General features: G+C 58.2%; 35 protein-coding genes (1 of these 35 running past the window's edge). 23 read left to right on the top strand and 12 right to left on the bottom strand.

Going from position 1 to position 40,873, the window contains the following annotated elements:
* Nucleotides 1-130: 130 nt before the first annotated feature.
* From QRN31_RS06875 to QRN31_RS06860, 4 genes are all read right to left on the bottom strand, one after another.
* The gene (locus tag QRN31_RS06875; protein WP_149628833.1) at nucleotides 131-895 is read right to left on the bottom strand and encodes an amino acid ABC transporter ATP-binding protein; all 765 of its coding nucleotides are present in this window, start codon (nucleotides 893-895) and stop codon (nucleotides 131-133) included.
* 10 nt (nucleotides 896-905) lie between these two features.
* Nucleotides 906-2,003 carry an amino acid ABC transporter permease gene (locus tag QRN31_RS06870; RefSeq protein WP_285430973.1) on the bottom strand — a complete coding sequence of 366 codons (1,098 nt, stop codon included), beginning with the start codon at nucleotides 2,001-2,003 and terminating at the stop codon, nucleotides 906-908.
* A gap of 10 nt (nucleotides 2,004-2,013) precedes the next feature.
* On the bottom strand, nucleotides 2,014-3,195 hold the full coding sequence (locus tag QRN31_RS06865) for an amino acid ABC transporter permease (protein WP_285430972.1): 1,182 nt from the start codon (nucleotides 3,193-3,195) through the stop codon (nucleotides 2,014-2,016).
* A gap of 65 nt (nucleotides 3,196-3,260) precedes the next feature.
* Entirely contained in the window at nucleotides 3,261-4,292 is a 1,032-nt protein-coding gene (locus QRN31_RS06860) for an amino acid ABC transporter substrate-binding protein (protein WP_090188122.1), read from the bottom strand.
* A 467-nt stretch (nucleotides 4,293-4,759) separates the two neighbouring features.
* Between QRN31_RS06860 and QRN31_RS06855 the strand changes: the two genes are divergently transcribed.
* The 5 genes from QRN31_RS06855 (at nucleotide 4,760) to QRN31_RS06835 (ending at nucleotide 10,065) form a co-directional block, all read left to right on the top strand.
* Complete coding sequence (locus tag QRN31_RS06855) at nucleotides 4,760-5,416, top strand: alpha/beta hydrolase (protein ID WP_285430970.1); 657 nt, start codon at nucleotides 4,760-4,762, stop codon at nucleotides 5,414-5,416.
* Between the two features lie 97 nt (nucleotides 5,417-5,513).
* A complete protein-coding gene (gene rhlB, locus QRN31_RS06850) occupies nucleotides 5,514-7,001 on the top strand; it encodes an ATP-dependent RNA helicase RhlB (RefSeq protein ID WP_285430969.1) in 1,488 nt (495 codons plus the stop codon).
* Between the two features lie 124 nt (nucleotides 7,002-7,125).
* Nucleotides 7,126-8,073, top strand: coding sequence for an ornithine cyclodeaminase family protein (locus tag QRN31_RS06845; RefSeq protein ID WP_285430968.1), 948 nt, complete (start codon nucleotides 7,126-7,128; stop codon nucleotides 8,071-8,073).
* A 148-nt stretch (nucleotides 8,074-8,221) separates the two neighbouring features.
* Nucleotides 8,222-9,349: an NAD(P)/FAD-dependent oxidoreductase gene (locus QRN31_RS06840; RefSeq protein ID WP_285430967.1), complete on the top strand. Its 1,128-nt coding sequence runs from the start codon at nucleotides 8,222-8,224 to the stop codon at nucleotides 9,347-9,349.
* Between the two features lie 89 nt (nucleotides 9,350-9,438).
* The gene (locus QRN31_RS06835) at nucleotides 9,439-10,065 is read left to right on the top strand and encodes a helix-turn-helix transcriptional regulator (protein ID WP_285430966.1); all 627 of its coding nucleotides are present in this window, start codon (nucleotides 9,439-9,441) and stop codon (nucleotides 10,063-10,065) included.
* A gap of 105 nt (nucleotides 10,066-10,170) precedes the next feature.
* Here the strand turns inward: QRN31_RS06835 and aotJ are convergent, their stop codons facing one another.
* The 6 genes from aotJ to QRN31_RS06805 all read right to left on the bottom strand — a co-directional run bounded on the left by aotJ (nucleotide 10,171) and on the right by QRN31_RS06805 (nucleotide 15,496).
* Nucleotides 10,171-10,947: an L-arginine-binding protein AotJ gene (aotJ, locus tag QRN31_RS06830; protein ID WP_285430964.1), complete on the bottom strand. Its 777-nt coding sequence runs from the start codon at nucleotides 10,945-10,947 to the stop codon at nucleotides 10,171-10,173.
* 278 nt (nucleotides 10,948-11,225) lie between these two features.
* A complete protein-coding gene (gene moaE / locus QRN31_RS06825; protein ID WP_285430963.1) occupies nucleotides 11,226-11,678 on the bottom strand; it encodes a molybdopterin synthase catalytic subunit MoaE in 453 nt (150 codons plus the stop codon).
* 2 nt (nucleotides 11,679-11,680) lie between these two features.
* On the bottom strand, nucleotides 11,681-11,923 hold the full coding sequence (gene moaD, locus QRN31_RS06820) for a molybdopterin converting factor subunit 1 (protein WP_285430962.1): 243 nt from the start codon (nucleotides 11,921-11,923) through the stop codon (nucleotides 11,681-11,683).
* Nucleotides 11,920-12,393, bottom strand: coding sequence for a cyclic pyranopterin monophosphate synthase MoaC (gene moaC, locus QRN31_RS06815; RefSeq protein WP_285430961.1), 474 nt, complete (start codon nucleotides 12,391-12,393; stop codon nucleotides 11,920-11,922). The genes moaD and moaC overlap by 4 nt, the downstream gene beginning before the upstream one ends.
* Nucleotides 12,394-12,630: 237 nt before the next feature.
* The gene (locus QRN31_RS06810) at nucleotides 12,631-14,025 is read right to left on the bottom strand and encodes a PhoH family protein (RefSeq protein WP_285430960.1); all 1,395 of its coding nucleotides are present in this window, start codon (nucleotides 14,023-14,025) and stop codon (nucleotides 12,631-12,633) included.
* A gap of 346 nt (nucleotides 14,026-14,371) precedes the next feature.
* A complete protein-coding gene (locus QRN31_RS06805) occupies nucleotides 14,372-15,496 on the bottom strand; it encodes a polysaccharide deacetylase family protein (protein ID WP_285430959.1) in 1,125 nt (374 codons plus the stop codon).
* Between the two features lie 253 nt (nucleotides 15,497-15,749).
* On the opposite strand from QRN31_RS06805, the gene yaaA reads away from it, so the two are divergent.
* The 13 genes from yaaA to QRN31_RS06740 all read left to right on the top strand — a co-directional run bounded on the left by yaaA (nucleotide 15,750) and on the right by QRN31_RS06740 (nucleotide 33,867).
* Nucleotides 15,750-16,529 carry a peroxide stress protein YaaA gene (yaaA, locus tag QRN31_RS06800; RefSeq protein WP_285430958.1) on the top strand — a complete coding sequence of 260 codons (780 nt, stop codon included), beginning with the start codon at nucleotides 15,750-15,752 and terminating at the stop codon, nucleotides 16,527-16,529.
* 808 nt (nucleotides 16,530-17,337) lie between these two features.
* Nucleotides 17,338-18,654 (top strand): nucleotide sugar dehydrogenase, encoded by a 1,317-nt coding sequence (locus QRN31_RS06795; RefSeq protein WP_285430957.1) that lies wholly within the window; start codon nucleotides 17,338-17,340, stop codon nucleotides 18,652-18,654.
* Nucleotides 18,655-18,776: 122 nt separating this feature from the next.
* A complete protein-coding gene (gene alg8 / locus QRN31_RS06790) occupies nucleotides 18,777-20,258 on the top strand; it encodes a mannuronan synthase (RefSeq protein ID WP_414923780.1) in 1,482 nt (493 codons plus the stop codon).
* 35 nt (nucleotides 20,259-20,293) lie between these two features.
* Nucleotides 20,294-21,463 carry an alginate biosynthesis protein Alg44 gene (locus QRN31_RS06785; RefSeq protein ID WP_285430956.1) on the top strand — a complete coding sequence of 390 codons (1,170 nt, stop codon included), beginning with the start codon at nucleotides 20,294-20,296 and terminating at the stop codon, nucleotides 21,461-21,463.
* A 9-nt stretch (nucleotides 21,464-21,472) separates the two neighbouring features.
* Entirely contained in the window at nucleotides 21,473-22,879 is a 1,407-nt protein-coding gene (algK, locus tag QRN31_RS06780) for an alginate biosynthesis TPR repeat lipoprotein AlgK (RefSeq protein WP_285430955.1), read from the top strand.
* Nucleotides 22,876-24,360, top strand: a complete 1,485-nt coding sequence (locus QRN31_RS06775) for an alginate export family protein (RefSeq protein ID WP_285430954.1) — start codon at nucleotides 22,876-22,878, stop codon at nucleotides 24,358-24,360. Before algK ends, QRN31_RS06775 begins: the two co-directional genes overlap by 4 nt.
* Before the next feature lie 26 nt (nucleotides 24,361-24,386).
* Nucleotides 24,387-25,961 carry a mannuronan 5-epimerase AlgG gene (gene algG / locus QRN31_RS06770; RefSeq protein ID WP_285430953.1) on the top strand — a complete coding sequence of 525 codons (1,575 nt, stop codon included), beginning with the start codon at nucleotides 24,387-24,389 and terminating at the stop codon, nucleotides 25,959-25,961.
* 10 nt (nucleotides 25,962-25,971) lie between these two features.
* On the top strand, nucleotides 25,972-27,420 hold the full coding sequence (locus QRN31_RS06765) for an alginate O-acetyltransferase (RefSeq protein WP_285430952.1): 1,449 nt from the start codon (nucleotides 25,972-25,974) through the stop codon (nucleotides 27,418-27,420).
* Nucleotides 27,421-27,431: 11 nt separating this feature from the next.
* Entirely contained in the window at nucleotides 27,432-28,565 is a 1,134-nt protein-coding gene (locus QRN31_RS06760) for a mannuronate-specific alginate lyase (protein ID WP_414923853.1), read from the top strand.
* Between the two features lie 211 nt (nucleotides 28,566-28,776).
* Nucleotides 28,777-30,342, top strand: a complete 1,566-nt coding sequence (locus QRN31_RS06755) for an MBOAT family O-acyltransferase (RefSeq protein WP_285430951.1) — start codon at nucleotides 28,777-28,779, stop codon at nucleotides 30,340-30,342.
* An 11-nt stretch (nucleotides 30,343-30,353) separates the two neighbouring features.
* Nucleotides 30,354-31,529, top strand: coding sequence for an alginate O-acetyltransferase (locus QRN31_RS06750; RefSeq protein WP_285430950.1), 1,176 nt, complete (start codon nucleotides 30,354-30,356; stop codon nucleotides 31,527-31,529).
* A gap of 15 nt (nucleotides 31,530-31,544) precedes the next feature.
* The gene (locus QRN31_RS06745; protein WP_285430949.1) at nucleotides 31,545-32,201 is read left to right on the top strand and encodes an alginate O-acetyltransferase AlgF; all 657 of its coding nucleotides are present in this window, start codon (nucleotides 31,545-31,547) and stop codon (nucleotides 32,199-32,201) included.
* 214 nt (nucleotides 32,202-32,415) lie between these two features.
* Nucleotides 32,416-33,867: a mannose-1-phosphate guanylyltransferase/mannose-6-phosphate isomerase gene (locus tag QRN31_RS06740; protein ID WP_285430948.1), complete on the top strand. Its 1,452-nt coding sequence runs from the start codon at nucleotides 32,416-32,418 to the stop codon at nucleotides 33,865-33,867.
* Between the two features lie 93 nt (nucleotides 33,868-33,960).
* Here QRN31_RS06740 and QRN31_RS06735 read toward each other — a convergent pair whose 3' ends face one another.
* The gene (locus QRN31_RS06735) at nucleotides 33,961-36,696 is read right to left on the bottom strand and encodes an RHS repeat domain-containing protein (RefSeq protein WP_285430947.1); all 2,736 of its coding nucleotides are present in this window, start codon (nucleotides 36,694-36,696) and stop codon (nucleotides 33,961-33,963) included.
* 168 nt (nucleotides 36,697-36,864) lie between these two features.
* Here QRN31_RS06735 and QRN31_RS06730 point away from each other — a divergent pair, with 168 nt between their 5' ends.
* The 5 genes from QRN31_RS06730 (at nucleotide 36,865) to QRN31_RS06710 (ending at nucleotide 40,686) form a co-directional block, all read left to right on the top strand.
* Nucleotides 36,865-37,329: a multidrug transporter gene (locus QRN31_RS06730; protein ID WP_285430946.1), complete on the top strand. Its 465-nt coding sequence runs from the start codon at nucleotides 36,865-36,867 to the stop codon at nucleotides 37,327-37,329.
* 33 nt (nucleotides 37,330-37,362) lie between these two features.
* Nucleotides 37,363-38,187, top strand: a complete 825-nt coding sequence (locus tag QRN31_RS06725) for an SDR family oxidoreductase (RefSeq protein ID WP_285430945.1) — start codon at nucleotides 37,363-37,365, stop codon at nucleotides 38,185-38,187.
* Nucleotides 38,188-38,276: 89 nt separating this feature from the next.
* Entirely contained in the window at nucleotides 38,277-39,632 is a 1,356-nt protein-coding gene (locus QRN31_RS06720) for an AAA family ATPase (protein ID WP_285430944.1), read from the top strand.
* Nucleotides 39,625-40,254 (top strand): HNH endonuclease family protein, encoded by a 630-nt coding sequence (locus QRN31_RS06715; protein ID WP_285430943.1) that lies wholly within the window; start codon nucleotides 39,625-39,627, stop codon nucleotides 40,252-40,254. Before QRN31_RS06720 ends, QRN31_RS06715 begins: the two co-directional genes overlap by 8 nt.
* A 33-nt stretch (nucleotides 40,255-40,287) precedes the next feature.
* On the top strand, nucleotides 40,288-40,686 hold the full coding sequence (locus QRN31_RS06710) for a DUF4440 domain-containing protein (protein ID WP_285430942.1): 399 nt from the start codon (nucleotides 40,288-40,290) through the stop codon (nucleotides 40,684-40,686).
* Between the two features lie 156 nt (nucleotides 40,687-40,842).
* Here QRN31_RS06710 and QRN31_RS06705 read toward each other — a convergent pair whose 3' ends face one another.
* On the bottom strand, nucleotides 40,843-40,873 hold the 3' portion of the coding sequence (locus QRN31_RS06705; protein WP_285430941.1) for an efflux RND transporter periplasmic adaptor subunit. The gene runs 818 nt beyond the window's last position; only the last 31 of its 849 coding nucleotides appear in the window; the start codon falls outside the window, past its right edge — the gene reads right to left on this strand; it ends in the stop codon at nucleotides 40,843-40,845.

Here is a 40,873-nt window from a genome sequence, read left to right as displayed (position 1 = left end):
GGGCTTTTCCAAGTGACCCGCCGTCAGGGCGGAACCCTAAGCCGCCGTTACCGCACCAACGGATATGCCCCCAACAACCCATAAAAAAACCCGGCACGAGGCCGGGTTTGTTTAACCACTCAACTGAGCATCAATGCAGAATCTGGCTCAAGAACAACTTAGTCCGCTCATTCTGCGGATTATCGAAGAAGTCGTTCGGCGCAGCCTGTTCAACGATTTCACCCTTGTCCATAAAGATCACGCGGTTAGCCACGGTGCGGGCGAAGCCCATTTCGTGGGTCACGCAAAGCATGGTCATGCCGTCTTCGGCCAGACCGATCATGGTGTCGAGCACCTCTTTCACCATCTCCGGGTCGAGTGCTGAAGTCGGTTCATCGAACAGCATGATTTTCGGCTTCATGCACAACGCACGGGCAATCGCCACACGCTGCTGCTGACCACCGGACAATTGGCCCGGGAATTTATGCGCCTGCTCCGGAATGCGGACGCGTTCCAGGTAATGCATGGCGATTTCTTCGGCCTGGCGCTTGGGCATCTTGCGCACCCACATCGGCGCCAGCGTGCAGTTCTGCAGGATGGTCAGGTGCGGGAACAGGTTGAAGTGCTGGAACACCATGCCGACTTCACGGCGCACCGACTCGATCTGCTTGAGGTCGTTGGTCAGCTCCACGCCATCAACCACGATGCGACCCTGCTGGTGTTCTTCCAGACGGTTGAGGCAACGAATGGTGGTGGACTTGCCGGAACCCGACGGGCCGCACAGCACGATACGCTCGCCCTGCTTGACGTTCAGGTTGATGTCTTTCAACACGTGAAACTGGCCGTACCACTTGTTCACGCCCTGCATCTGAATAATGCCTTCAGGGCTCACAGGCTTTTTGATTGCTTCGCTCATTACAGAACTCCTAACGCTTGTGGCCAGTGTCGAGCTTGCGTTCCAGATGCATGGAATAGCGCGACATACCAAAACAGAAAATCCAGAACACCAGGGCCGCGAACACATAACCTTCAGTGGCCATACCCAACCATTTCGGGTCGGCGGCGGCTTGCTTGACGCTGTTGAGCAGGTCGAACAGGCCGATGATGATCACCAGGCTTGTGTCCTTGAACAGCGCAATGAAGGTGTTGACGATGCCAGGGATCACCAGCTTCAGGGCTTGCGGCAGAATCACCAGGCCCATGCTGCGCCAGTAACCGAGGCCCATCGCGGCGGCCGCTTCGTACTGACCTTTGGGGATCGCTTGCAGACCACCGCGCACCACTTCGGCGACGTAGGCCGACTGGAACAGGATCACGCCGATCAGCGCCCGCAGCAGTTTGTCGAAGTTCATGCCTTCGGGCAGGAACAGCGGCAGCATCACCGAGGACATGAACAGCACGGTGATCAACGGCACGCCGCGCCAGAACTCGATGAAGGTCACGCAGACCACTCGAATCGCCGGCATGTTCGAACGACGGCCCAGGGCCAGGACGATCCCCAGTGGCAAGGCACCGGCAATACCGACGGTGGCGATCACCAGGGTCAGCATCAAGCCGCCCCATTGGCTGGTCGCAACGTTGGTCAAACCAAAGACGCCGCCATGCAACAGGAAGTAGGCAATGATCGGGTACAGCACCAGGAAGCTCAGCCCGTACACCGCTTTACGGTGAAAGCGCGAGATGAACAGGGGTGCGATGCCGATGACTGCCAGCCACACGGTCAGGTCCACGCGCCAGCGCAGCTCCGGCGGGTAGTAGCCGTACATGAACTGACCGAAACGCTGCTGGATGAACACCCAGCAGGCGCCCTCCTTGGTGCAGTCGGCGCGAGTAGTGCCGACCCAGTTGGCGTCCAGGATCGCCCAATGCAGGATCGGCGGAACCACCAGGTAAATCAGATAGAACGCGAACAGGGTCAGCAGCGTGTTCAGCCAGCTGGAGAACATGTTCGCGCGCATCCACGCCACCGGCCCGAAGACTTTGCTCGGTGGCGGCATATCAGGCTTGAAAGTATGAGTACTCATGCGCTTTTCCTTACCGCTCGATCAGCGCAATGCGCTTGTTGTACCAGTTCATCAGCAGGGAAATGCTGATACTGATCGCCAGGTACACGCTCATGGTGATGGCAATGACTTCGATCGCCTGCCCGGTCTGGTTCAGCACCGTGCCGGCAAACAACGACACCATCTCCGGGTAACCGATACCGGCCGCCAGCGAGGAGTTCTTCGCCAGGTTCAGGTATTGGCTGGTCAGCGGCGGGATGATCACGCGCAGGGCTTGCGGGATGATCACCTTGCGCAGGGTCGGGCCGTTGCGCAAACCCAGCGAGTGCGCCGCTTCGGTCTGGCCGTGGCTGACCGACTTGATACCCGAGCGCACGATCTCGGCGATGAACGCCGCGGTGTACACCGTGAGGGCCAGGGTCAGCGCCAGCAGTTCCGGGATCAGCACCCAGCCACCGACAAAGTTGAAGCCTTGCAGCTTGGGCATTTCCCAGTGCAGTGGCGCGCCGAAGATCAGCGCGCACAGCGCCGGGATCGCCAGGAACATTGCCAGACCGACCCAGAACTTATGGAACGGTACGCCGGTTGCTTCGAAGCGCTTGGTGGCCCAGCGACTCATCAGCACGATGGCGACAATGGCCACGACAATGCTGGCCACAAACGGCCAGAAACCGTCCGCCACCAACGCCGCGGGCATGTTCAGGCCTCGGCTGCTGACGAAGAAGGTGTCACCGAAGTTGTGGCTGTTGCGCGGCCCCGGCATGGTCAGGAACACCGCGAAGTACCAGAACAGGATTTGCAGCAGCGGTGGAATATTGCGGAAGACTTCCACATAGACCGTCGCCAGCTTGCTGATGATCCAGTTCTTCGACAACCGTGAAACACCAACGATGAACCCGAGGATCGTCGCCAGGATTACGCCGATAAAGGTCACCAGCAGCGTGTTGAGCAGGCCGATGACAAACACTCGGGCATAGGTGTCCGATTCGGTGTAGTCGATCAGGTGTTGAGCGATGCCGAAACCGGCACTGCGCTCCAGAAAGCTGAAACCGGAGGTAATGCCCCGGTGTTGAAGGTTGGTCTGCGTGTTGTCGAACAGATACCAACCCATCGAGACCACCGCCACAACGGTGATGATCTGAAATAGCCACGCACGCACTTTGGGATCGCTGAGGCTGAGCCTCTGCTTTGGTGCGCCGATTGAATTTTGCATGAAGTGCCCCGGATGTAATGGAACAGAACATCACCCGGTGGTTGGCCCACCGGGTGATAGAACCATCAGCGCACTGGTGGTGCGTATTGAATGCCGCCGTTGTTCCACAGAGCGTTCAGCCCGCGGTCGATTTCCAGCGGAGTGCTCTTGCCCAGGTTTCTGTCGAACACTTCGCCGTAGTTACCGACTTGTTTGACGATTTGCACGACCCAGTCTTTCTTCACTTTCAGGTCTTTGCCGTATTCGCCATCAGTGCCCAGCAGACGAGCTACGTCAGGGTTTTTGGTGGCTTTGGCTTCGGCTTCGACGTTCTTCGAAGTGATGCCGGCTTCTTCAGCGTTGAGCATGGCGTAGCCAGTCCAGCGCACGATGGCCAGCCACTCGTCGTCGCCATTACGCACGACCGGGCCCAGTGGTTCCTTGGAAATGGTTTCCGGCAGAACGACGTAGTCCTTCGGCGACGCCAGCTTGCTGCGCTGGGCGAACAGTTGGGATTTGTCGGAGGTCAGCACGTCGCAACGACCGGATTCCAGCGACTTGGCGCTTTCGTCGGAGGTGTCGAAGGTGATCGGGGTGTACTTCAGACCGTTGCCGCGGAAGTAGTCGGAAACGTTCAGCTCGGTGGTGGTACCGGCCTGGATGCAGATGGTTGCACCGTCCAGTTCCTTCGCACTTTTAACGCCCAGCTTGTTGTTTACCAGGAAGCCGATGCCGTCGTAGTAAGTGATGAAGCCAGGAAACTTCAGGCCCATACCCGCATCACGGGAGCTGGTCATGGTGGTGTTGCGCGACAGAATGTCGATTTCGCCAGACTGCAGCGCGGTGAAGCGCTCCTTGGCGTTCAACTGACTGAACTTGACCTTGGTCGCGTCGCCAAAAACGGCAGCCGCCACAGCGCGGCAGAAGTCCGCGTCGATCCCCAGAATCTTGCCGGTAGCGTCTGGAACCGAGAAGCCCGGCAGACCATCACTGACACCGCACTGTACGAAACCTTTTTTCTGCACTGCATCCAGGGTTGCACCCGCCTGAGCGAACCCACTGACACCAAGCACTGCAGCAGCAGTCACGATAGCCAGGGTGGATTTCAACATCTTCATTCAAACCTCCAGTTTTGCTCTTGTTGTGTCGGAGCTTGAGTCCAGTCGCACCCTTATGAGGCGTAATTGACCCGTGTTGGTTTTTTTTGGGGTCAACCGACGTAGGACCTGCGCTATGAGTCTAGTAGGAGAAAATCCACATCATGGACCACTCACTTCTCACCAATCGGCCGAACGGGCGGTAGCCCTTTCACGTTCGCGAAGCCCGTAGCGGCCACTGGCGAACATCCATCACCGGATTTTTTGCTATCCCACCACTAACAATGGCCTGATAGTGTTACCGACAGGCGTGGGATTTTTCGTACAGGCTTCCCATAGCAAAGCCCGTACCAGACCGCTCGCTAAAGCGATTCAGCGACAGGTCAATAGCAAAACTTGTAGCCTTGCGACATCTTCGTAACTGATCAACCTGACGCGCACTCACATCTCGCACTCAATGAGAGCGCATGCACACTATTGGAGCAGCCATGACCGAGCCCTTGATTCTTCAACCCGTCAAGCCCGCAGACGCCTGCGTAATCTGGCTGCACGGCCTGGGCGCCGACCGCTACGACTTCCTGCCGGTGGCCGAAGCGCTGCAGGAAAATTTGCTGACCACCCGTTTTGTCCTGCCGCAGGCACCGACCCGCGCGGTCACTATTAATGGTGGCTACGAGATGCCCAGCTGGTACGACATATTGGCCATGAGCCCGGCACGCGCGATCAGTCGCGAGCAGCTGGAGGAGTCCGCGCAACGGGTCATCGATTTGATAGAAGAGCAGAAGGCCAGCGGAATAGACGCTTCGCGGATCTTTCTCGCCGGTTTTTCCCAAGGCGGCGCCGTGGTATTGCACGCAGCCTTTCTTAAATGGCAGGGACCGTTGGGCGGCGTACTTGCGCTCTCGACTTATGCACCGACCTTCAGCGATGAACTGGAGCTTTCGGCCAGCCAGCAGCGCATTCCCGTGCTGTCTTTGCACGGCCAGTACGATGACGTGGTGCAAAACTCCATGGGTCGCACCGCCTACGAGTATTTAAAGCAGCATGGTGTCACCGTGACATGGCAGGAATACCCAATGGGTCACGAAGTGTTACCCGAAGAAATTCGCGACATAGGCGTCTGGCTTGCCGAGCGCTTGGGTTAACCCTTGACGTTAAAAACCGCCCATTGATCATCCCACTACGCCGCGCCCGATTCTTGCATTACACTGGCCGGCGTACATTCCTTAACCAATTGATGAGATGACCGTGCTCAAAGCACTCAAGAAAATGTTCGGTAAGAGCGAGGCTGAGCAGCTCGCGCCAGTCTCCAGCGCTCCGTCTCACATCCCCAGCCACCGCACCGACGGTATTCAGCCTGGCCAGACCGCAACCGTAGCGGCACCGAAACACGAGCCGATGACCACACCGGCCGCCCCATCCGCCCCGGCCATTGCCTCTGAACAGCCGAGCAGCGAAGCCCAGAAACCTGCGAAACCACGTCGCGAACCCAAGCCAAAGGCACCGGTTATCCCGTGGAAACTCGAAGACTTCGCCGTCGAACCCCTGGAAGGCAAAACCCGCTTCCACGATTTCAAACTCGCCCCGGAACTGATGCACGCCATCCAGGACCTGGGCTTCCCGTACTGCACGCCGATCCAGGCGCAGGTGCTTGGCTTCACCCTCGCGGGTAAAGACGCCATCGGTCGCGCTCAGACCGGCACCGGCAAAACCGCTGCGTTCCTGATCTCGATCATCACTCAGCTGCTGGAAACCCCGCCACCCAAAGAGCGCTACATGGGTGAGCCCCGCGCGTTGATCATCGCGCCCACCCGGGAACTGGTGGTGCAGATCGCCAAGGACGCCGCCGACCTGACCAAGTACACCGGCCTCAACGTGATGACGTTTGTCGGCGGCATGGACTTCGACAAGCAGCTCAAGCACCTCGAAGCCCGCCATTGCGACATCCTCGTGGCCACCCCGGGCCGTCTGCTCGACTTCAACCAGCGTGGCGACGTGCACCTGGACATGGTCGAAGTGATGGTGCTGGACGAAGCCGACCGGATGCTCGACATGGGTTTCATCCCACAAGTGCGTCAGATCATTCGCCAGACACCGCCGAAGAACGAGCGTCAGACGCTGCTGTTCTCCGCGACGTTCACCGAAGACGTGATGAACCTGGCCAAGCAATGGACCACCGACCCGTCGATCGTCGAGATCGAGTCGCAGAACGTGGCCAGCGAAAATGTCGAGCAACACATCTACGCCGTGGCCGGCGCCGACAAATACAAACTGCTCTACAACCTGGTCAACGACAACGGTTGGGAGCGGGTGATGGTGTTCGCCAACCGCAAGGATGAAGTGCGGCGCATTGAAGAGCGCCTGGTGCGTGATGGCGTCAACGCCGCGCAACTGTCTGGCGATGTCCCGCAGCACAAACGCATCAAGACCCTGGAAGGTTTCCGCGAAGGCAAGATCCGCGTCCTGGTCGCCACCGATGTTGCCGGTCGCGGCATCCACATCGATGGCATCAGCCACGTGATCAACTTCACGCTGCCGGAAGTCCCTGACGATTACGTGCACCGCATCGGCCGTACCGGTCGCGCAGGCGCTGATGGCGTGTCCATCAGTTTTGCCGGTGAAGATGACTCCTACCAGCTACCGTCCATCGAGGCGTTGCTGGGTCGCAAAATCAGTTGTGAAACGCCGCCGACGCATCTACTGCGGGCGGTAGAGCGTAAGCGCCCATAACACGGGCCTTTAGCGAAAGAGGCGCAGCCGGAAACGGACTGCGCTTTTTTTTCGCCTCGATGTTGCTCAAGACAACTAAAAGTCCATAATGGACAAATTAGTTTACTTTAGCTCGGAGCCGACCATGTCCAGTACGCCCTACGTGATCAACCAATCTCAGGCCCGCGAGCTGCTGGCACAGGTGGATGTGCCGAAGATCCTGCGCAAACTGTTTCGCGACCTGGCTGCCGGTCAAGCTGTGCAACCATCTCAACAACTGGTGGAATTCCCCCAAGGCGCCGGTGATTTCATCAACTATCTGGGCGTGTTGGCCGAAGACGGCGTTTACGGGGTCAAGACTTCGCCTTACATCGTCCGTGAGCAGGGTCCGCTGGTGACTGCATGGACGTTGTTGATGTCGATGCAGACCGGCCAACCGCTGTTGCTATGCGATGCCGGCGAACTGACCACCGCTCGCACAGCCGCAACGACCGCCGTCGCCATCGACGCCCTCGCCCCACCGCAAGCACAACGCCTGGCGATTATCGGCAGCGGCAAAGTGGCTCAGGCACACCTGCATTACGTCAAGGATCTGCGCGAATGGCAGAGCATCAGCCTTTATTCGCCAGGCTTGAGCGAACTGGATTGCGAGGCACTGGCACAGCTCAAAAACCTCGATCCACGCCTCACACTCGTCGACAGTCGTGAAGCCGCCGTTCACGATGCGGATGTCATCATGCTCTGCACCTCCTCCGCAGGTCCGGTGATCGATCCGGCAAGCCTGAGCAAACCGGCACTGATCACGTCCATCAGCACCAATGCGCCGCGCGCCCATGAAGTGCCGCCGCAGAGCCTCAAGGACATGCACGTGTTCTGCGACTATCGCCTGACCACTCCGGGCTCGGCGGGTGAAATGCTGATCGCAGGCGAGCAACATGGCTGGGACAAAAGCTCGATCATCGGCGACTTGCCCGATCTGCTCAGTGAAAAAGTGCAACGGCCTGACTACGATCGCCATGTGTTCTTCCGCTCCATCGGCCTGGGCCTGGAAGACATCGCGCTGGCAAACGCCATTTACCGCCTACAGTACTAACCCCCCTAGCCCCTGTGGGAGCGAGCTTGCTCGCGATAGCGGCCTGCCATTCAGCAATGATGTTGACTGAATTTCCGCCATCGCGAGCAAGCTCGCTCCCACAAGGGATCTCCAATATTTCGGCATTTACGCCCCACAGGAGACGTTCATGAGCCAGGCAGACTTCATCATCATCGGCGGCGGGATTGCCGGCGCTTCCACCGGTTTCTGGTTGTCGCAGCACGCCCGCGTGATTGTGCTCGAACGCGAATCCCATCCGGCCTATCACTCCACCGGACGCTCCGCCGCACTGTATACCGCAGCCTATGGCACGCCGCAGGTGCGGGCGCTGACCCAGGCCAGTCGCGAGTTCTTCGACGCACCACCGACAGGTTTCTGCGAACACCCGCTGCTGACCCAGCGCGGCGAGATGACCGTGGACTTCACCGGCGATCCGGCCGAACTGAACAACCAATACTTGAGCGCCAAAGCCACGGTGCCTGAGATGCAACTGCTCAATGCCGACGAAGCCTGCGCGCGCCTGCCGATCCTGCGCCGGGAAAAAGTCCACGGTGCCATTTACGACCCGACCGCCAGCGACATCGACACCGATGCCCTGCACCAGGGTTATCTGCGCGGCATTCGTCGCAACAAAGGCGAAGTCCACACCGACAGCGAAGTGCTGGGTCTGAGCCGTGATGCCGCAGGTCTGTGGCAGGTTCAAACCAACGGCGCGACCTTCACTGCGCCGATTCTCATCAATGCCGCCGGTGCGTGGGCCGACAAGATCGGTGAACTGGCCGGCGCCAAACCGCTGGGCCTGCAACCGAAACGGCGCGCGGCGTTCATCTTCGCCGGTCCCGAGGGCGTGGACATTCACCATTGGCCGATGCTGGTCAGCCTCGATGAATCCTTCTACATGAAACCCGACGCAGGGATGTTCCTTGGCTCGCCGGCCAATGCCGACCCGGTCGAGCCCCACGACGTACAGCCTGAAGAGTTGGACATCGCCATGGGCATCTATCAGATCGAAGAAGCCACCACCTTGACCATCCGCCGCCCGACCCGCACCTGGGCCGGCCTGCGCAGCTTCGTCAGCGATGGCGATTTGATCAGCGGCTTCGATCCGCAAGTGCCGGGGCTATTCTGGGTCGCGGCACAAGGCGGTTATGGCATCCAGACTTCACCGGCCATGGGCCAGGCCAGCGCGGCGCTGGTACGCGGCGAAGCCTTGCCCGAGCCGCTCACTCGTTTCGGTCTGGATGCCGAGATGCTATCCCCCGCTCGCCTGGGCTGATTTCGTCCTCAGGTGACGTGCCGACACGATTGCGGCAAACTTCCAGCGCCCTTTTTGCAGGGCGCTGACGCTGCCTGGAGCTCCACCGTATGAATGCACCTGAAAAAGACCCGGCCCTGGACAACTACCGCGCGATCGCCGATGCCATCGCCACCCTGTTCTTCCCCCACGCCGAGGTGGTGCTGCACGACCTGCGCACGCAAAAAATCGACTACATCGCCAACAACCTGTCCAAGCGGGAAGTCGGCGATGACGCCGCGCTGGAAGACATGCTCAGCGACGACATCAGCGAACGAAACATCGGGCCGTACGAAAAGCTCAATTGGGATGGTCAGAAGATTCGCAGTCTGAGCAGCGTGCTACGCGACAGCGAAGGTCATCCGCTGGCGGTGCTGTGCATCAATCTGAATATTTCACTGTTTGAAAACGCGAAAGCGGCGCTGGATTTGTTCCTGTCGCCAAGCAAGCTCATCCCGCAACCGGACGCACTGTTTCGCGATGACTGGCAGGAGCGGATCAATACGTTCCTGCACGCATGGCTGCGTGAACGTCAGCTGAGCCTGAACCTGCTGACACGCGACCACAAACGCGAACTGGTGCTGGCATTGCACGCCGAAGGGGCCTTCAAGGGCAAAAGCGCATCGAACTATGTGGCCAATGTGCTGAACATGGGACGTGCGACTGTTTACAAGCATTTGAAGGAATTGAAGGGCTAAGATTTTTATTGGCTGATCGGGCCCCATCGCGAGCAAGCTCGCTCCCACATTAGTCCTGCTACACAGGTCCATTGTGGGAGCGAGCTTGCTCGCGATAGCTATCGATTAGTCGCCGTAGATGTCGGACTTGAAGTATTTCTCGGAAATCTTCTGGTATTGACCACTCGCGCGGATGCCGTCGATGGCGGTGTTCAGTTCACTGACCAACTCGGTATTGCCCTTGCGTACCGCAATCCCCGCACCTTCGCCGACGTATTTCGGGTCCTTGAGTTCCGGCCCGACAAAGGCATAGCCCTTGCCACGCGGCATCGACAGAAAGTCACTCAATGGAATGGTGTCGGCAAAAATGGCGTCGAGGCGACCCGCTGCCAGGTCCATGTAGATTTCTTCGTTGTTACCGTAGCGCTTGACGTTGATACCCTTGGGTTCGAAAACCTCGGTCGCGTAACGGTCGGTGGTGGTTGCACGCTGAACGCCCACTGTCTTGCCTTTGAGGCTGGCGTATTGGTCATCGACAACCGCGCCGTCCTTCATCACCAGGCGCGATGAAGTGAAGTAGTACTTGTGGGTGAAATCCACCGACTTCTTGCGGTCTTCGTTGATGGTCATGGACGACAGCGCCATGTCGATTTTCTTCACTTTCAGCGAAGGAATCAGGCCGTCGAACTCGCCTTCGACCCACACGCATTTGACCTTCATCTGCGCGCACAGGGCGTTGCCGATGTCATAGTCGAAACCCACGATCTCGCCGGTGTCGGTTTTGGATGCGAATGGCGGATAGGCGGCTTCGATGCCAATGCGCAGGGTTTTGTCAGCGGCGAACACAGAGCTGCACGCCAACAGGCTCAGCGCCAGACCGGTGATGAGGGGGAATTTCTTCATGTTCGTTCTCTCGCGGGTTGTTGTTGGTTTGGCAAGACAGAAGAAAGAGCAGAAACGGGAAACGCCTTTTTTGTACTTATAATTCCATACTGGACTTTTATGTATAGATCGTCAATCGGCTGAACAGGGTTGAGCCTGGCCGATGGTCGGGTGAGAAGTCAGGAAGTTATTCAGTGATGCGGATGGCCTCATCGCGAGCAGGCTCACTCCCACAGTTGACCGCATTCCAATGTGGGAGCGAGCCTGCTCGCGATGGCGTACTTGAGAACTCTGAAGATCTACTGCTTCCAGCGATCTGCCGCCGCATGATCGCTGTCACGCCCTTCCACCCATCTCGGCCCCTCACGGGTGTTTTCTTTCTTCCAGAACGGCGCACGGGTCTTCAGGTAGTCCATGACAAAGGCGCAGGCATCGAACGCAGCCTGGCGGTGGGCGCTGGCGGCGCCAACGAAGACGATCGGCTCGCCCGGCTCCAGGGCGCCGATTCGGTGCAGTACTTCGAGCTTGAGCAACGGCCATCGCTGCTCAGCCTCAAGGGCAATCTTGGCGAGCGCCTTTTCGGTCATGCCCGGGTAGTGCTCAAGGAACATCCCGGCCACGTCGAGCCCGTCATTGAAGTCGCGCACGTAACCGACAAAACTCACCACCGCGCCGACGCCGACATTGGCGGCGTGCATCGCATTGACTTCAGCACCCGGATCGAATGCCGTGGACTGCACGCGAATGGCCATGATCAGCCCCCCGTCACGGTCGGAAAGAACGCCACTTCATCACCGTCCGCCACCGGTTCATCGAGCTGACACAGGTCTTCATTACGGGCGCACATCAGGTTCTGCTCGCTCAGCACCTCGGCACCGTCACGCTGGGCGAGCAATGCGCGCACATCATCGACCGTGGCGAAATTGCCTTCAACGTCCAACGAATCCATTCCGAGCGCTTCGCGGTAACGGGCAAAAAACTTCACGGTGAGGTTCATGGCTGATCCGCCTGGAAATGGCCGCTCTTGCCGCCGACTTTCTCCAGCAGCCGCACACTTTCAATGGTCATGCCCCGATCGACGGCTTTGCACATGTCGTAGATCGTCAGTGCGGCAACGCTGGCAGCGGTCAGTGCTTCCATCTCGACGCCGGTCTGCCCGGACAACTTGCAACGCGCGACGATGCGCACCGTGTCCTCGCCTTCGGCACTGAGTTCGACTTTGACACCGGTCAGCATCAGCGGATGGCACAAGGGAATCAAATCGCTGGTTTTCTTCGCGGCCTGGATGCCGGCGATGCGCGCCACGGCGAACACATCGCCTTTGGGATGACCGCCGCTGACGATCATTTGCAGGGTTTCGGGCAGCATGCGCACCAGCGCTTGGGCCGTCGCTTCACGGAACGTCACGGCTTTTTCAGTGACGTCGACCATGTTGGCGCGACCTTGGGAATCGAGATGAGTCAGCACAGGGATACTCCTGATCAGGAGCGTCGATTGTAAACCTGCGGGTCAATTTTCCGCACGCACGATTATCCGATCACATTGAATCCTGTGGGAGTGAGCCTGCTCGCGATAGCGGAGTGACAGTCACCTCCACGTCGACTGACAGTCCGCTATCGCGAGCAGGCTCACTCCCACATTTTGAATTGTGCTGAGCATAAAAAAACCGGGCGACTGTGAGGTCGCCCGGTTCGTTGATGAACGTTACAGATGCGATTCGGCGTATTCGGCCAGAATCGAACGAGGCACCCCTTGCAGGGTGATGTGGACACCGTTGGGGAAGTCTTTGAAGCGTTCGGTCAGGTACGTCAGCCCGGAACTGGTCGCGGACAGGTAAGGGGTGTCGATTTGCGCCAGGTTGCCCAGGCACACCACTTTAGAGCCGGCGCCGGCACGGGTGATGATGGTTTTCATCTGGTGCGGCGTCAGGTTCTGGCATTCATCGATCAAAATCAGGCTTTGCTGGAAGCTGCGACCTCGAATGTAGTTGAGGGATTTGAACTGCAACGGCACTTTGCTGAGGATGTAATCGACGCTGCCATGGGTGTTTTCATCGTCCATGTGCAAGGCTTCGAGGTTATCGGTGATAGCGCCCAGCCAAGGCTCCATTTTTTCCGCTTCGGTGCCAGGCAGGAAACCGATCTCCTGATCCAGGCCCTGCACGCTACGGGTCGCGATGATCCGGCGGTAGCGCTTGCTGACCATGGTCTGCTCGATCGCCGCCGCCAGGGCCAGGATGGTTTTACCGGAACCGGCGGCGCCGGTCAGGTTGACCAGGTGGATATCCGGATCCAGCAAGGCATACAGCGCCAGGCTTTGATAGATGTCACGCGGTTTCAGTCCCCAGGCTTCCTGGTGCAACAGGGGTTCCTGATGCAGGTCGAGAATCAGCAGGCGGTCTTCCTCGATCTCCTTGATCCAGCCGACAAACCCCTGTTCGTCGATGATGAATTCATTGACATGCACAGCCGGCAGGTTGTCGATCAGTTGCACCTGATGCCAGGTGCGACCGTGGTCCTGACGGGTTTCGACATTCTTCACGCGATCCCAGAACGAGCCGTCCATGGTGTGATAACCATTGGGCAGCAGCGATACGTCATCAACCAGTTGGTCAGTGCTGTAGTCCTCGGCCGCGATCCCGCACGCGCGGGCCTTGAGGCGCATGTTGATATCTTTGGTGACCAGCACCACGGGCAGCTTGGGCTCGCGCGCGTGCAGGTCAATCAACTGGTTGATGATGATGTTGTCGTTCAGGTGTTCCGGAAGAATGATGTTCGGCTCGGCACGCTTGCTCATCAGAATTGACAGCAAACCCTTGGGCCCGCCTTTGCCACGCTGAATCGGCACACCCAGCTCGACATCTTCAGGGCTGGCATCGCCCAGGGTCTTGTCGATCAGGCGAATCGCCTGACGGCATTCCGCGGCCACGCTGTGATGCCCGCTCTTGAGCTTGTCCAGCTCCTCAAGCACGGTCATCGGAATGGCAACGTGGTGTTCTTCGAAGTTAAGCAGGGCGTTTGGATCGTGAATCAATACGTTGGTATCGAGTACATAAAGGATTGGCTGGTTGGAGGAAGAACTACGTCCGTGATCATCCATACTCGGTCACCTTTGTGGGAGCCATTCGACGCAATACCTTGACAGTGCTGCGCCTCGAAGTGACTGCCGAATTCACCTGCGAGGACTCAAGTGAACTGCACACAAATGGGGGTCTTGGAAGACGCCACCTGTCTGCAGGTTTCGGCGGTCTGTCTTCGTAATACTCCAAAACCCATGACAGAAAAAAGTACTTTGACGTTTTTTTGATGTTTATTTTTCAGAGTGACCAATAACACTAGGCGGATGGCCATCACCCCGTTAAAGTCGGAAGTCCGCCTGCACCGAAATCCTCTGAAAAATCACCCCTCCTGGCCATCATCCCCAATGATTGCTGGCTTTCTCGCGTTCAGCGAAAGGCGTCCTGACAGTCCTCCCAACCGATCCCGCTTTGCGCCGTTTGCGTGATGAGCCAGGGCATCGCCGTTTTCACCGCATCCTGCTTCACATTGAAATTAATCACCCCGTGCCGCCACAACAGCATCAGCGTCAACACGCGTTGCGCGCTCGCGCTGCCCTTGAGCTTGCCAGCGCCGTCCTGGGCATCGATGTCCCACAAGCCCACCTGCAAGCCCTGAGCCTTGAAGAAGCTTTCGGCATCCGAGCGTCGCTGTCCGTCGGGTGGGCGAAACAGCGGCACATAGTTTTCCGGAAGTTTGCTTTTGACCAGTTCGACGCTGCGACGCACGGAATCCTGCCAGTCCTGCCAATGGCTGTGGGAGCGAAACTCCCAGCCTTGCACACCGATGCACTGCGTGGAGTACGTCGCTTGCAGACTGGCCACCGAGCGCTCGGCCAGACGCGCCTGAATATCCTTGCCCAGCACGAAGAACGTGCCGCTCATGTTGGCCTTGCGCAGGTATTGCGCCACCCAGTCGGTGTTGTCCGGCGTGGCATTGGCGGCACTGTCGAACGTCAGCAAAAACAGGCGGTCATGCATCTCGTCGCCGTTGCGCTCATAGTCGCCAAAACGATCGACTTCACTGCTGACTTGTGGGAACAGCGCGGCCTTGCGCAACTGTTCGTCAAGGTACTGGGCATGGAACAAACGGCTCGGTTCGGACCACTTGATGTAATAGCTGTCATCGCTGAGCTGAAACTTGGCCGCTTGCTGGCGCAGGGTGTCCAGGTCTTCGACCAGGAAACAGAACGAGGCGTCCTGATCGCAGCTGCGCTGGGCGAAGTTGTAGTTGGCGAGCAGGCGCTGCCACAGGCGCTGGCGCAGGTTGTTGACCGATTCGAGGTTGATCGTGCGCAACCCCAGGCGCTGGGCCAGAGCGGGCTCATCCAGCGATTCGCTGGCCAGCAGTACGCGCGCAAACATGAGGATCTCAGCCCGCGAAGCGACATCGAACAGCGTCGGGTTATTGAGCTGTTCAGGCCAGGTGCTGCGATCAAGTGTCGCCACGTCGCCCGGTGCCGCCATGGCGCCGAAACTCAAGAGCCAGGCCGAGAATAGAAAAACGATACGCAATGGGATGTCTCCATAACAAAACCCGCGCGGCACTATAGCTGATCCGGCCCGCATTCCCGCAGCACTGTGGGAGCGAGCTTGCTCGCGATTGCGGCGTATCAGGCGACATCGATATTGAGGGTGCCGCCGTCATCGCGAGCAAGCCCGCTCCCACAAGGTTCGTGGATGGCCACCGATCACCTATGAACGTGATAGCTGGAGTCAACCGGCCCAACCCCCTAGAATCGGCGCCACGATTAAAGGAGACGACTTCATGCTGATGGTGATTTCCCCCGCCAAGACCCTCGATTACGAAACACCGCCGGCCACCCAGCGTTTCACCCAGCCGCAATACCTCGATCACTCCCAGGAGTTGATTCTGCAACTGCGCGACCTGACGCCCGCACAGATCAGCGAGTTGATGCACGTCTCCGACAAGATCGGCGGGCTCAACGCGGCGCGTTTCGGCAGCTGGACTCCGGCCTTCACCCCGGACAACGCCAAACAGGCATTGCTGGCCTTCAAGGGTGATGTCTACACCGGGTTGAACGCACAAACCTTCAGCGAAGCCGATTTCGATTACGCCCAACAGCATTTGCGCATGTTGTCCGGCCTGTACGGCTTGCTGCGCCCACTGGACCTGATGCAACCGTATCGCCTGGAAATGGGCACCAAACTGGCGAATGCCCGTGGCAAGGACTTGTATGCCTTCTGGGGCACGCGGATCAGCGAATGGCTGAACGAAGCCCTGGCCGATCAGGGTGATGACGTGCTGCTGAACCTGGCCTCCAACGAGTACTTCTCGGCGGTCAAGCGCAGCGCCCTGAACGCGCGCATCGTCAACACCGAGTTCAAGGACTGGAAGAACGGCCAATACAAGATCATCAGCTTCTATGCGAAGAAGGCGCGCGGCATGATGAGCCGTTACGTCATTGAAGAGCGGATCAACGATCCGGCAGACCTGAAAGAGTTTGATATTGAAGGTTATCGGTACAGCGCCGAACAGTCTAAACCGGACAATCTGGTATTCCTGCGCAACCCCACTTCAGAGTAAGCATTTGATCGGTGTGCGACTTGCAAAACAGTCGTGCGCCGACGCTTGATCGTCTAACAATCCCCCGCCTATTCGTCGACCTCTTGACGCCAAAAAAACCACACTCCGATTTCTAACTTTTGTTTCACTCGACTTCCATGATTTTTTTCAGTAGTGGCACTGAAAATTTTTTTCAGTAGTGGCACAAAACTACCAAGCCGAGAATTAGCCAATATATAAAGGGCCAAACCGACATTGCTATCAGTGTGAAAGCAGTGCCATCTTCTTCAATATTTCAAGAAATTTCAGAAATCGCGATGGGTGGACAGGAACTATGTCCAAATGCGTAGTTCATACCACCGGTAACGATTATCTCAATGCGTGTACGAGATAACTTACGCAGAGAAGAGATCCACCTAGCAAAGTTGTCACATTAACTTCAGCAGACTGATCTTTGATTTTGGCAACACATTTAAGGACAGGAGATACGCCTATGACTATCCCCTTTCAAGGCCAAGGCTGCGCCCCTATAAACGTGCTCGCCTGAGCACTAAACCGCTTGATTTACGGGCTTCACGGCCTGGCTTTGAGCGCGCAAGACCTTTGCACGTTGTCTTCTGACTGGAAGACCGGCTGCATAACAGGGCACATCAGAATAATAAGGCCTAGTTGCGCACATTTTGAGTGATCTTATTTAGACGCTCGGAACTTTGTATGCCTGCACGCGGCATTGTGGCGCCTATAAGCCGCACTTGCGCGTGCACTATGACCGCTGAACACCATTAACTCCGGCCATGTAATGGCTTGATAAAACACTGAGGTAATTGCGATGCGCATCAGCATATTTGGTTTGGGTTACGTCGGCGCAGTCTGTGCCGGTTGCCTGTCTGCACGGGGCCATGACGTCATTGGCGTCGATGTTGCCAAAGACAAAATCGATATGATCAACGCTGGCAAATCGCCAATCGTTGAACCGGGTCTGGGCGAACTTCTGCAGAAGGGTATCGCGACAGGCAAACTGCGCGGCACGACCAACTTCGCCGAAGCGATTCGTGACACCGACCTGTCGATGATCTGCGTCGGCACGCCGAGCAAGAAGAACGGCGATCTGGAACTGAACTACATCGAAGCCGTGTGCCGCGAGATCGGTTTTGTCCTGCGTGACAAGACCACCCGCCACACCATCGTGGTTCGCAGCACCGTCCTGCCGGGCACTGTCGCAAACGTTGTCATCCCGATCCTCGAAGACTGCTCCGGCAAAAAAGCCGGTATCGACTTCGGTGTTGCCGTGAACCCTGAGTTCCTGCGTGAAAGCACCGCGATCGCCGACTACGACCTGCCGCCAATGACCGTTATCGGCGAGTTCGACAAAGCGTCGGGCGACGTTCTGCAATCGCTGTACGAAGAACTCGACGCACCGATCATCCGCAAGGACATCGCTGTCGCCGAGATGATCAAATACACCTGCAACGTGTGGCACGCCACCAAGGTGACCTTCGCCAACGAGATCGGCAACATCGCCAAGGCGTGTGGCGTCGACGGTCGCGAAGTGATGGAAGTGGTCTGCCAGGACAAAACACTGAACCTGTCCCAGTACTACATGCGCCCAGGCTTCGCGTTCGGCGGCTCGTGCCTGCCAAAAGACGTGCGCGCCCTGACCTACCGCGCCGGTGCCCTGGACGTGGAATCGCCGCTGCTGAACTCGCTGATGCGCAGTAACGAGTCCCAGGTGCAGAACGCCTTCGACATCGTTTCCAGCCACGACAAACGCAAAGTCGCCCTGCTCGGCTTGAGCTTCAAGGCCGGCACCGATGACCTGCGCGAAAGCCCGCTGGTTGATCTGGCGGAAATGCTGATCGGCAAGGGTTACGACCTGAGCATCTACGACAGCAACGTCGAATACGCCCGTGTCCACGGCGCGAACAAGGACTACATCGAGTCGAAGATCCCTCACGTCTCGTCCTTGCTCAACTCGGACTTCGACGACGTGATCGCCAACTCCGACGTGATCATCCTTGGTAACCGTGACGAGAAATTCCGCGCCCTGGCGCAGGAAGCTCCAGCCGGCAAACAAGTGGTCGACCTGGTCGGCTTCATGTCCAAAGCCACCAGCGTGAGTGGCCGGACTGAAGGCATCTGCTGGTAACAAGCGGTATCGGGAGGGTTTGCGGTGCTCGATGAGACTGCAAACCCTCCCGGCTTTTTCGCCTGCCTTAACCCCATCGGGCCACCCCACAGGCTCGCCCGAGATAGAGACGGATGCAGATTATGCACAGGCTAAAGCACGGCCTACTTCAGGCCGCCGGTTGGCTGTTTTACCTAAGTTTACTGATGGGCATCGCCATGGTGTTGCCTACGTCCACGTTCGACTCCGAGTCGAAGGACTTTATCTTCCTGATCGGCTTCATCGGGATCTGGCGTTACTCGATGGGTGCCACGCACTTTCTGCGCGGGATGCTGTTTCTGTACGTGGTTTATCCGCACCTGCGGCGCAAAGTGCGCAAGCTGGGCGCAGCGGCAAACCCGTCTCATGTCTATTTGATGGTGACCAGTTTTCGCATCGACGCGCTGACCACGGCGCAGGTGTACAGCTCGGTGATCCGCGAAGCGATTGACTGCGGTCTGCCCGCCACCATGGTTTGCTCCATCGTCGAAATGTCCGATGAGCTGTTGGTGAAAAGCCTTTGGGCCCGGATGAATCCACCGGATCGGGTCAAGCTCGATTTCGTGCGCATTCCCGGCACCGGCAAACGCGATGGCCTGGCCTACGGTTTCCGCGCCATCTCCCGCCACTTGCCGGACGACCGTGCTGTTGTGGCCGTGATCGATGGCGACACCGTGCTCGCCCCTGGCGTCGTACTCAAGACCGTGCCGTGGTTCCAGCTGTTCGGCAACGTCGGCGGCCTGACCACCAACGAGTTCTGCGAAGTGCGTGGCGGTTACGTCATGGCCGAATGGCACAAACTGCGATTTGCCCAGCGCCACATCAACATGTGCTCGATGGCCTTGTCCAAGCGCGTACTGACCATGACCGGCCGGATGTCGGTGTTTCGCGCGACGGTCGTTACCAACCCGGACTTCATCGCCGACGTGGAAAGCGACTCGCTGCAACATTGGCGCCTGGGTCGCTTCAAGTTCCTGACCGGTGACGACAAGTCGAGCTGGTTCAGCCTGATGCGTCTGGGTTACGACACGTTCTACGTGCCCGACGCCGCGATCCACACCGTGGAACACCCGCCGGAAAAAAGCTTCATCAAGGCCAGCCGCAAACTGATGTTCCGCTGGTACGGCAACAACTTGCGCCAGAACGCCCGTGCCCTGGGCCTGGGGGTTAAACGCCTCGGTTTGTTCACCTCGGTAGTGCTGTTCGATCAGCGCGTGTCGATGTGGACTTCATTGCTGGGCCTGACGGTGGCGATCATTGCCAGCTTCAAGTACGGCACCGCGTTCATCCTGGTTTACCTGCTGTGGATCGGCATTACCCGCCTGATCCTGACCCTGCTGCTGTCGTTGTCCGGTCACCGGATCGGCCCGGCCTACCCGGCGATTCTCTATTACAACCAGATCGTCGGCGCGATGGTGAAGATCTACGTGTTCTTCCGCCTCGACCGACAGTCCTGGAGTCGCCAGCCCACTTCCCTGACCCGTGATCTCGCCAGCTTTCAAGGTTGGTTCAACACTTGGTCGTCTCGGACCATGACCTTCTCCGCCGGCAGCATTTTTGTTGCCGTGCTGCTGATGATGGTCTGACCGAACTCGCCTGAATTAACTAGGAAATCGCCCATATGAATACCGCCGTCAACGCCAACGTAGTGCATGAGTCAGAAGCCCAGCGCCAACACGCCCGAGTGAAAATTCCGGCCAAGCTGCGCTTCTTCGGTCCTGACCGGACCCCGATGGAAGCTCGAGTGCTCGACCTCTCCGCGGGTGGCCTGTCCTTCAACGCCGGTCAGATGCCACTGAAAATCGGCGACGTGTACAAGGCTCGCCTGCAATTCGTCATCGACAACCTCGGCCTGGCCATGGACGTGGAGCTGCAAGTGCGCTCCATCGACCGCCCGACCGGCCGTGTCGGTTGCCAGTTCCAGAACCTCGAACCGCAAGACATCTCGACCCTGCGCCACCTGATCACCTCTCACCTGGCCGGCGACATCGTCAGCATGGGTGAAGTGCTGGCGACCCTGCAGCGCGACAACTTCACCAAGGCGCGCAAGATGAAGGACGGCGGCCATGGCATGACCGCGTTCGGTCGTCTGCGTGCAGTGACCTTCAGCCTGGCGATTTTCCTCGTCGGTCTGGCGGCGTTCGGTTTCATCTTCAAGTCGGTGTACGGCATGTACTTCGTCAGCCACGCACAGGCAGGCCTTGTCAGCGTGCAGGGCATGAACATCACCATGCCGCGTGACGGCACCGTGCAAAGCCTGATCAAAGCGGACGGCGTCGCCGCCAAAGGCGCGCCACTGGCGACCTTCAGCACCAGCATGCTCGACGTACTCAAGGGCCATCTGGACGAAGACCAGCTGCAACCGGCCAAGGTTGAAGAGCTGTTCGGCAAGCAAATGACCGGCACCCTGACCTCGCCGTGCGATTGCACCGTGGCGCAACAAATGGTCGCCAACGGTCAGTACGCCAGCAAAGGCGACGTGATCTTCCAACTGGTGCCGCGCAACAGCGAAGCCAACGTAGAAGCCCGCTTCTCCTATCGCCAGTTCGCCGACGTGCTGCCAGGCAGCTCGGTGCGCTTCCTGATTGCCGGCGAGAACAAATCCCGCACCGGCAAGATCGTCAGCAGCACCAGCCTGAAAAGCGCCGACCTGTCGTCCGACATTCGCGTCCTGATTCAGCCTGACGAGCCGCTGGACAGCAAGTTCGCCGGTCGCCCTGTTGAAGTGAACAGCGATCGTGGCCCGAACCTGAACTGGTTGATCGACAAAGCCATGGCTTCCGGTCTTTAAGTAGAGGACATGCCCGTGACTAGCCCACTCAGAATCCTGCCGGTCCCGCTGACACTGGCCATGGCAATTGCCTTGGCCGGTTGCGCCGGCCTGCCCGACCAGCGTCTGGCCAATGAAGCCCTCAAGCGCGGCGACACCGCGCTGGCGCAGCAGAACTACAAGCAACTGGCAGACCTGGGCTATAGCGAAGCACAGGTTGGCCTCGCCGATATCCAGGTCGACAGCCATGACCCGGCGCAGATCAAGCAGGCCGAGGCGACTTATCGCGCCGCGGCCGATGTCTCGCCGCGCGCCCAGGCTCGCCTCGGTCGTCTGCTGGTGGCCAAACCCGGTTCTACCGAAGCCGAACAGCACGAAGCCGAAGGCCTGTTGAAAAAAGCCGCGGCCAATGGCGAAGGCAATACGCTGATCCCGCTGGCGATGCTGTACCTGCAATACCCGCACAGTTTCCCGAACATCAACGCGCAAAAGCAGATCAGCCAATGGCGCGCCGAAGGCAAGCCGGAAGCGGGTCTGGCCCAAGTGCTGCTCTATCGCACCCAAGGCACTTACGACCAGCACCTGGCCGAAGTCGAAAGCATCTGCAAAGCCGCGTTGAACACCACTGACATCTGCTACGTCGAATTGGCCACCGTTTACCAGAAACAGGCCAAGCCTGAGAAGCAAGCTGAGCTGATCAAGCAGATGCAAGCAGCTCATGCCCGTGGCACCGTTTCCGCTCAGCGCGTCGACAGCGTCGCTCGCGTACTCGGCGATGCAACCCTGGGCAAGACCGACGAGAAAACCGCTCAGTCGCTGCTCGAAGGCATCGCTCCGGGCTACCCCGCCTCCTGGGTCAGCCTCGCGCAATTGCTTTACGACTTCCCGGAACTGGGCGACGTCGACACGATGATGAAGTATCTGAACAACGGCCGCGCCGCCGACCAGCCGCGAGCCGAATTGTTGCTCGGCAAGTTGTATTACGAAGGCAAATGGGTCCCGGCCGACGCCAAAGTCGCCGAAGAACATTTCCAGAAAGCCGTCGGCAAAGAAGTGGCCGCCGATTACTACCTCGGCCAGATCTACCGTCGTGGCTACCTGGGCAAGGTCTATTCGCAAAAAGCGCTGGATCACCTGCTCAAAGCCGCACGTAGTGGCCAGAACAGCGCCGATTTCGCCATTGCCCAATTGTTCTCCCAAGGCCGGGGCACCAAGCCCAACCCGCTTAACGCCTATGTCTTCAGCCAATTGGCCAAGGCTCAGGACACCCCGCAAGCCACCGAGCTTGCAACAACACTTGAAGCCCAACTTCCGCCTGCCCAGCTCGCCGAGGCCCAACGCCTGTTGAAACAAGAACAGGCCGTTCGTGGTTCCTTGAGCCAGAACACGCTGGATATGCATGCCCTGCAAGAAGAAGACGGCGAGGAATCCCTATGAAGTTGAATCCATTCATGAAGGCCGGCATCGGCCTCACGTTCGCGCTGATCTGGTCTTGCCCGACGCTGGCCGCGATCACTGAAACCAAAAACTTCGGCCTCGAAGTGAAAGTTACCGGCCAGTCCGAAGCCGACAGCGACCTCGGCACCAAGAGCGGCGGCGACGTCAACGGCGTCGGCCTCGACCTGCGTCCATGGGTCTATGGCGAGAGCGGCGCGTGGAGCGCCTACGCCATGGGCCAGGCAGTGACCGCCACCGACATCATCGAGACGGACACCTTGCAGGGGACCGCCAGCGACGGCACCACGCCGACCACCAGCAATGATCGCAAGACCAAGAAAAACTACCTGGCGATGCGTGAATTCTGGGTCGGCTACAGCGGCCTCACGCCGTATCCCGGCGAGATGCTCAAGCTCGGTCGTCAACGCCTGCACAACGCCGACGGCCAATGGCGCGACACCAACATCGAAGCCCTGAACTGGACCTTCGACACCACCCTGTTGCGCGCCAACGTCGGCGTCGCCGAGCGCTTCAGTGAGTACCGCACCGACCTCACGGAACTGGCCCCTAAAGACAAGGATCGCCTGCACGTCTACGCCGATGCGGACTATCAGTGGACACCGGGCAACTGGGTCGGCATTCGCGGTCATCACACCCACGATGACGGCAAGCTCGACTACCCACAACCAGGTGTTCCCACCGATTCGCTGGACAAGAAACAGAACGGTGATATCACCTGGCTGGGCCTGACCGCTGACAGTGACGCCTACAACTGGCGCAACACCAACACTGTCAATTACTGGGGCAGCATCACCGGCATGAGCGGCGACACCGACACGGTCAACCCGCTGAACGCCAACGGCACGCCTCCGACCGAAGCCAAACGCGGTCAAGACCTCAATGGCTGGGCCACGGATGTCGGCGTGCGTCTGCGCCTCGATCCGCAATGGCAAGTCGGTGCTGCCTATGCCCGCGCCAGCGCCGAGTACGAACAGAACGGCCTGGAAAGCAACCGCTCGAACTACACCGGTACCCGTTCGCGGGTTCACCGTTTCGGCGAAGCCTACCGTGGCGAAATGCAGAACATGCAGACCGCGACCCTGTTTGGTTCGTGGATGCTCAACGACGAATACGACGCCAGCCTGATCTACCACAAATTCTGGCGCGTCGACGGCAACAAGCCGGTTGGCAGCAACGGCATCAATGCGGTCGAGGACAACACCGACCCTACCGGCGCGATTCTTTCCACCACGTCCCTGCCACTGAACGATGGTGAAAAAGACCTCGGTCAGGAGATGGACCTTGTCGTCACCAAGTACTTCAAGCAAGGCCTGCTGCCTGCCGCGTTGAGCCAGTCGATCGATGAGCCGTCGGCCCTCGTGCGCTTCCGTGGCGGCGTGTTCAAGCCGGGCGATGCCTATGGCAAAGAAGTCGATTCCTACATGCACCGCGCATTCATCGACGTGATCTGGCGCTTCTGATGCGAACCGCGAAGGGAGTGCCCGACATGAACAGTGCAAAGCGAGGTTCGCTAACGCTACTGGCCGGCGCAATGCTGCTGGCCAGCGCCGCAGCCTTCGCCACCGTCGAACCGGTGGTGAAACCGGCTACAACGGCCAAAGGTCTGCAACAGGCCAAGAACTATACCGTCAGCAGCGCGCCAATCGCGCCGCTGGAGCTGGCCAAACCGACACTGCCGGACACTTCCGGCTACACCGCCGAAGCGATTGCCAAAAAGATCGTGCGCACCAAGGCCGGCAAGATCAGCGTGCGCCGGATGATGCAGGAAGACACCCTCAAGGACTTCATCGGCGGCGACAACAAGATGGCTGAGTGGGTGGTGCGTCAGCACGGCATCCCGCAGGCGATCTTTATCGACGACGGCTACATGAACCTCAAGGACCTGACGAAGAAGCTGCCTAAACAGTACTTCAGCGAAACGTCGCCGGGCGTGTTCCTGGCGAAGTTGCCGATCGTGGTTGGCCGTCATGGCATCCTCGAAATCGACAAACAGACCCAGGAATTGCGCCTGTCCCAAGAGTCCGGTTCGTTCCTGGTCAACGACGGCCAGCTGTTTGTGCGCGACACCAAAATCACTGGCTGGCGCGAGAAGGACAATGGGCCGGCGACGTTCAATTCGCCCAAGGAATTCCGTCCGTTCCTGCTGTCCTGGGGCGGCACCGAGACCTACATCGCCAACAGCAAGATCGCCAGTTTCGGTTACGCCAACAGTAAGTCCTACGGCGTGAGTATTTCCCAGTACACGCCGAACATGGCCAAGGTGCTCAAGCGTCCCGAGCCGACTGGCTGGATCGTCGGTTCCGAGTTCTCGGACATGTGGTACGGCTTCTACTGCTATGAAACCCGAGACTTCGTGGTCAAGGGCAACACCTACAAAGACAACATCGTCTACGGCATTGACCCGCATGACCGTTCCCACGGTCTGATCATTGCCGACAACACGGTGTACGGCACGAAGAAGAAGCACGGGATCATCATTTCCCGTGAGGTCAACGACAGCTTCATCTTCAACAACCGCAGCTACGACAACAAGCTTTCGGGTCTGGTGATCGACCGTAACAGCGTCAACAACCTGATCGCCTACAACGAGATCTACAAGAACCACACAGACGGCATCACCCTTTACGAGAGTGCCGACAATCTGCTGTACGGCAACAAGGTGATCAGCAACCGTCGCCACGGCATACGGGTTCGTAACAGCGTGAACATCCGCCTCTACGAAAACCTGTCGATGGCCAACGGCTTGACCGGCGTCTACGGCCACATCAAAGACCTGAGCGACACCGACCGTAACATCAAGCTCGATCCGTTCGACGCCCAGGTGTCGCTGATCGTGGTCGGCGGCGAACTGGCCGGTAACGGCAGCGGCCCGCTGTCCATCGACTCACCGCTGAGCGTCGAGTTGTATCGCGTGTCCATGCTCGCACCGACCAAATCCAGCGGCATCAGCTTCAGCGGGATTCTCGGCGAGCGTCAGGACGAAATTCTCGACCTGCTGGTGCGCCAGCAGAAAGCCGTGCTGATCGACCCTGTCGAACGCCAGACTGAAATGCGGGACTGAGGATAATTTTATGCACTCACACTTGATCAAATTACTCAGCCTGTCGGCCCTGACCGCCGGCATTCTCGCGGCCAGCGGCGGTGTTCGCGCCGACGATGTCCAGGCACCGACATTCAGCGCCGAACCGTGCTGCAACCTGTGCCCTGAAGCGCATGACGCGAAAAACTACACCACGCGTTACCAGCAGAACTTCACCACGCTGGTACAGGCCCAGGGCGATTGGTTGTTCCGTACGCAAGAAGACTTGCGCACCGAATTCGACACCTCCCCCGCCGGCTACAAACGCATGAAAGAACTGCACGATGCGTTCAAGAGCAAAGGCGTGGAGCTCGTTGTTGTTTATCAACCTACTCGTGGCTTGGTGAACCGCAACAAACTGAACCCGGAAGAAAAAGCCAAATACGATTTCGACAAGGCCCTGAAAAACTACAAGGCCATGCTGGGGCGTTTCGCCGCCATGGGCTACGTGGTGCCGGACCTGTCGCCGCTGACCAACGAATCGCTACCTGACACCCTGCCAGCCCACGACTTCTACTTCCGCGGCGACCAGCACTGGACGCCGTATGGCGCCCAGCGCACGGCAAAAATCGTCGGTGAGAAAATCAAGCAAATGCCTGAATTTGCGGGCATTCCAAAACGCGAATTCGAGAGCCACAGGTCGGGTCGCATGGGCAAGACCGGAACGTTACACAACATGGCCGGTCAACTCTGTGGCACCAGCTACGCGATCCAGTACATGGATCAATTCACCACCGAGCCAAAGGGTGAAGCAGCGGATGGCGACCTGTTCGGAGACTCCGGCAATCCGGAGATCACCCTGGTCGGCACCAGCCACAGTGGCAAGAATTACAACTTCGCCGGTTTCCTCGAAGAGGCCATCGGCGCCGACATCCTCAACGTGGCGTTCCCCGGCGGTGGCCTGGAAGGTTCGATGCTGCAGTACCTGGGCAGCGAAGAGTTCCAGACCAAGCCACCCAAGATTCTGATCTGGGAATTCTCGCCGCTCTATCGCCTCGACCAGGAAACCATCTACCGCCAGATGATGGCGCTGCTGGACAACGGTTGCGAAGGAAAGGATGCACAGATGACCGCCAGCACCACATTGAAACCGGGCAAGAACGAATTGTTGGTCAACAGCACGAACCTGAACCTGCAAAACAGCGGTCACCAGGTCGATATCCGTTTCGCCGATCCATCGGTGAAAAAGCTGCAAGCCACCCTCTGGTACATGAACGGTCGCCACGAGGACATCAAGATCGAAAAACCGGAAACCTCCGACACCGACGGGCGTTTCGCCTTTGAGTTGCGCACGGACGATGACTGGGCCTCGCAGAATCTGCTGGCCATCGAAGTCCAGGGCCCTGAAGCAGGTACCGCGCCACAGAAAGTCGAAACGAAAATCTGCAAACGCAACGTGTTCCCTGGCACTGGGCAACGTACCGCTCAGGTTGGGCAATGAGGCAATCTCTTATGACATGCATGCAAACCCGAATGTTGAAAAAACTGATCGCACCCTCCCTGTTGAGTCTGGCGATGTTTGCCGGCGCGACTCAGGCCGCCGCGCCGTTGCGTCCGCCACAGGGTTACTTCGCGCCGATTGAAAAAGTCAAAACCGGCGACAAGAGCGAAGGCTGTGATGCCATGCCGACGCCGTACACCGGCTCGCTGCAATTTCGCAGCAAGTACGAAGGCTCCGACAAGGCCCGTTCGACCCTGAACGAGGTCTCGGAAAAAGCCTTCCGCGACAGCACCGCCGACATCACCAAACTGGAGCGCGGCACCAGCAAGCGCGTGATGCAGTTCATGCGTGACGGTCGCCCGGAACAGCTCGAATGCACCCTGAACTGGTTGACGTCCTGGGCCAAGGCCGACGCGTTGATGTCCAAGGACTTCAACCACACCGGCAAATCCATGCGCAAGTGGGCATTGGGCAGCATGGCGTCTGCGTACATTCGCCTGAAGTTCTCCGACTCGCATCCGTTGGCAACCCATCAGCAAGAGTCGCAGTTGATCGAGGCCTGGTTCAGCAAAATGGCTGATCAGGTGGTCAGCGATTGGGACAACTTGCCGCTGGAACAAACCAACAATCACTCGTACTGGGCTGCCTGGTCGGTGATGGCAACTTCGGTCGCCACCAACCGCCGCGACCTGTTCGACTGGTCGGTGAAGGAATACAAGGTCGGCGCCAATCAGGTCGACGCCCAGGGTTTCCTGCCCAACGAACTCAAGCGCCAACAGCGCGCCCTCGCCTATCACAACTATGCCTTGCCGCCGCTGGCGATGATCGCCAGTTTCGCCCAGGTCAACGGTGTGGACTTGCGTCAGGAAAACAACGGTGCCTTGAAACGCTTGGGTGATCAGGTGCTGGCCGGGGTTAAAGACCCGGCGATCTTCGAGAAGAAGAACGGCAAGGAACAGGACATGACCGATCTCAAGATCGACTCGAAATTTGCCTGGCTCGAACCGTTCTGCACGCTCTACACCTGCCCGGCCGATGTGCTGGAACAGAAGCACAAGATGCAGCCGTTCAAGACCTTCCGCCTCGGCGGTGACCTGACCAAGGTCTTCGACCCGGCCAACGAAAAAGGCAACAAGGGCTCCTAGGAAAAATACAAAACCTGTGGGAGCGGGCTTGCCCGCGATGGCGGTCTGACATTCAACATTGATGTCGACTGATCCACCGCTATCGCGGGCAAGCCCGCTCCCACAGGTTCAGTGTCGAGTTTGAGTTTTGTGTGTTACGCCCTCCGGATTTCGGTGGGGGGTTTGGGGGGGCTGCGGCCCTTGACTGTTGGTTAAACACGGAGAGATCGGGATGGTATTTTCATCCAACGTATTCCTGTTTTTGTTCTTGCCGATCTTTCTCGGCTTGTACTATTTGAGCGGAATACGCTATCGCAACCTGCTGCTGCTGATCGCCAGCTATGTGTTCTATGCCTGGTGGCGCGTGGACTTCCTTGCGCTGTTCGCGGCCGTCACGCTATGGAACTACTGGATCGGCCTCAAAGTCGGTGCCGCGGGCGTTCGGACCAAACCGGCCCAACGCTGGCTGCTGCTCGGCGTGGCAGTCGACTTGTGCATCCTGGGCTACTTCAAGTACGCCAACTTCGGCGTCGACAGCATCAACGCGATGATGACTTCGGTCGGTCTGTCGCCGTTCATCCTGACCCACGTGCTGTTGCCGATCGGGATCTCGTTCTACATCTTCGAGTCCATCAGCTACATCATCGACGTGTACCGTGGCGACACCCCGGCCACTCGCAACCTGATCGACTTTGCCGCTTTCGTGGCGATCTTCCCGCACCTGATCGCCGGCCCGGTCCTGCGTTTCCGCGACCTCGCCGACCAGTTCAACAACCGCACCCACACCCTCGACAAGTTCTCCGAGGGCTGCACGCGGTTCATGCAGGGTTTCATCAAGAAGGTCTTCATCGCCGACACCCTCGCGGTGGTGGCTGACCATTGCTTCGCCTTGCAACACCCGACCACGGGCGATGCCTGGCTCGGCGCGCTGGCCTACACCGCGCAGCTGTATTTCGACTTCTCCGGTTACAGCGACATGGCCATCGGCCTGGGCTTGATGATGGGTTTCCGCTTCATGGAAAACTTCAAGCAGCCGTACATCAGCCAGTCGATCACCGAGTTCTGGCGCCGCTGGCACATCAGTCTGTCCACCTGGCTGCGTGACTACCTGTACATCACGCTGGGCGGCAACCGCAAAGGCACGCTGATGACCTATCGCAACCTGTTCCTGACCATGCTGCTCGGTGGTCTGTGGCACGGCGCGAACATCACCTACATCGTCTGGGGTGCGTGGCACGGCATGTGGCTGGCGATCGAGAAGGCCCTGGGCCTGAACACTTCGCCGCGCAGCATCAACCCGATCCGCTGGGCGCTGACGTTCCTGCTCGTGGTGATGGGCTGGGTGATCTTCCGCTCGGAAAACCTGCACGTTGCCGGTCGCATGTACGGCGCAATGTTCAGCTTCGGCGAATGGTCGCTGTCGGAACTCAACCAGGCCAGCCTCACTGGTCTGCAAATCGCAACCCTGGTGGTGGCGTACGTGACCCTGGCGTTCTTCGGCATCCGCGATTTCTACACCAACCGGCCGCCTGAGAAGACCAAACCTGTTGTGAACGTCGAGGCTGACGGCCCGGCCACGGCAACACCTGGAATGATCAAAGCGGCACCGGGCGAGAACCCGGCGAGCATCCACGAACCTGGCTACACCGTCGGTGTTGAAGCGACTGTGCAACCGGCCTACTGGACCGCGGACTGGTCACGCTACGTGATGCGCACGCTGGTACTGGTGCTGTTCATCGCTTCGATTTTCAAACTCTCGGCGCAAAGCTTCTCGCCGTTCCTTTACTTCCAGTTCTGAGGGATCTGACCATGACCCGCTCATTACGCATCCTCTACATCGCCCTGTTCCTGCTGATTCTGCTGGTGCTGGGCGTGTGGTCCACGCGCAGTTTCTTCGGCTTCAATACGTCGGCCGAAACCACAGTGCTCAATGGTCGCTGGACCAAAGCCGTCGAGACTCACTACGACGCCGAGTTCCCGATCAAGCGTCTTGGCACCAACCTCTGGGCCGCGCTGGATTTCAAACTGTTCAACGAAGGTCGTCCAGGCGTTGTGCTCGGTCGCGATCAGTGGTTGTACAGCGATGAAGAATTCAACCCGATCGTCAACGAAGAGTTGAACCTGCAAGGCAACTACGCACTCGTAGAAGGCGTGCGCCAGGAACTGAAAGCCAAGGGCGTGAAACTGGTGATGGCGATTGTGCCGGCCAAGACTCGCCTGTACCCGGAACACCTGGGCGAGGTGAAGCCTTCAAGCATTCACGCCAACCTCTATGAAGACTTCCACGCTCGCGTGGCAGCCGACAAGATCCTTGCGCCCGACCTCTATGGCCCGATGCTCAAGGCCAAGCTGGACGGTCAGCAAGTGTTCCTGCGCACCGACACCCACTGGACTCCACAAGGCGCGCAAATCGCCGCCGAGACCCTGGCCAAAACGATTACTGACGAAGCCCCGCTTAGCGGCGAGCCGCAAAACTTCGTGACGACACCTGCGGAGAACGTGACACACAAGGGCGACCTGCGCTTGTTCCTGCCACTGGACCCGTTGTTCGAAAACATGATGCCGGCGCAAGAACCACTGCAAAAGCGCAACACCGTTGCGGTTGATGCTCAGCCTGCCGGCGACGACGCGCTGTTTGCCAACACCGACGTGCCGGTGGCCCTGATCGGCACCAGCTACAGCGCCAACCCTAACTGGAACTTCGTCGGTGCGCTGAAACAAGCGCTGCACAGCGACGTGGTCAATTACGCCGAAGACGGCCACGGTCCGATTCTGCCGATGCTCAGCTATCTGAAAAGCGACGCTTTCAAGAACAGCCCGCCTCAGGTGCTGATCTGGGAATTTCCTGAACGTTATCTGCCTGTGAACAACGAAATTGGTGACGCCGACCCGCAGTGGGTCGCAGAGCTCAAAGAAGCTGGCGTTCGCCAACAAAACGTAGCTGCAAACACTAAATCCGAGACGCCCGACCGGGCGCAAAACTGAAAGAGAGGTACTACCATGACTTTCACTACTACTCCTCGCCGTCTCGCCAAGACTCTTGCTCTGGTTGCTGGCATGAGCGTGCTGTCCATGCAGGCTTTCGCCGGTGGCGACTCCGCACTCTACGGCCCGACCGCACCGAAAGGTTCGAGCTTTGTGCGTATCTACAACGCCGGTAACGCTGAAGTCAGCGCCACCGTCGGCACTACCAACCTGAGCGACGTCGCGCCGTTGTCCAGCAGCGACTTCAGCTTCATGCCGGGCGGCGACTACAGCGCCAAGGTCGGCAGCCAGACCCTGCCAGTGAAACTGGCCGGCGATCACTATTACACCCTGGTCAACAACGCCAGCGGCGCGCCACAACTGATCGAAGAACCGCCGTTCAAGAACAAGCAGAAATCCCTGGTTCGTGTGCAGAACCTGAGCGACAAGGCACTGACCCTGAAAACCGCCGACGGCAAGACCGAAGTGGTTCCCTCCGTTGCGGCCAAGAGTCGTGGCGAGCGTGAAATCAACCCGGTGAAAGTCAGCCTGGCGCTGTATGACGGCGCGACCAAAGTCGGCGACGTGAAGCCGGTTGCGCTGGAACGCGGTGAGGCCGCCGTGCTGTACGTCACCGGCAGCGGCAGCAGCCTGTCGCCAGTCTGGGTTAAACGCCCGGTCTCGACGCGCTAAGCATTTTGCCCGACTGACGCAGCTCCCAATGTGGGAGCGAGCCTGCTCGCGATTGCGGTCTGACATCCAACATCGATGTCGACTGGCATTCAGTCATCGCGAGCAGGCTCACTCCTACAAGGAGCGAGGTGTCAGTCGGGACACGGAATAAGAACAAGAGTGAAACGACAGAACGCAGTAGCTCTGACCCATACGATTTTCAAGGAGTAACAACATGATTCCAGTGATCTTGTCCGGTGGTAGTGGCTCACGTCTTTGGCCGCTTTCCCGTAAACAGTTCCCTAAGCAATTCCTGGCCCTGACCGGCGAGCACACGCTGTTCCAGCAAACCCTGGAACGCCTGGTATTCGAAGGCATGGACACCCCGATCGTGGTCTGCAACAAGGACCATCGCTTCATCGTCAACGAGCAACTGGCCAACCGCAAGCTGGAAACCCAGCGCATCCTGATGGAACCGTTCGGCCGCAACACCGCGCCGGCAGTGGCCCTGACCGCGATGATGCTGATCAATGAAGGCCGTGACGAGTTGATGCTGGTGCTGCCGGCCGACCACGTGCTGGAAGACCAGAAAGCCCTGCAACGCGCCCTGGCCCTGGCCACTGTCGCTGCCGAAAACGGCGAAATGGTACTGTTCGGCGTACCGGCCACCAAACCGGAAACCGGTTACGGCTACATCAAGTCGACCAATGATTCGCTGCTGCCGGAAGGCGTCAGCCGTGTCTCGCATTTCGTCGAAAAACCAGACGTCAAGCGCGCCACCGAATTCGTCCAGTCCGGCGGCTACTTCTGGAACAGCGGCATGTTCCTGTTCCGCGCCAGCCGCTTCCTGGAAGAACTGAAAAAACACGATCCGGACATCTACGACACCTGCCTGCTGACCCTTGAGCGCAGCGAACAGGATGCCGACACCATCACCATCGACGAAGCTACCTTCGCCTGCTGCCCGGACAATTCCATCGACTACTCGGTGATGGAAAAAACCCAGCGCGCCTGCGTCGTGCCACTGACCGCTGGCTGGAGCGATGTCGGTTGCTGGGCATCGCTGTGGGAAGTGAATGAAAAAGATGCCAACGGCAACGTCACCAAAGGCGACGTGGTCATCCAGGACAGCAAAAACTGCATGATCCACGGCAACGGCAAACTGGTGTCGGTGATCGGCCTGGAAAACATCGTGGTCGTCGAAACCAAGGACGCCATGATGATCGCCCACAAGGACTCGGTCCAAGGCGTGAAACAAATGGTCAACACCCTCAACGCGCAGGGCCGTACCGAAACCCAGAACCACTGCGAAGTCTATCGTCCGTGGGGCTCCTACGATTCGGTGGACATGGGTGGCCGCTTCCAGGTCAAGCACATCTCGGTCAAACCGGGCGCGTGCCTGTCGCTGCAAATGCACCACCACCGCGCCGAACACTGGATCGTGGTCAGCGGCACGGCTGAAGTGACCTGCGACGACAACGTGTTCCTGCTCTGCGAGAACCAGTCGACCTACATCCCGATCGCTTCGGTTCACCGTCTGCGCAACCCGGGCAAGATTCCACTCGAGATCATCGAAGTGCAATCGGGCAGCTATCTGGGTGAAGACGATATCGAGCGTTTTGAAGATATCTACGGTCGCTCGACCCCGGTCGAACGCGGCGTGTCGGTGAAAACCATCGCGCAGTAAGCGTCAAGTAAACTAAAAGCCCCCGTCCAGTCCGCTGCGAATCCCCATCCGCAGCGGGTTGGTCGGGGGCTTTTTACATCTGGGTCGTTATCGTTAAAAAGGTTTCCACTCGGTGCTTTTCGCCTCCCTGTAGGCAACGATGTAGGCACTCGGAATCGGTGTAATAAAGGTCATTTCCACTGTCATCGGCGGAATCATCGCCACGAATTTCGACTGGTCAAGGGTTGACCCGCTCATCAAAAGTCTCGCATGCAGTCGGCCTTTGGGTATGAATTCGAAGGACGTATTGAGCCCCAGCGTCTGATCATTGATGGCTCGCTCCGCAAGACCCGGAATTTCCATCCGGTACAGGTAGGCCCTTGTGTCACCGTAACCCCCTGAATTTTCATCCATGCCAGTGGATACGTACCCGGGAACAGGACTTCTAACGTGCTCCTGGGACAAAGTGTTCATGGATTTGCCCACCACGGCCTGTCTGAACTCATCCTTGATTTCGGGTCCCCTGTTATCTCTCGGGAAAAAACCACCCGCTTTACGGATTGTCTCGGGGGAACGATCGTCCCCCCTCATGGCGATGACGGCGCCTGATGGGCCAAGCAACAATTGATGTGAGCCCGCATTCATTGAACCACCGGCATAGGCAGGAAGCGCTCTATTTGACTTGACCGCGGTCGGCAGCGATATCGGTGGCGGTCTTTGAGGTGCGACCGCTGCACTCGAGGGCTGAACCGTCAATGCCGAATGGGGCCGAAACGGCCGCAATGGCACCACCGGCTTAACTGCAACCGGTGCATTAACAGACGATTGGGGAGGCCATGCGGGGACCCGAGGCTTATCGTTATTGGGTGCGAGCCCATCCGGATCGACCAACCCTGTCGGATTGTTTCGAACCATGCAGTAAAGGTTGAGACCGTCAATGGCCAAGGCCGGATCGGGACTGAGCCAACGCTGCAACCACGATATGTAGTATCGAAAACCGTAGTAATAAAGACTTGTCGCATCGCGTTCCTTACCCGAATAGCGAATGGTTTTATAGTCGACGTCCGAACCGGTAAACCATGCAGTTTCGCCGAAGGGATAAAAGACTTCCTGACTGATGATGTGTGCATCATCGGTCAATTCCACCGTGCAAGACGTCAGGTGATCGACCAGGTTGTACCGGTATTGATCGTTGACCCCGGACGGTGGGTCGCTTTCCCAATGCAACACCCGAACCGTATTGAGTCCGGCCTGCGCGGTGATGACGTGCAACACTTCTCCAGTGCCACTGTCAGTGCGCAGTTCCAACCCTTGCAGGTAACGCACTTCGGCTTTTACGGTGCGGGCATTGGTCTGCAATGAACGAATCTTGCGCACTCGCTGGCCGCCGGTATCGTAGAAATAATATTCACAGTCATTACGTTCGGAGTCACGTTCCACCGGGCTGACCGAGTGCAATTGATTGCGCAGGTCCCACGTCAAAAACCGTCCCTGATCCAGCTCCAGTAAATTGCCCCGGGCGTCGAATGCCGCTGCGATGTCGTCTTCGGACGGCGGTCTGCCGTTGCGCCAGGGAAGACAGCGATTGCTGTACCGGGCAGCTTCTAGTTGACGCCCCGGGTTTTGTGCGCCGACGTGTTCCAGCTTCACCAAGTTGTCGCCGTCGTCATAGCTGTAGGTCTGGCTGTAGGTACTGAGCGCCGCAGGATCGTTGCGCCCCACCGATGCAGGCCCTTTGTTGGGAGCTCCCGCCTCCCGGCCCGTCGAGCCGATCAATCGGCCAAGGCTGTCATAGATAAAGCGACTGACAGGATTAATACGCTGGTTGTTGAAAAAACGCACCGCCTGCGCCTTGTCTTCGATACTCAGAACATTGCCCATGCGGTCATAGGCGTAGACCAGATGTTGCAGCGCGTCGGTGTGCTCGCCGTGCGTGCGCAGCTCCATCAGGCGACCGTCTTCAGGACTATATTTTAGGGCGGTGCTTATGTTTTTACCCGACACTTGGTGAGTGATCTTCCCCTGGGCGTTGTACTCAATCTCCCGGACCAGCGTTTGCCACGTGAGCTTGCCGGCCAGTTTGAGTGCGCTCTGGCGCAACCGACCATCACGGGTGAAGGCAAACCTCTGGGTATTCTGCCGGGCATCGATACTTTCCAGCACATCACCATGCGGCCCGTAACGCCACGTCGAGATTGCGCCCTCGCCCGGCTCCAGTAATGCCTGACGCTCGACAATCGGCTCCGGCCAATCAGGGGCAACGGCGTCCAAAGTGAAGTGTTGAACCTGCCTTGTGCACGGGCCAGTGATCGCGAACGACTCAAACAGCACGGTCCCGCCCGGGCCATCCTGGCGAATCAGTTGCCCGCATTGGTTATGATCCTGGGCGCTCGGTTCGGCACGACCATATTCCATGCGTTCAGCACAACGTCGTGGTTCGGTGGCCAGGTGTTCGAACACCGCGATAGGCCGAAGCAGGTCGTCGTATTCGACCTCGCGTCGTATCCCGCGACTGTCCCAGCTGAACAGCACCTGATCGGCCAGGCCAAACAGACTGACTGTCGAGCCGGCATCGACACTGTTCGTGCAAACGGGATGGCCAAGCAGCGAATGCACTGTCGTGAGGTTGGCGGGGACTGCGGGGTCGTCCTTGTGTAACGCCCACAGCCGAGGGTCCCACTGTTTTATCGGGAAACCCGCGGCATCGTGGAGCATGCGATTGAATCGCGCCTGAGCGCAGATGCCTTCAACCTCACGCCAATAATCAACCGAACAGACGGCCAATCCCCGCGGATCGAAAACAGACACTTTGGGTGTGTTGTAGTGCATTCCCATCGTCGAGGCCGGCATGCCCTGGACGTCCTTTTTTTGCCAATGGCCATCTAATCGTCGCGGTGATGGCCTGGCTACTGTCAGAAATTACAGTAGCGACCAACGGTACATCCACTTGAACCGCGAATGTCCATTCCCGCGGCCCTTCGGTAGGATGGTGGTCATGAGTTCAAGGAGCGATAAAACATGTTCATCGGCGTCTTGCTGGTCATTACCTGGCTGATCCTGTTGCTGCGCTACCCGGCCAAGGCATTGCCGGTCTCTGTGGCGGCCGCCATCGGGCTGGGCCTGGTGGCCACGTGGGTAATCTGGTTGGACAACCGCGAGGTCAAGCAACTGGCACGCCTTGAACTGCGCATTACCTACGCCCCCGAGCAATGCCCGGCCGACCGTCCCTTGCAACTGAAAATGAACAATGGCAACGACGTGCCGCTCACCGAGTTGCGCTGGCGCATCGCCGCGTACGCGCCGGGCGATACGGTCAACCTGGCCGACAATCAATACGCCGCACCGCGCTATCGCGGCCCCGGCGAACTGCAGGCCGGCGCCAACTGGGAAGACTGTCTGCCGTTGCCGCCGCTGCGCCCCGGTTATCGCCCGCAAACCCTGGAGTTTCGCGCCGAACATTTGCAAGGTAGTTTCTCGGACTAATCTTCCCTATTTCTATTGCACAAGGACCGCGCCATGCCTGTTGCGTTGATTACCGGTTGTTCCAGTGGCATTGGCCGCGCCCTGGCCGATGTGTTCAAAAGTGCCGGATACGAAGTCTGGGCCAGTGCGCGCAAGACTGAAGACGTCGCGGCGCTGACCGCCGCCGGTTTTACGGCCGTGCAACTGGACGTCAACGACGCCGCCGCGCTTGAACAACTGAGCGAGCAGATCAATCAACAACGTGGCGGCCTTGACGTGCTGATCAACAACGCCGGTTACGGCGCCATGGGCCCGTTGCTCGACGGCGGTGTGCCGGCGATGCAGCGGCAGTTCGAAACCAACGTCTTTGCCATTGTCGGCGTGACCCGGGCAATGTTCCCGGTGCTGCGCCGCGCCAAAGGCCTGGTGGTGAACATCGGCAGCGTTTCCGGGGTGTTGGTCACGCCGTTCGCCGGTGCGTATTGCGCCTCTAAAGCGGCGGTGCATGCCTTGAGCGATGCGTTGCGCATGGAGCTGGCGCCGTTCGGGGTTCGCGTGATGGAGGTCCAGCCGGGCGCCATCGAATCCAGTTTCGCCAAGAATGCCGGCCATGAAGCGGAACAATTGATCACCGAACAATCGCCGTGGTTTCCGCTGCGTGAAGGCATTCGCGCGAGGGCCAAGGCCTCTCAGGATAAACCGACACCGGCCAGGGAATTTGCCGAGGGTTTGCTCAAAGCCGTGCAACACAGCAACCCGCCGCGCCTGATTCGCCTGGGCAATGGCAGCCGGGCGTTGCCGCTGTTGGCCGGGTTGTTGCCCAAAGGGTTGTTGCAGGCGGGGTTGATGAAGCGGTTTGGGTTGCGCGGGCAGTTGTAAGCAATTACAGCCACCACCTGATAAAACGCCGAGGGGATGCCATAATCGACGCCTTTGTATCAACCGACTGACCCTAAAAGGGCAACGTGATGGAAATCAAAAAAATCCGACTGAGTAATGTCGGACGTTTTACCGATCTGGAAGTTGCCTTTGCGCCGACGGACACGCTCGTTTCGAAAGTGACGGTGTTTGTCGGCAATAACGGCTGCGGTAAAACAACGATTCTGACGTCACTGGCGACATCGCTCAGTTGGTTGGTGGCGAGGATTCGCTCACAACGCAGCAAAGGAGTTTTGATTGATCAGGACTGCATCAACAATGACGCTAGCACTGCATCAATCACCCTCGACGTACACGAACCTGGATACTTCAATCTCCCACACGAGCAGGACTTTAGCTGGACGCTCGTGCGGTTACGTCCAGGCCATGTTGCGCTAGACAAAGGTAACCTGGCGGGCGCTGCAGATTTGGCTCACTGCTACGGTGAGATGCTATCTATCGCCGAAGTAGCAGCATCATTACCCTTGATTGTTTACTACCCGGTAGAAAGATCAGTACTGGACATCCCGCTGGAATTGACCTCACGCACCGATTTCAATCAGCTTGAGGGTTACGAGAATGCACTTGGACAAGGAGTCGATTTCACTCGTTTCTTCGAATGGTTCAGACAACGCGAAGATATTGAAAATGAATCTGGCATATCGAGCGTGCTGTTGAGTGACATCAAAAAAGCCATTGCAACCCCCGATAAGAAAATCATTCAAGAAATCGAGCGCATGCATGCTTCGTCTCGCGACAAACAGCTCAATGCCGTGCGCAAGGCCATCTCGGCATTCATGCCGGGCTTCGATAACCTTCGCGTACAACGCAAACCTCGTTTGCTGATGGCGATAGACAAGGGGGGCAAAACCCTCAACGTCGCTCAACTGTCGCAAGGGGAAAAGTCGATGATGGCGCTAGTAGGGGATATTGCACGCAGATTAGCGATGATGAATCCCGGGTTGGAGAACCCACTCGAAGGTAACGGCGTAGTACTGATCGACGAAGTCGACATGCACTTGCATCCCCGGTGGCAACGTCGGTTGATCCATCAATTGACAGAAACCTTCCCCAACTGCCAATTCATTCTTACAACCCATTCACCGCTGGTCATCAGCGATAGCAAAGACGTTCTGTGCTATGTCCTGGATGACGGAAAACTGGTCGAGAAAAAAGGTTTGTATGGACTGGATGCAAACCAGGTCCTCCTCAGCGTGATGGAAACCGAAGTTCGCAACACGGACGTTCAAGAGCGTCTGGATCAACTGCTTGATCTACTTCAGGACAAGAAGCTAAAAGCTGCAAAGACGCTATTTGAAGCACTCTCCGGCGAACTACCAGCCGGCCACATTGAATTGGCCAAAGCCGCCTTATTGATCCGCAAAATGGAGCTGCGTAGTGCGTAAGATTCACAAAGGCAAAGAGCCCGAATCACTTGGACAGTGGAAACGCGGCAACCCAGGAAAACGCTACAACGACCTACCCTACGCGCAGAGGCAAGCCATACGCGAGGCCTGCCTTGAAGAACAATTTGGATTATGTGCGTATTGTTGCCATGCAATCGCTATCGATACAGCGCACAACGAACATGTCGATGCGCAAGATTCGGCCCCGAATCGTACGATGAATTTTTCCAACATTGTTGCCAGCTGCAACCATCCAAATCAATGTGGCGATGCTCACAAATCCCAACCGCTTGCGCTCACCGCCCTGATGGATGAATGCGAAACCGAGCTTAAGTTCTACCTCTCTGGCGCAGTAGAAGGCCTCACCCCCAGAGCAGTTGGCGCGATAAAAGTGCTCAACCTGGGTGATACGCGCAAAAACAATCTGGCGTTGTTTAACACGCGTAAAACACTCATTGAGTCACTCCTGTTTACGCAATGCATCGAGCCATCGGAGCTCAAAATTGAAAGTGACGAAGTCCTTTCGATCTTGCTTGAAGAGTTACAACTCCCCGATCAAGACAATCGGTTGCAGCCCTTCTCTCCAGTCCTTGTCAACGTCCTCCGCCAAATCCAGCGCTGAGCCTATTGGCTCTACCTATATCGGAAGAACTCCATGACCGACTACAGCGAATATTTTGACGAAGTCATCCAGGCTCACATAGCTATCGAAAAATGGTTGGCCCTGGAACTGGACGAGTCTGTGCTTGAACAACTGCTGGCGCGTTTTTCGCCGCAATTTTCCATGATCTCGCCGTTGGGCCGGGTGCTGGATTTCGACGCATTGAGCGAGTTGTTCATGCTGGCGGGCGGCAGGAAACTCGGGTTCAGGATTGAGCTCAGCGAGCTGCGCGGCATTGTGCTCTACGACGGTGGAGCGACCGTGAGTTATCGCGAACGGCAGACCGATGCAACCGGCCTGCATTCTGATCGACGCTCGACGGTGGTGTTCGAGAAGCAGGCCGACGGCAAGGTGCTTTGGCGTCATTTGCATGAGACGTTTTGCAAGGGCTAAGTCCGCGTCGCGCCCATCGCGAGCAGGCTCGCTCCCACATTGATCGAGCCCGCCGCAGATTCTGCAAACACCACAAATCCCCTGTGAGATGCGGCGAACACCACAAATCCCTGTGGGAGCGAGCCTGCTCGCGATGGCCGCAACTCGGTCCAACGTCTAGTTAACCACCACCGTGCACGTAATCCCC

The sequence above is a fragment of the Pseudomonas sp. fls2-241-R2A-110 genome, from assembly GCF_030209165.1.
GTDB lineage: Bacteria > Pseudomonadota > Gammaproteobacteria > Pseudomonadales > Pseudomonadaceae > Aquipseudomonas.
Note: the sequence above shows the minus strand (reverse complement) of the source record. Positions and strands in the feature narration are given on the sequence as shown.

What these genes read in the sequence shown, in the direction of transcription:
- algG (WP_285430953.1), top strand. Translation starts at nt 24,387, where the DNA reads ATGAACAGTGCAAAGCGAGGTTCGCTAACGCTACTGGCCGGCGCAATG.
- QRN31_RS06720 (WP_285430944.1), top strand. Translation starts at nt 38,277, where the DNA reads ATGGAAATCAAAAAAATCCGACTGAGTAATGTCGGACGTTTTACCGAT.
- QRN31_RS06710 (WP_285430942.1), top strand. Translation starts at nt 40,288, where the DNA reads ATGACCGACTACAGCGAATATTTTGACGAAGTCATCCAGGCTCACATA.
- QRN31_RS06725 (WP_285430945.1), top strand. Translation starts at nt 37,363, where the DNA reads ATGCCTGTTGCGTTGATTACCGGTTGTTCCAGTGGCATTGGCCGCGCC.
- alg8 (WP_414923780.1), top strand. Translation starts at nt 18,777, where the DNA reads ATGCACAGGCTAAAGCACGGCCTACTTCAGGCCGCCGGTTGGCTGTTT.
- QRN31_RS06845 (WP_285430968.1), top strand. Translation starts at nt 7,126, where the DNA reads ATGTCCAGTACGCCCTACGTGATCAACCAATCTCAGGCCCGCGAGCTG.
- QRN31_RS06810 (WP_285430960.1), bottom strand. Translation starts at nt 14,025, where the DNA reads ATGGATGATCACGGACGTAGTTCTTCCTCCAACCAGCCAATCCTTTAT.
- QRN31_RS06755 (WP_285430951.1), top strand. Translation starts at nt 28,777, where the DNA reads ATGGTATTTTCATCCAACGTATTCCTGTTTTTGTTCTTGCCGATCTTT.
- QRN31_RS06785 (WP_285430956.1), top strand. Translation starts at nt 20,294, where the DNA reads ATGAATACCGCCGTCAACGCCAACGTAGTGCATGAGTCAGAAGCCCAG.
- rhlB (WP_285430969.1), top strand. Translation starts at nt 5,514, where the DNA reads ATGACCGTGCTCAAAGCACTCAAGAAAATGTTCGGTAAGAGCGAGGCT.
- QRN31_RS06795 (WP_285430957.1), top strand. Translation starts at nt 17,338, where the DNA reads ATGCGCATCAGCATATTTGGTTTGGGTTACGTCGGCGCAGTCTGTGCC.
- aotJ (WP_285430964.1), bottom strand. Translation starts at nt 10,947, where the DNA reads ATGAAGAAATTCCCCCTCATCACCGGTCTGGCGCTGAGCCTGTTGGCG.
- yaaA (WP_285430958.1), top strand. Translation starts at nt 15,750, where the DNA reads ATGCTGATGGTGATTTCCCCCGCCAAGACCCTCGATTACGAAACACCG.
- moaE (WP_285430963.1), bottom strand. Translation starts at nt 11,678, where the DNA reads ATGGCCATTCGCGTGCAGTCCACGGCATTCGATCCGGGTGCTGAAGTC.
- QRN31_RS06840 (WP_285430967.1), top strand. Translation starts at nt 8,222, where the DNA reads ATGAGCCAGGCAGACTTCATCATCATCGGCGGCGGGATTGCCGGCGCT.
- QRN31_RS06760 (WP_414923853.1), top strand. Translation starts at nt 27,432, where the DNA reads ATGACATGCATGCAAACCCGAATGTTGAAAAAACTGATCGCACCCTCC.
- QRN31_RS06775 (WP_285430954.1), top strand. Translation starts at nt 22,876, where the DNA reads ATGAAGTTGAATCCATTCATGAAGGCCGGCATCGGCCTCACGTTCGCG.
- QRN31_RS06855 (WP_285430970.1), top strand. Translation starts at nt 4,760, where the DNA reads ATGACCGAGCCCTTGATTCTTCAACCCGTCAAGCCCGCAGACGCCTGC.
- QRN31_RS06745 (WP_285430949.1), top strand. Translation starts at nt 31,545, where the DNA reads ATGACTTTCACTACTACTCCTCGCCGTCTCGCCAAGACTCTTGCTCTG.
- QRN31_RS06735 (WP_285430947.1), bottom strand. Translation starts at nt 36,696, where the DNA reads ATGCCGGCCTCGACGATGGGAATGCACTACAACACACCCAAAGTGTCT.
- QRN31_RS06875 (WP_149628833.1), bottom strand. Translation starts at nt 895, where the DNA reads ATGAGCGAAGCAATCAAAAAGCCTGTGAGCCCTGAAGGCATTATTCAG.
- algK (WP_285430955.1), top strand. Translation starts at nt 21,473, where the DNA reads ATGCCCGTGACTAGCCCACTCAGAATCCTGCCGGTCCCGCTGACACTG.
- QRN31_RS06865 (WP_285430972.1), bottom strand. Translation starts at nt 3,195, where the DNA reads ATGCAAAATTCAATCGGCGCACCAAAGCAGAGGCTCAGCCTCAGCGAT.
- QRN31_RS06750 (WP_285430950.1), top strand. Translation starts at nt 30,354, where the DNA reads ATGACCCGCTCATTACGCATCCTCTACATCGCCCTGTTCCTGCTGATT.
- QRN31_RS06740 (WP_285430948.1), top strand. Translation starts at nt 32,416, where the DNA reads ATGATTCCAGTGATCTTGTCCGGTGGTAGTGGCTCACGTCTTTGGCCG.
- QRN31_RS06870 (WP_285430973.1), bottom strand. Translation starts at nt 2,003, where the DNA reads ATGAGTACTCATACTTTCAAGCCTGATATGCCGCCACCGAGCAAAGTC.
- moaD (WP_285430962.1), bottom strand. Translation starts at nt 11,923, where the DNA reads ATGAACCTCACCGTGAAGTTTTTTGCCCGTTACCGCGAAGCGCTCGGA.
- QRN31_RS06730 (WP_285430946.1), top strand. Translation starts at nt 36,865, where the DNA reads ATGTTCATCGGCGTCTTGCTGGTCATTACCTGGCTGATCCTGTTGCTG.
- QRN31_RS06835 (WP_285430966.1), top strand. Translation starts at nt 9,439, where the DNA reads ATGAATGCACCTGAAAAAGACCCGGCCCTGGACAACTACCGCGCGATC.
- QRN31_RS06765 (WP_285430952.1), top strand. Translation starts at nt 25,972, where the DNA reads ATGCACTCACACTTGATCAAATTACTCAGCCTGTCGGCCCTGACCGCC.
- QRN31_RS06860 (WP_090188122.1), bottom strand. Translation starts at nt 4,292, where the DNA reads ATGAAGATGTTGAAATCCACCCTGGCTATCGTGACTGCTGCTGCAGTG.